The organism is Streptomyces sp. NPDC002057 (assembly GCF_040296665.1).
Lineage (GTDB): Bacteria > Actinomycetota > Actinomycetes > Streptomycetales > Streptomycetaceae > Streptomyces.
Genome location: NZ_JBEOXR010000021.1, coordinates 57,348 through 114,518, shown reverse-complemented (window position 1 = coordinate 114,518; position 57,171 = coordinate 57,348). Strand labels below are relative to the sequence as shown.

General features: G+C 73.2%; 37 protein-coding genes and 1 riboswitch (1 of these 38 cut by a window edge). Of the genes, 8 read left to right on the top strand and 29 right to left on the bottom strand.

Annotation, left to right across the window (positions count from 1 at the left end; all coding sequences use genetic code 11):
* From ABT129_RS18715 to ABT129_RS18690, 6 genes are all read right to left on the bottom strand, one after another.
* On the bottom strand, window positions 1–4,197 hold a 4,197-nt coding region (locus tag ABT129_RS18715), incomplete at its 3' end, for a non-ribosomal peptide synthetase (RefSeq protein WP_351902174.1).
* Window positions 4,194–12,371, bottom strand: coding sequence for a non-ribosomal peptide synthetase (locus ABT129_RS18710; RefSeq protein ID WP_351902171.1), 8,178 nt, complete (start codon window positions 12,369–12,371; stop codon window positions 4,194–4,196). The genes ABT129_RS18715 and ABT129_RS18710, both read right to left, overlap by 4 nt.
* Window positions 12,372–12,476: 105 nt before the next feature.
* Entirely contained in the window at window positions 12,477–13,772 is a 1,296-nt protein-coding gene (locus tag ABT129_RS18705) for a glutamate synthase-related protein (protein WP_351902168.1), read from the bottom strand.
* The gene (locus ABT129_RS18700) at window positions 13,769–14,791 is read right to left on the bottom strand and encodes an asparagine synthetase A (RefSeq protein WP_502981806.1); all 1,023 of its coding nucleotides are present in this window, start codon (window positions 14,789–14,791) and stop codon (window positions 13,769–13,771) included. The genes ABT129_RS18705 and ABT129_RS18700 overlap by 4 nt, the downstream gene beginning before the upstream one ends.
* Entirely contained in the window at window positions 14,788–16,095 is a 1,308-nt protein-coding gene (locus ABT129_RS18695) for a methylaspartate mutase (RefSeq protein WP_351902162.1), read from the bottom strand. The genes ABT129_RS18700 and ABT129_RS18695 overlap by 4 nt, the downstream gene beginning before the upstream one ends.
* On the bottom strand, window positions 16,092–16,604 hold the full coding sequence (locus tag ABT129_RS18690) for a cobalamin B12-binding domain-containing protein (RefSeq protein WP_351902160.1): 513 nt from the start codon (window positions 16,602–16,604) through the stop codon (window positions 16,092–16,094). The genes ABT129_RS18695 and ABT129_RS18690 overlap by 4 nt, the downstream gene beginning before the upstream one ends.
* 249 nt (window positions 16,605–16,853) lie before the next feature.
* Here ABT129_RS18690 and ABT129_RS18685 point away from each other — a divergent pair, with 249 nt between their 5' ends.
* Window positions 16,854–17,123, top strand: coding sequence for a hypothetical protein (locus ABT129_RS18685; RefSeq protein WP_351902158.1), 270 nt, complete (start codon window positions 16,854–16,856; stop codon window positions 17,121–17,123).
* Window positions 17,124–17,254: 131 nt separating this feature from the next.
* Window positions 17,255–17,467 carry an MbtH family protein gene (locus ABT129_RS18680; protein ID WP_351902156.1) on the top strand — a complete coding sequence of 71 codons (213 nt, stop codon included), beginning with the start codon at window positions 17,255–17,257 and terminating at the stop codon, window positions 17,465–17,467.
* Between the two features lie 80 nt (window positions 17,468–17,547).
* Here ABT129_RS18680 and ABT129_RS18675 read toward each other — a convergent pair whose 3' ends face one another.
* Both ABT129_RS18675 and ABT129_RS18670 read right to left on the bottom strand, forming a co-directional pair.
* On the bottom strand, window positions 17,548–18,468 hold the full coding sequence (locus ABT129_RS18675) for an ornithine carbamoyltransferase (protein ID WP_351902154.1): 921 nt from the start codon (window positions 18,466–18,468) through the stop codon (window positions 17,548–17,550).
* 53 nt (window positions 18,469–18,521) lie between these two features.
* Window positions 18,522–19,892, bottom strand: a complete 1,371-nt coding sequence (locus ABT129_RS18670) for a helix-turn-helix domain-containing protein (protein WP_351902152.1) — start codon at window positions 19,890–19,892, stop codon at window positions 18,522–18,524.
* 193 nt (window positions 19,893–20,085) lie between these two features.
* Between ABT129_RS18670 and ABT129_RS18665 the strand changes: the two genes are divergently transcribed.
* On the top strand, window positions 20,086–23,133 hold the full coding sequence (locus ABT129_RS18665) for an AfsR/SARP family transcriptional regulator (RefSeq protein ID WP_351902150.1): 3,048 nt from the start codon (window positions 20,086–20,088) through the stop codon (window positions 23,131–23,133).
* A gap of 106 nt (window positions 23,134–23,239) precedes the next feature.
* Here ABT129_RS18665 and ABT129_RS18660 read toward each other — a convergent pair whose 3' ends face one another.
* From ABT129_RS18660 to ABT129_RS18635, 6 genes are all read right to left on the bottom strand, one after another.
* Window positions 23,240–23,818 carry a hypothetical protein gene (locus ABT129_RS18660; RefSeq protein ID WP_351902148.1) on the bottom strand — a complete coding sequence of 193 codons (579 nt, stop codon included), beginning with the start codon at window positions 23,816–23,818 and terminating at the stop codon, window positions 23,240–23,242.
* Window positions 23,819–23,994: 176 nt separating this feature from the next.
* Entirely contained in the window at window positions 23,995–24,459 is a 465-nt protein-coding gene (locus ABT129_RS18655) for an ATP-grasp domain-containing protein (RefSeq protein ID WP_351902146.1), read from the bottom strand.
* Between the two features lie 174 nt (window positions 24,460–24,633).
* Entirely contained in the window at window positions 24,634–25,284 is a 651-nt protein-coding gene (locus tag ABT129_RS18650) for a thymidine kinase (protein WP_351902144.1), read from the bottom strand.
* 52 nt (window positions 25,285–25,336) lie between these two features.
* The gene (locus ABT129_RS18645; protein WP_351902142.1) at window positions 25,337–26,542 is read right to left on the bottom strand and encodes an alkaline phosphatase family protein; all 1,206 of its coding nucleotides are present in this window, start codon (window positions 26,540–26,542) and stop codon (window positions 25,337–25,339) included.
* Complete coding sequence (locus tag ABT129_RS18640; RefSeq protein WP_030325407.1) at window positions 26,542–27,138, bottom strand: DUF5998 family protein; 597 nt, start codon at window positions 27,136–27,138, stop codon at window positions 26,542–26,544. Before ABT129_RS18640 ends, ABT129_RS18645 begins: the two co-directional genes overlap by 1 nt.
* Window positions 27,139–27,302: 164 nt before the next feature.
* Window positions 27,303–30,437, bottom strand: coding sequence for a bifunctional acetate--CoA ligase family protein/GNAT family N-acetyltransferase (locus ABT129_RS18635; protein ID WP_351902139.1), 3,135 nt, complete (start codon window positions 30,435–30,437; stop codon window positions 27,303–27,305).
* Between the two features lie 196 nt (window positions 30,438–30,633).
* Here ABT129_RS18635 and ABT129_RS18630 point away from each other — a divergent pair, with 196 nt between their 5' ends.
* Entirely contained in the window at window positions 30,634–30,915 is a 282-nt protein-coding gene (locus ABT129_RS18630; RefSeq protein ID WP_351902137.1) for an HPr family phosphocarrier protein, read from the top strand.
* Window positions 30,916–31,093: 178 nt separating this feature from the next.
* Here the strand turns inward: ABT129_RS18630 and ABT129_RS18625 are convergent, their stop codons facing one another.
* The 4 genes from ABT129_RS18625 to ABT129_RS18610 form a co-directional block, all read right to left on the bottom strand.
* Window positions 31,094–31,777: a GntR family transcriptional regulator gene (locus ABT129_RS18625; protein WP_351902135.1), complete on the bottom strand. Its 684-nt coding sequence runs from the start codon at window positions 31,775–31,777 to the stop codon at window positions 31,094–31,096.
* A 202-nt stretch (window positions 31,778–31,979) separates the two neighbouring features.
* Window positions 31,980–32,750 (bottom strand): M23 family metallopeptidase, encoded by a 771-nt coding sequence (locus ABT129_RS18620; protein WP_351902133.1) that lies wholly within the window; start codon window positions 32,748–32,750, stop codon window positions 31,980–31,982.
* A 12-nt stretch (window positions 32,751–32,762) separates the two neighbouring features.
* Window positions 32,763–32,923: riboswitch (cyclic di-AMP (ydaO/yuaA leader) on the bottom strand.
* Window positions 32,924–33,123: 200 nt separating this feature from the next.
* The gene (locus ABT129_RS18615) at window positions 33,124–34,491 is read right to left on the bottom strand and encodes a M16 family metallopeptidase (protein ID WP_502981808.1); all 1,368 of its coding nucleotides are present in this window, start codon (window positions 34,489–34,491) and stop codon (window positions 33,124–33,126) included.
* Window positions 34,492–34,517: 26 nt separating this feature from the next.
* Complete coding sequence (locus ABT129_RS18610) at window positions 34,518–35,870, bottom strand: M16 family metallopeptidase (protein WP_351902129.1); 1,353 nt, start codon at window positions 35,868–35,870, stop codon at window positions 34,518–34,520.
* A gap of 181 nt (window positions 35,871–36,051) precedes the next feature.
* Between ABT129_RS18610 and ABT129_RS18605 the strand changes: the two genes are divergently transcribed.
* On the top strand, window positions 36,052–38,511 hold the full coding sequence (locus ABT129_RS18605; protein ID WP_351902127.1) for a DNA gyrase/topoisomerase IV subunit A: 2,460 nt from the start codon (window positions 36,052–36,054) through the stop codon (window positions 38,509–38,511).
* 310 nt (window positions 38,512–38,821) lie between these two features.
* Here ABT129_RS18605 and ABT129_RS18600 read toward each other — a convergent pair whose 3' ends face one another.
* Window positions 38,822–39,901, bottom strand: coding sequence for a CobW family GTP-binding protein (locus ABT129_RS18600; protein ID WP_351902125.1), 1,080 nt, complete (start codon window positions 39,899–39,901; stop codon window positions 38,822–38,824).
* A 191-nt stretch (window positions 39,902–40,092) separates the two neighbouring features.
* On the opposite strand from ABT129_RS18600, the gene ABT129_RS18595 reads away from it, so the two are divergent.
* Together ABT129_RS18595 and ABT129_RS18590 are read left to right on the top strand one after the other, a co-directional pair.
* Entirely contained in the window at window positions 40,093–41,817 is a 1,725-nt protein-coding gene (locus ABT129_RS18595) for a sensor histidine kinase (RefSeq protein WP_351902123.1), read from the top strand.
* Complete coding sequence (locus ABT129_RS18590) at window positions 41,814–42,503, top strand: DUF7342 family protein (RefSeq protein WP_351902121.1); 690 nt, start codon at window positions 41,814–41,816, stop codon at window positions 42,501–42,503. Before ABT129_RS18595 ends, ABT129_RS18590 begins: the two co-directional genes overlap by 4 nt.
* A 195-nt stretch (window positions 42,504–42,698) precedes the next feature.
* Here the strand turns inward: ABT129_RS18590 and ABT129_RS18585 are convergent, their stop codons facing one another.
* From ABT129_RS18585 to ABT129_RS18575, 3 genes are all read right to left on the bottom strand, one after another.
* Window positions 42,699–44,291: a monocarboxylic acid transporter gene (locus ABT129_RS18585; protein ID WP_351902119.1), complete on the bottom strand. Its 1,593-nt coding sequence runs from the start codon at window positions 44,289–44,291 to the stop codon at window positions 42,699–42,701.
* Window positions 44,288–44,773 (bottom strand): DUF485 domain-containing protein, encoded by a 486-nt coding sequence (locus ABT129_RS18580; protein WP_351902117.1) that lies wholly within the window; start codon window positions 44,771–44,773, stop codon window positions 44,288–44,290. Before ABT129_RS18580 ends, ABT129_RS18585 begins: the two co-directional genes overlap by 4 nt.
* Window positions 44,774–44,994: 221 nt before the next feature.
* Window positions 44,995–47,112: a DNA gyrase/topoisomerase IV subunit B gene (locus ABT129_RS18575; protein ID WP_351902115.1), complete on the bottom strand. Its 2,118-nt coding sequence runs from the start codon at window positions 47,110–47,112 to the stop codon at window positions 44,995–44,997.
* 433 nt (window positions 47,113–47,545) lie between these two features.
* On the opposite strand from ABT129_RS18575, the gene ABT129_RS18570 reads away from it, so the two are divergent.
* Window positions 47,546–47,776 carry a DUF7455 domain-containing protein gene (locus ABT129_RS18570; protein WP_015036683.1) on the top strand — a complete coding sequence of 77 codons (231 nt, stop codon included), beginning with the start codon at window positions 47,546–47,548 and terminating at the stop codon, window positions 47,774–47,776.
* A gap of 349 nt (window positions 47,777–48,125) precedes the next feature.
* On the opposite strand, the gene ABT129_RS18565 is transcribed toward ABT129_RS18570, so the two are convergent.
* From ABT129_RS18565 to ABT129_RS18535, 7 genes are all read right to left on the bottom strand, one after another.
* The gene (locus tag ABT129_RS18565) at window positions 48,126–48,944 is read right to left on the bottom strand and encodes a serine protease (RefSeq protein ID WP_351902112.1); all 819 of its coding nucleotides are present in this window, start codon (window positions 48,942–48,944) and stop codon (window positions 48,126–48,128) included.
* 141 nt (window positions 48,945–49,085) lie between these two features.
* Window positions 49,086–50,633, bottom strand: coding sequence for an RNA polymerase sigma factor (locus tag ABT129_RS18560; RefSeq protein ID WP_351902110.1), 1,548 nt, complete (start codon window positions 50,631–50,633; stop codon window positions 49,086–49,088).
* Window positions 50,634–51,013: 380 nt separating this feature from the next.
* Complete coding sequence (locus tag ABT129_RS18555; protein ID WP_351902108.1) at window positions 51,014–51,901, bottom strand: FadR/GntR family transcriptional regulator; 888 nt, start codon at window positions 51,899–51,901, stop codon at window positions 51,014–51,016.
* Between the two features lie 160 nt (window positions 51,902–52,061).
* A complete protein-coding gene (locus ABT129_RS18550) occupies window positions 52,062–53,858 on the bottom strand; it encodes an ATP-binding cassette domain-containing protein (RefSeq protein ID WP_351902106.1) in 1,797 nt (598 codons plus the stop codon).
* A 122-nt stretch (window positions 53,859–53,980) separates the two neighbouring features.
* Window positions 53,981–54,793, bottom strand: coding sequence for an NUDIX hydrolase (locus ABT129_RS18545; protein WP_351902104.1), 813 nt, complete (start codon window positions 54,791–54,793; stop codon window positions 53,981–53,983).
* Window positions 54,794–54,902: 109 nt separating this feature from the next.
* Complete coding sequence (locus ABT129_RS18540; protein WP_351902102.1) at window positions 54,903–56,978, bottom strand: glycogen debranching N-terminal domain-containing protein; 2,076 nt, start codon at window positions 56,976–56,978, stop codon at window positions 54,903–54,905.
* Window positions 56,979–57,093: 115 nt separating this feature from the next.
* Window positions 57,094–57,171: the end of a DUF4192 domain-containing protein gene (locus ABT129_RS18535; protein WP_351902100.1), read on the bottom strand. The gene runs 1,371 nt beyond the window's last position; the window shows 78 of its 1,449 coding nt (coding positions 1,372–1,449); its start codon lies off the right edge, out of view; it ends in the stop codon at window positions 57,094–57,096.

Here is a 57,171-nt window from a genome sequence, read left to right as displayed (position 1 = left end):
GAGCCGGTCGAACGGAAGGTCCTGATGAGCCCACGCGGAAAGATCCGTTTCCCGCACCCGGCCCAACACCTCACGGAAGGTGGGATCACCACCCATATCCGTACGCAGAACCAACGTATTGACGAAGAAGCCCACGAGATCGTCGAGAGCCTGATCCGTCCGCCCCGCGACCGGCGAACCGATCGGGACATCCGTGCCGGCACCACACCGCGCGAGGACGGTCGCCACGGCGGCCTGGGCCACCATGAACGTGGTGGTACCGGTTTCGCGCGCCAGCCCGGTCAGCGCCCGGTGGACCGGGGCCGGGCAGGACACGGTGAGCGTGGCGCCCTCGTAGGAGGCGACGGCGGGCCGGGGCCGGTCCGCCGGCAGGGTCACCTCCTCCGGGAGGTCCGCCAGCGCCTCGCGCCAGTAGTCGAGTTGAGGAAGCTGTTCGGTGGCGAGCAGATCCCGCTGCCACAGGGTGTAGTCGGCGTACTGGACCGGCAGCGGGGTCCAGTCGGGGGCGGCCCCCTCGCCGCGAGCCCGGTACGCGCGGGCGAGGTCGGCGAAGAAGGGGGCGTTCGACCAGCCGTCGGAGGCGATGTGGTGGGCGACGACCACCAGTACGTGTTCCTCGTCCGCCAGGGAGAGCAGGGCCGCTCGCAGGGGAAGTTCGGTGGTGAGGTCGAAGACCTTGGCGCTCTCCTCGGCGAGCAGGGCGGGCAGGTCCCGCTCGGTCGCCGCGACCTCGGGCAGGGGGAGGTCGATCTCGTCGGCGGCCAGGACGTGCTGGTGGGCCTCGCCGTCGGCGGTCCGGAAGACGGTGCGCAGGGACTCGTGGCGCAGGACGACGTCCGTGAGCGCGCGGCGCAGGGCCTCCGTGTCGAGGGCGCCGGTGAGGCGGAGGGCGAGCGGGATGTTGTAGGTCGCCGACGGGCCCTCCATCTGGTCGAGGAACCAGAGGCGCTGCTGGGCGGACGAGAGCGGGATCCGCTCGGGCCGGTCCTGGACCGTGAGCGCGGGGCGGGCGGGCCCGCCGCTGTCTGCCGCGATCAGCTCGGCGAGCTGGGCCACGGTCGGGTGCTGGAAGATGTCGCGGACGGTGATCCGCGCGCCGAGGGCGGCGCGGATCCGGCTGACCAGCCGGGTGGCGAGCAGGGAGTGCCCGCCGAGCCGCAGGAAGTGGTCGTCGACGGTGACGGAGGGGCGGCCGAGGACGTCGGCGAACAGGCCGCACAGCACCTCTTCGACGGGGGTGCGGGGGGCGCGTCCGTCGGTCTCGCCGCTCAGCACGGGGGCCGGCAGGGCACGGCGGTCGAGCTTGCCGTTGCCGGTCAGGGGCAGGGCGTCCAGGGTGACGAAGGCGGACGGCACCATGTACTCGGGGAGGGCGTCGCCGGCGTGGCGGCGCAGGGCGGTGAGGTCGACGTCGCCCGCGCCGACGACGTACGCGACGAGTCGCTTGTCGCCGGGCCGGTCCTCCCGGACGATCACCGCAGCCTGGGCGACGGAGCCGTGGGCGACCAGGGCCGACTCGATCTCGCCCGGCTCGATGCGGAAGCCGCGCAGCTTGACCTGCTGGTCGGCCCGGCCGAGGTACTCGATCTCACCGTCGCGGGACCAGCGGACCAGGTCGCCGGTGCGGTACATCCGTGCGCCCGGCGGCCCGTAGGGGTCGGCGACGAACCGTTCGGCGGTCTGGGCCGGGCGGCCCAGGTATCCGCGGGCCAGTCCGGCTCCCGCGATGTACAGCTCGCCGGGGACTCCGGGCGCGACCAGGCCGAGGTGGTCGTCGAGGACGTGGAGGCGGGTGTTGTCGAGGGGGCGGCCGATGGGGAGGGAGCCGTCGTAGTCGAAGGGCCGGTGGAGGGTGTGGGAGGTGGCGAAGGTGGTCGTCTCGGTCGGCCCGTAGGCGTTGACCACGGTCAGGTTCGGGCAGGTGTCCATGACCCGGCGCACCGCCTCCGGCGGCACCACGTCACCACCCGTCCAGACGGCGCCGAGCCCGGCGAAGGCTCCGGGGTCCTCCTCCGCGACCAGCCGGAACAGACCCACCGTCAGCCACAGACCCGTGATCGACTCGGCTTCGAGGACCGCGGCCAGCGCGGCCGTGTCGAGGACGCCGGGCGGCGCGACCGCCACGGTGCCGCCGGTCAGCCAGGGCACCCACAGCTCGTACGTCGAGGCGTCGAAGGTGTGCGGGGAGTGGAAGAGCAGCCGTGCGTGGTCGTCCCAGGTCCAGCGGTGGTCCAGGGCGAGTTCGGCGACGTTGCGGTGGGTGACGGCGACGCCCTTCGGCACCCCGGTCGAGCCCGAGGTGAACATCACGTAGAGCCACTGGTCGGGGTGCGTGGCGACCTCGGGGGCGGTCGCCGGGTGGGCGTCGAGCTCCGGGTCCCGGTCGAGCCCGTCGACCAGGACGGTCCGGACGCCGGTGGCCTCGGCGAGGATCTCGTGGTCGGCGAGCGCCGGGTCCACGAGCAGGACGGGCGCGGCCGTGTCGGCGAGGATGCGGGTGAGCCGGGAGGCCGGGTCGACGGCGTTGAGCGGGGCGTACACGCCGCCGGCCTTGGTGATGGCGAGGAGGGAGAGCACCAGGTCGGCCGAGCGTTCCATCAGGACGGCGACCACGGTCTCGGGTCCGACTCCGAGCCGGACGAGGTGGTGCGCGAACCGGTTGGAGAGGGCGTCGACCTCGGCATACGTGTAGGCGCGGCCCGCCTGGGTGAGGGCGACCGCGTCCGGGGTGCGCGCGGCCTGCTCGGCGAAGAGGGCTCCGACCGAGGCCTCGGGGACGGCGGTGGGCCGGCCGGTCCAGGTGTCCAGGAGCAGGGCGCGCTCGGTCTCGTCGAGCAGGTCGAGCCCGGAGAGGGGCGTGTCGGGGTGGGCGACGGACTCGGTGAGGAGGCGGCCGAGCCGGGCGAGCAGCGCCTCGACGGTCTCGGGGTCGTACAGGTCGGTGGCGTACTCGGCGGTGATGTCGAGGCCGGCGGGCCGGCCGTCGGGGGTGAGGTGCTCGTCGAAGCCGACGGTGAGGTCGAACTTGGCGGTGCTGGTGGGCGGGTACTCGGTGCGTGTCCGCAGGCCGGGGAAGTCGGCTCCGGAGTCGGTGGCCCCGGCCTGCACCAGGGTCAGCATGACCTGGAAGAGGGGGTGGCGGTCGCCGGTGCGCTCGGGGTTGAGGGCCTCGACGAGCCGGTCGAAGGGCAGGTCCTGGTGCGCCCAGGCGGCGAGGTCGGTGGTCCGGACCCGCTCCAGGAGCTCCCGGAAGGTCGGGTCGCCGCCGACGTCGGTGCGCAGCACCAGCGTGTTCACGAAGAAGCCCACGAGGTCGTCGAGGGCCTCGTCGGTGCGGCCGGCGACCGGGGAGCCGAGGGGCACGTCGGTGCCGGCTCCGGAGGCGGCGAGCACGGTCGCCAGGGCCGCCTGGGCGGCCATGAAGAGGGTGGCACCGCTCTGCCGGGCCAGGTCGACGAGGGCCGCGTGGGTCGCGGGCGGGCAGTGGAGGGTGCGGGTGTCGCCGCGGTAGGAGGCGACGGCGGGGCGGGGCCGGTCCGCCGGCAGGGTGGCCTCGGCCGGGAGTCCCGCGAGGTGCTCGCGCCAGTAGTCGATCTGCCGGGCCATGACGCTGTCCTCGGCGTCGGCATCGCCCAGCAGTTCGTGCTGCCAGAGGGTGTAGTCGGCGTACTGGATCTCCAGCGGCTCCCGCTCGGGGGCGCGGCCGGCGGTGCGGGCCCGGTAGGCGTGGGCGAGGTCGCGGAGCAGGGGGGCGATGGACCAGCCGTCGGAGGCGATGTGGTGCATGACGACGAGCAGGACGTGCTCGTCGTCGGAGTCCACGGGGACCTGGGAGTCCGGGGAGTCCAGGCGGATGAGCCGTGCCTCGACGGGCAGGTCGACGGCCAGGTCGAAGACGTGGGCCGACTCGGTGGCGAGGACCTCCGGGAGGGTCTCCGGGGTGGCCGTGAGGACGGGCAGGTCGAGCCGTACGTCGGCGGCCTCGCGTATCTCCTGGTACGGGGTGCCGTCGCGCTCGGGGTAGACGGTGCGCAGGCTCTCGTGGCGGGCGACGAGGTCGCCGAGGGCCAGGGTCAGCGCCTCGGTGTCGAGGGCGCCGGTGAGGCGGAGGGCCAGCGGGATGTTGTAGGTCGCCGACGGGCCCTCCAGCTGGGCGAGGAACCACAGGCGCTGCTGGGCGTATGACAGGGGGATCACTGGGAGGCTCCCATCCGGCGCATCGGCCGCAGCTTGGGACGCGCGCTCTCGGCGCGGTCGAGTCGTTCGGCCAGGCCGGCCACGTTCGGGTTCTCGAAGAGGGCGGGCACCGGGAGTTCGGCGCCGAGGGCGGTACGGATCCGGCTGACGAGCCGGGTGGCGAGCAGGGAGTGCCCGCCGAGGCGGAAGAAGTCGTCGTCGATGGTGACGGCGGGGACGCCGAGGACGTCCGCGAACAGGCCGCAGAGGACCTCCTCGCGCGGGTTGCGCGGCTGCCGGCCGCCGCCGGCGGTCGTGGCCGGCGGTGCGGGCAGGGCGCGGCGGTCGAGCTTGCCGTTGCCGGTCAGGGGCAGGGCGTCCAGGACCACGAAGGCGGACGGGACCATGTAGTCCGGCAGGAGGTCGGTGGCGTGGGTGCGCAGCCGGTCGGGGTCCGGGGCGGTGCCGTCGGCGCCGACCAGGTAGGCGACGAGCCGCTTGTCGCCGGGCCGGTCCTCTCGGACGATCACCGCCGCCTGGGCGAGGGAGCCGTGGGCGATCAGCGCCGACTCGATCTCCCCGGGCTCGATGCGGAAGCCGCGCAGCTTCACCTGCTGGTCGGCCCGCCCCAGGTACTCGATCTCGCCTTCCCGCGACCAGCGGACCAGGTCGCCGGTGCGGTACATCCGTGCGCCCGGCGGCCCGTAGGGGTCGGCGACGAACCGTTCGGCGGTGAGCGCGGGCCGGTCCAGGTAGCCCTGGGCGAGGCCCGTTCCCGCGATGTACAGCTCGCCCTGGACGCCGGCGGGCAGCAGGCCCAGGTGCTCGTCGAGGACGTAGAGGCGGGTGTTGTCCAGGGGGCGCCCGATGGGCAGGGGACCGTCGTAGTCGAAGGGCCGGTGGAGGGTGTGCGAGGTGGCGAAGGTCGTCGTCTCCGTCGGCCCGTAGCCGTTGACCACCGTCAGGTTCGGGCAGGCGTCCATGACCCGGCGCACCGCCTCCGGCGGCACCACGTCACCACCCGTCCAGACCTCCCCGAGCCCGGCGAAGGCACCGGGGTCCTCCTCCGCGACCAGCCGGAACAGACCCACCGTCAGCCACAGACCCGTGATCGACTCCTCGGCGAGGACGGTCCTGAGCGCGGCCGTGTCGAGCAGACCCGGCGGGGCGACGACCAGGGTGCCGCCCGAGAGGAGCGGCGCCCACAGCTCGTACGTCGTCGCGTCGAAGGCGAGCGGCGAGTGCAGCAGGACCCGGCGGTGGGCGTCGCCCGTGAACCGGGTGTCGGCGGCGAGTTCGGTGACGTTGCGGTGGGTGACGGCGACGCCCTTCGGCACCCCGGTCGAGCCCGAGGTGAACATCACGTACGCGAGCTGCTCGGGGTGGACGTCGACCTCGGGTGCCGTGTCGGGCAGGCCGTCGGAGGGGTCCGACAGGCGCAGGATCCGGGCGCCGGCGGGGAGTGCGAGGTCCGCGAGGTCCCGGTCGGCGAGGAGGTGGGTCCCGCCCGACATCCGCAGGACGAGCTCGATGCGGTCCGCCGGGTAGCGGGTGTCGAGCGGCACGTACACCGCGCCGGCCTTCACCACGGCGAGGATCGCCTCGACGGCCTCCGAGGAGCGGTCGAGGAAGAGGATCACGCGCGAGCCGGGGCGGACGCCCTCGGCGATCAGCCGGTGGGCGAGGCGGTTGGCGCGCCGGTCCAGCTCAGCGTACGTCAGCCGCTGTCCGCCGAAGGTGACGGCGACGGCGTCGGGGGTGCGGGCCGCCTGCGCGGCGAACAGGTGCGGCAGGGAGGCCGCGGGGCGGGACCGCCGGGCGCCGGTCCAGGTGTCGAGGAGCTGCGTCCGTTCGTCGGCGGCCAGGACGTCGAGCTCGCCGATCGGGACGTCGGGGGCGCCGGCCGCCGCTTCGAGGAGGCGGACGAGCCGTGCGGTGACGGCCGAGACGCTGCCCGCCTCGTAGAGGTCGGTGGCGTACTCGACGGTGATGCCGAGGCCGGCCGGGCCGCCGTCGTCCGTCCGGTGCTCGTGGAAGGTGAAGGTGAGGTCGAACTTGGCGATGTCGAGGGTGGTGAACTCCGACCGGGCCCGCAGCCCCGCGAGTTCCGGTACCGGACCGGCCGCGTCGGTGACGGAGAGCATGACCTGGAAGAGGGGGTGCCGGGCGGCGGACCGCTCGGGGTTGAGGGTCTCCACGAGCCGGTCGAAGGGCACGTCCTGGTGCGCCCAGGCGGCCAGGTCGGTGGCCCGGACCCGCTCCAGGAGCTGGCGGAAGGTCGGGTTGCCGCTGACGTCGGTGCGGAGCACGAGGGTGTTGACGAAGAATCCGACCAGGTCGTCGAGGGCTTCGTCGGTGCGGCCGGCGACCGGGGAGCCGAGCGGGATGTCGGCGCCCGCTCCGGAGCGCGAGAGCAGGACGGCGGTGGCCGCCTGGGCGACCATGAAGAGGGTCGTGCCGTTCTCGCGGGCAAGCCGGGTGAGCGCGGTGTGCAGGTCCGCGGGGCACTGGACGGTGAGGGAGGCGCCGCGGTACGAGGCGGTGGCGGGCCGCGTCCGGTCGGCGGGCAGCGTCGCCTCCTCCGGGAGCCGGTCCAGCGCCTCGCGCCAGTGGGCGAGTTGGCGCTCCTCGTCGGCGGCGAGCAGGGCCTCCTGCCACAGGGCGTAGTCGGCGTACTGGACGGGCAGCGGCCGCCAGTCGGGGGCGGTGCCTTCGGCGCGGGCGGTGTAGGCCGCGCCGAGGTCCCGCATGAGGGGGGTGTTCGACCAGCCGTCGGAGGCGATGTGGTGGGTCACGAGGAGCAGGACGTGCTCGTCGTCGGCGAGCCGCACGAGGTCGGCGCGGACGGGCAGTTCGCGGGAGAGGTCGAAGGTCGTGGCGGAGAGGTCGCGGAGCACGGCCGGAAGGGCGTCGTCCGTCGCCGGGATGACCGGCAGGTCGAGGCGGACCTCCGCGGCCGGGACGACCACCTGGTGGGGGGTGCCCCGGTCGGCCGGGAAGACGGTGCGCAGGGCCTCGTGCCGCCCGACGACGTCGGTCAGGGCGAGGCGCAGCGCGTCGGCGTCCAGGGGGCCGCTGAGGCGTACGGCGAGGGGGATGTTGTACGTCGCGGAGGCGCCCTCCAGCTGGTCGAGGAACCAGAGCCTGCGCTGGGCGGCGGAGAGCGGCACCCGGTCGGGTCGCTCGCCGGCCACCAGGGCCGGGCGGCGGTCCCGGCCGTCGGCGGCGGCGAGGTGCTCGGCGAATCCGGCGACGGTGGGGCAGCGGAAGAGGTCCCGTACGGACACCTGCGCCCCGAGGGTGTGCCGGATGCGGCTGACCAGCCGGGTGCCGAGGAGGGAGTGTCCGCCGAGGCGGAAGAAGTCGTCGTCGATGGAGACCGCGGGCACTCCGAGCGCGTCGGCGAAGAGTCCGCAGAGCACCTCCTCGGCGGGGGTGCGGCCCTGTCGGCCGCCGGGTCCGGTGCCGAGCCGGGGGGCGGGCAGGGCGCGGCGGTCCAGCTTGCCGTTGGCGGTCAGCGGCAGGACGTCGAGGGCGACGAGGGCGGAGGGGACCATGTACTCGGCGAGCCGCCGCGCGCAGTGGCGGCGCAGGCTCTCGGTGTCGACGCGGGTGCCGGGGGCGGGGATGACGTAGGCGACGAGTCGCTTGTCGCCGGGCCGGTCCTCGCGGACGATCACCGCGGCCTGGGCGACGGCCTCGTCCTCCAGGAGCACGGTCTCGATCTCGCCGAGCTCGATGCGGAAGCCGCGCAGCTTCACCTGCTGGTCGGCACGCCCCTCGAAGAGGATCTCACCGTGCTCGTTCCAGCGCGCCAGGTCGCCCGTACGGTACATCCGCTCCCCCGCCGGCCCGAACGGATCGGCCACGAACCGTTCGGCGGACAGGGCGGACCGGCCGACGTATCCCCACGCGAGGTGGCTGCCGGCGACGTACAGTTCGCCCACCACTCCGGGCACGACCGGTCGCAGGGCCGCGTCGAGGACGTACATCCGGGTGTTGGCCATGGGCACGCCGAGGTGCAGCCGCTCGACCTCCCGCTCCTCCGGCCCGAACGCCTGGTAGCTGCAGAACACCGTGGACTCGGTCGGTCCGTAGGCGTGGACCACCGACGTCGCCGGGCAGGAGTCGAGGACCCGCCGGAGCGCCGGGGCCGACAGGACGTCGCCACCGGTCCAGATCTCCGCGAGTCCGGCGAGGGACTCGACCGCCTCGGAGGCCATCGCGTCGAAGAGGGCCGTCGTGAAGTACGCGGCCGTCACGCGCTGTTCGGTGATCACCCGGGCCAGCTCCGCGATGTCCACCTTCGCCGTCCGGAGGATCACCGCCGTTCCCCCGCTGAGGAGCGGCACCCACAGCTCGTACGTCGAGGAGTCGAAGGCGAGCGGCGAGTACGCGAGCACCCGACGGTGCCGCTCCCCCGCCCCCCACCACGGATCGAGCGCCAGCTCGACGACGTTCCGGTGCGTGTTGGCCACGCCCTTCGGCGTACCGCTCGACCCCGACGTGAACATCACGTACGCCAACTGGTCCGGATGCACGGGCACATCGAGCGGTCCGACAGTCTCGGCGAGGAGCGCCGGCACGTCGGGGGCGGACAGGATGTCCGCGTCCCGGGCGAACGCCACCTCGTGGACCGGGCGGTCGGTGACGAGGAGGGAGGCGCCGGTGTCGGCGAGGATGAACGCGAGGCGCTCCTCCGGCTGGCGCGGGTCGAGGGGGACGTACGCGCCGCCCGCCTTGAGGACCGCGAGGGCCGCGACCACGAACTCCGGCGACCGGTCGAGGAAGAGGCCGACGGCGGCGCCCGGGAGGACTCCCCGCGCGGCGAGGCGGGCGGCGAAGGCGTCCGAGGCGTGGTCGAGTGCGCGGTAGGCCATCTCGCGTTCCCCGCACACCAGCGCCACGGCGTCCGGCGTCCGTGCGGCCTGGGCGGCGAACAGCTCGTGCAGCGCGCCCCCGGGAAGCCGCACGGCGGTGTCGTTGTAGCCGGCGAGCAGGGCGTGGCGCTGCTCCGGGGAGAGCAGTTCGATGTCGGCGACCTTGACGTCCGGGTCGGCGATCACGGCGTCCAGGACGCGGGCGAGCCGTTCGGCGGCGGCCTCGACGGTGTCGGGGTCGTACAGGTCGGTGGCGTACTCCAGGACGATGTCCAGGCCGTTGGGGTGGCCGATCCGGTCACGGTGCTCGTAGAAGTTGACGGTGAGGTCGAACTTGGCGATGCCCGCGCTCAGCCGCTCGGTCTCGGCGCGCACGCCCGGCAGGCGGGGTGTGGCCTCGGCGGCCTCGGCGAGGGTCAGCATGACCTGGAAGAGGGGGTGGCGGGCGGCGGAGCGCTCGGGGTTGAGGGTCTCGACGAGCCGGTCGAAGGGCAGCTCCTGGTGGGCCCAGGCGGACAGGTCGGTCTCCCGGACGCGGTCGAGGAGCTCCCGGAAGGTCGGGTCGCCCGAGGCGTCGGTGCGCAGCACGAGGGTGTTGACGAAGAAGCCGACCAGGTCCTCCAGGGCCTCGTCGGTCCGGCCGGCGACGAGGGAGCCGAGGGGGATGTCGGTGCCGGCCCCGGAGCGGGACAGCAGGGCGACGGTGGCCGCCTGCGCCACCATGAAGAGGGTCACGCCGTGTTCCCTGGCCAGCGTGGAGAGCGCCTGGTGGGCCTCCGCCGGGCAGTGCACGGTGTGGGTGGCGCCCCGGTAGGAGGCGACGACCGGGCGGGGGCGGCTGGTGGGCAGCGTCACCTCGGCGGGCAGCCGGTCGAGCGCCCGGCGCCAGTGGTCGAGCTGGGCCTCCTCGTGGTCGGCGAGCAGGGTCTGCTGCCACAGGGCGTAGTCGGCGTACTGGACGGGCAGCGGCTCCCAGTCGGGGGCGGTGCCCTCGGTGCGGGCGGTGTAGGCGGCGCCGAGGTCCCGCATGAGGGGGGTGTTCGACCAGCCGTCGGAGGCGATGTGGTGGACGACCAGGACGAGGACGCTCCGGGTGGGGGCGAGTTCGAGGAGCACCGCGTGCAGGGGGAGGTCGGTGGCGAGGTCGAAGAGGTGCGCGGTCTCCTCGGCGAGCCGGGCGGGCAGCTCGTCCTCGGTGACGGGGACGACCGTGAACGGCACGGTCACCTGGTCGGGTTCGGCGATGTGCTGGCGCGGCTCGCCCTCGTGCACCGGGTAGCTGGTGCGGAGCACCTCGTGGCGGGTGATCACGTCGCCGACCGCCTGCCGCAGCGCCTCGTGGTCGACGCTGCCGGTGAGGCGGACGGCGAGGGGGATGTCGTACGTGGCGGAGGGGCCTTCCATCTGGTCGAGGAACCAGAGGCGGCGCTGGGCGGCGGAGAGCGGGAGGTCGTCGTCGGTCCGGCCGGCGACGGTGAGCGCGGGGCGCGCGGGCTGCCCGGCTCCGGAGGCGATCCGCCGGGCGAGCCCGGCGACGGTCGGGTTCTGGAAGAAGTCCCGCAGGGAGAGTTCGGTCGCGAGGGCGGTGCGGATGCGGCCGACCAGGCGGGTGGCGAGGAGGGAGTGTCCGCCGAGGCGGAAGAAGTCGTCGTCGAGGGAGACCGCGGGCACTCCGAGCGCGTCGGCGAAGAGTCCGCAGAGCACCTCCTCGGCGGGGGTGCGGGGGGCGCGGCCCGTGGCGCCGTCGTACGCCGGGGCGGGCAGGGCGCGCCGGTCGAGCTTTCCGTTGGCGGTCAGGGGGAGTTCGGCGAGCTCGACGAGGGCGGAGGGGACGGCGTACTCGGCGAGGCGGGTGCCGGCGAGGGTGTGGAGGGCCTCGGTGTCGACGCGGGTGCCGGGGGCGGGGACGACGTAGGCGACGAGTCGCTTGTCGCCGGGCCGGTCCTCGCGGACGATCACCGCGGCCTGGGCGACGGCCTCGTCCTCCAGGAGCACGGTCTCGATCTCGCCGAGCTCGATGCGGAAGCCGCGCAGCTTCACCTGCTGGTCGGCACGCCCCTCGAAGAGGATCTCGCCGAACTCGTTCCAGCGCGCCAGGTCGCCCGTCCGGTACATCCGCTCCCCCGCCGGCCCGAACGGGTCCGCGACGAACCGTTCGGCGGACAGGGCCGGGCGCCCCACGTATCCCCGGGCCAGGTGGCTGCCGGCGACGTAGAGCTCCCCGACCTCTCCGGGAGCGACGGCCCGCAGGGCCGCGTCGAGGACGTACATCCGGGTGTTGGCCATGGGCACCCCCAGGTGCAGCCGCTCGACCTCCCGCTCCTCCGGCCCGAACGCCTGGTAGCTGCAGAACACCGTGGACTCGGTCGGTCCGTAGGCGTGCACCACCGATGTCCCCGGGCAGGAGTCGAGGACCCGCTGGAGCGCCACCGGCGACAGCACGTCGCCACCGGTCCAGATCTCCGCGAGTCCGGCGAGGGACTCGACCGCCTCGGAGGCCATCGCGTCGAAGAGGGCCGTCGTGAAGTACATCGCGGTGATCCGCTGTTCGACGACGGCGCGGGCCAGTTCCGCGATGTCGATCTTGGGGGTGGGCAGCACGACCGCCGTCCCCCCGCTCAGGAGCGGCACCCACAGCTCGTACGTCGAGGAGTCGAAGGCGAGCGGCGAGTACGCGAGCACCCGATGGTGCCGCTCCCCCGCCCCCCACCACGGATCGAGCGCCAGCTCGACGACGTTGCGGTGCGTGTTGGCCACGCCCTTCGGCGTACCGCTCGACCCCGACGTGAACATCACGTACGCCAACTGGTCCGGATGCACGGGCACATCGAGCGGCGGTACGTCCCCGGCCGCCACCGCCACGTCCTCCGTGAGCCGCAGCACCGGCAGGTCGCCCGCGAAGGCCGTCTCCCGCTCGTCGCGGTCGGTGAGGAGGAGGACGGCTCCGGTGTCGGCGAGGACGAACGCGCGGCGCTCCTCCGGCTGACGCGGGTCGAGGGGGACGTACGCGCCGCCCGCCTTGAGGACCGCGAGGAGCGCGACGACATAGGAGAGGGAACGGTCCTGGAGGAGACCGACGCCGTCGCCGGGCCGTACGCCCAGGCCCCGCAGGCGGTGGGCCAGGGCCGTGGCGGCCGAGTCGAGCGAGCGGTAGGTGAGTTCGCGTTCCCCGCACACCAGCGCCACGGCGTCCGGCGTCCGTGCGGCCTGGGCGGCGAACAGCTCGTGCAGCGCGCCCTCGGGAAGCCGCACGGAGGTGCTGTTGTACGCGTCGATGTCGACGGCGGGAGCCTGGACGGAGTGCTGGTGAGACATCTTCTCGACACCATTCTCGAAGGTTCGGGCGTATACGGGTCTCGCGGCGTGCCGGACGTCCCGTACGGCCACGACTGGGAATCGCGTAGGTGGTGCTGAGGCGGGCTAGGCGGCGCCGGGGGCGGCCGGGGGCCGCTCCCACCGGTCCGGCAGGAGCAGGTCCTCCGGGGCGAGGCCGTTCACGTGGTACTTGCCGACCGCGCTGGTCAGCATCCGCAGTTCGAGGGCGAGGGCCTCGACGAGCCGGGTCAGGCCGGCCTCGCGGTCCTCGTCGACGGCGAGCAGTGCGGCGCGGCCCAGGCCGACGGCGCGGGCGCCGAGCGCGAGGGCCTTGACGGCGCGGGTCCCCTCCCACATGCGTCCGCTGGCGAGGAGGCAGTGGTCGGTGGGTCCGACGCGGCGCAGGCAGTCGGCGAGGGGCAGTCCGACGTGGGTGAGGAAGCCGGTGGGGGCCCAGGCGGTGCCGCCCTCCGCGCCGTCGACGGTGACGGAGTCCGCGCCGGCCGCCCAGGCGGTGGCCGCGGCCTGGGCCACGTCCCGGCCGGGGTGGAGCTTCACCCACACCCTGGCGCGGGGGAAGTTGTTGCGCATGAGGCGGATCTGCTGGCGCAGGATCTCCTCGGTGAAGGTGCCGGGGCTGGCGACCCGGAGCACCCGGTCGCTGCCGGCGCCGAACACCTCGTCGAGGGCGTACTGTTCGGCGATCAGGGACGAGGCCTCGCGGCTGAGCAGGGTGAGCCCGCCGAGGCCGGGCTTGGCTCCCTGGCCGACCTTGAGCTCGAAGGCGAGGCGGCCGGTGGCGAGCAGGGGTTCGGTGACCGGGTCGCTGTAGACGAGGTTCCACACCTCGGCGTCGGCGTCCTCGGTGGACTGCTGGACGACGACGCCGCCGTGTTCGCCGTCGGCGGCCTCGGCGTAGGCGGCGATCCGGCCGAGCAGCGGGGAGGCGCCGGAGTCTCCGGCGCTGCGGTAGCCGTTGACGGGGACGACGTTCTCGCCGATGACGAGGGGGATGCCGAGCGCTCCGGCCTGTCGTCCCGCGGCCTCGCCGAGGTCGTGGCTGGCGACCTGGGTGGACCCGAAGGCCGACACGTACAGCGGCAGGCGGCTGGTGAACCCGCCGATGACGGTGGAGAGTTCGACGTCGCTGTAGAGGGGTTCGCGGGCGAGGTCGATGAGCTTCTTCAGCCGCTCGGGCATGAAGACGGGCGGCACGATCCTGATGCGTTCCAGGACGTCGTCCGGGTCGTGCCCGGCCCGCTCCGGGGACGGGCCGGGGACGGCGCCGAGGAGGCCGCTGCCGTAGCCCGCCTCGGCGGGGAAGACCGCTCCGGCGCCGTGCCGGGCGCGCAGCCGGACCTGCTCCTCGGGGAAGCCGTCGGCGACGAGTGCGGTGCTCACGCCGACACCACCCCGGGGAGCTTCGGGTAGGCGCTGGCCTGCCAGGCGGCCTGCCGTCCGGTGACGTAGCGGGTGAAGCGCTCCAGGCCGATGCCGAAGCCGGAGCTCGCGGGGATGCCCCGGCGGGCCAGGTCCAGGTACCAGCCGTACTTGGCGGGGTTCTCGCCGGTCTCCCGCATGCGGGTGACGAGGGTGGCGTAGTCGTGCTCCCGCTCGCTGCCGCTGGCCAGCTCGCCGTACCCCTCGGGGGCGATGAGGTCGAAGTTCCGCAGGACGCCGGGCTGTTCGGCGTTCTCCTTGTCGTAGAAGCCGCGCGAGCCCTTGGGGTAGTCGGTGATGAAGAAGGGGCGTTCGGCCCGGGCGGAGACGATCTCCTCGGCCTGCCAGTCGATCTCGGCGGCCGGGTCCTGGGGGTGGCCGAGGCCGATCAGCTCGGCGGTGGTCTCCTGGTGGCCGACGCGGCCGAAGGCGCCGTCGAGGATGGCGCGCAGCGCGTCGGCGTCCCGGCCGAGGAGCTCCAGGTCGGCCGGCAGGCCGGTCACGACCTCGGCGACGACATGGCTGACGAGCTGTTCGGCGAGGTCCATCGCGTCCTCGCGGCGGGCGTCGCGGATCTCCACGTCGATCTGGTGGAACTCGGCGAGGTGGCGGTGGGTGACGGCCGTTTCGAGGGGTTCGAGCCGGACGTTGGGGGCGATGTAGAAGATCTTGTCGAAGGCGAGCAGCGAGGCCTGCTTGTAGAGGATCGCGCTCGTCATCATCTTGTACTTGTGGCCGTAGAAGTCGACGTCCACCTGCTTGGAGCCCCGGATGCCCGGGTCGGTGACCGGGCCGATGATGGGCGGAAGCAGCTCCTGGAAGCCGCGGCCGGTCAGGAAGGCGCGGGTCGCGGCGAGCATGTGGCTCTGGACCCGCAGGGTGGCCCGGGTGAGCGGATCGGTCAGATGCGCGTCGGGCGAGGACGGGAACGGCAGGAGCGTCTCGTCCACGGCCTCGGCGATGGTGACGGTCATGGTCATACCTCCTGAAGGAGAGGGGCGTCGACGGGGGTGCCGTCGACGTCCTCGGTGCGGGTGTCGAGGTGGTCGTACCGGCGTTGTACGAAGGTCAGCGCGTCGTGCAGTCCGGACGCGGTGAGCCGGGCGCCGCTGCGTCCGGCGACCCGCCCGATGGGCATGGCCCCGATGTTCGACCAGGTCAGCCGGCCCGCCGCGTCGATGTGGCTGCGGGAGCGGCCGGCGTTGTCCGGGTGCAGGCAGTAGGGGACGTCCAGGTAGCCGCGCTCGAAGGCCTTCAGGAGCGCGCTGCCGAGGTCGCTGTGCAGGTCGAGCACGGCGTCCACGAGGGCGCGGGCCTCGGCGTAGACGGGGTTGCCGGCCGCGTCGTCCGTCTCCTCGGCGCCCGCGGTCGCGGCCGCCCGGCGGGCCGCCTCCGTGGCGATGCGCAGGGCCCGGACGTTCTCGGCGACGGTCGGGATGCGGTGGGCCTCGGCGGCGGTCTTCACGATGAGCCGCTGCCCGCCGGCCCGGACCGCGAGCTCGGCCGAGTCCGCGAGGAGTGCGTGGGCGCCGCGTGTGGTCCTCGGGTACACCCCCATGTAGGTGTAGACGACGACGTGCCAGTCGGTGTCCGGCAGGAGTTCGGCCGCGAGCCGGCGCAGGGCTCGCAGTGCCTGCCGGTCCTGCTCGGGGTTGGTCTGCTGGGCGTAGCTGAGCGAGACGGAGCGCAGGCCCGCGCGGTGGAAGAACACGCCCTCCAGGGCGCTGATCGCCACGAGCAGTCCCGGCGGGCAGAGCTGGCCGAGCATGCAGCCGCCGAAGCTCTCCAGGTGCGGTTCCGCCCCGTCGGCGCGCAGGGCGGCCAGCTGCTCGCAGGTCTCCTGCCAGTTGCGGACGGAGTCCTCCAGCGGGGTGCGGCCGTAGGGCAGGCAGTACGAGACGGGGCCGCCCTCGGTCGCGGTGAGGCCGAGCCGGGCGAGCGCGGCGACGATCCGCTGGGGTCGTGCCGAGCCGTGCCGGACCTGGACGGGGAAGGTCTCGTCCGCGAGGCCGTCCAGGACCCAGTGCGAGGTGCCGGGGCTGTAGGAGGTGATGGGGTAGCCGTTGAGGGGGATGCCGTTGCCGAGGGCGCGGACGGCCGAGGGCTCGTCGCAGACCCGGGTGTAGCTGTCGATGGTGAGGGTGCCGGCGACGGCGTCCGTCGCGGCCTTGGTGGCCGCCAGACCGGCCCGCATCCGGGCGGGCTGGGAGAAGCCCATGCGGGGCTGGACCACGAGGGCGCCCCGGGCGTGGGCCCCGGCGACGAACCGTCCGAAGGACGTCACCCTGCCACCCCTTCGAGCGGGGCGGCGGCCGGGGCCGGGGCGCGGTCGGCGGCGAGTCGGGCGACGAACGCCTCGAAGGCGCCGAGGCCCGCTTCCTGGTCCTGCTCCGGGTCGTCCTGGAACACCGCGTCGAAGCCCGCCTCACGGAGCCGGCGGCCGTGCCCGGCGCGCTGCTCGGCGCCGAGGACGCCCAGCTTGCCGCCGATGACGGCGGGCAGGCCCGCCAGCTCCCACCGCGAGCGGATCGTCTGGATCAGCTGCTCGGCGTCCTGGAATCCGTGGCCGTTGACGGTGCTGACGACGAGCAGGTCGGGCTGGTACTTGCCGCAGGACTCCACGATCTCGTCCTGGGGGACGCACGGGCCCAGGTTGATGACGTGGTGTCCCAGGTCTTCGATCAGCAGTTGAATGAATACGAGATTCCAGGTGTGCGCATCGGACGGCAGTCCGGTGACAACGACGTCCAGCGGCCCGGATCGCTCCCGGGACGCCACTTCCGCAGTCTGCATCATCACTTCGTCCACATCGTGGGATGACAAGTGGGAGAAGGAGGTCCTGGATCGCTCGGAACGTCCCTTCGGCATCGATCGTAGGAAGGCGGGATCCCGCCGACCGGCGCCCGGAGCGGCAACCGGGCGGCAGTTGCCGGTACGTGCCGCCGCCGTGTTCCCGGCCCGTCCTACAGTCGGATTCCGCCGCCGCGCCGGCCTGTTCGGACAGCGCGAGCACGCGTCCCGGAGACCCTGAGGAGTGGACCCATGTCCCAGATCGCCCCCGCCGCCGAGCTGGCCGCGGCCCTGCGTGACGTCATGTCGGATGCCGATCGCCACGAGCCCCTGGGCGAGGCGAAGTTCGCGGTGCTGGAGGCGGCGGTGCAGCTGATCGACGCCGACCGGCCCGAGCTGGCGGACCAGCCCGGGCTGCGTACGGAACTGCTGCGCGAGGCGCTCGGTTCGGTGCGGGCCGCGGCGGTCGCCACCGGCATCGCCGTCACGCGCGCGAACGAGGTGTCGCGCGTACTGGTGTGAGGAGACGCGGCGCGAGGTGCTGCCGCCGAACTGCCGCCCGGGCTGCCCGAACCGGCGTACCCGCTCTCGTAGCGTCGTGGCACCGGTGCGGCACCGGATCCCCGTTCCACGGACCCCACAGAGGTGAAGCCATGGCAACCAATCCGTTCGACGACGCCGACGGCCGTTTCGTCGTCCTGGCCAACGACGAGGGCCAGCACTCGCTGTGGCCCGCCCGGGTCCGGCGCCCGGAGGGCTGGCGGCTGGTCCGCGAGGAGGGCAGCAAGCAGGAGTGCGCCGAGTACGTCGAGACCCACTGGACGGACCTGCGTCCCCGTTCGGTCGTCGCCGCGATGGGCGGCTGACGGAGGGCGGGCACGGCGGAGGGGCGGCGTCGGTACGGGCTCTCACGAGCCGGTGCCGACGCCGCCCCTCCGTCGTGTCGTCACTCCCGGCCGGTCACGCACCACTCCAGGACCGCCATCGCCGCGGTCATCTTGTGGTGGGCCTGCCGCCAGGCGAGGCTGCGCTCCCCGTCGAGGACCTCGTCGCTGACCTCCTGGCCGCGGACGGCGGGCAGGTCGTGCAGGAAGACGGTGTCCGGTCCGCTGTACCGCTCGAAGAACTCCCGGTCGACGGCGAAGCCCTCGAAGGCCGTCAGCCAGTCCGGGTCCGCCTTCGGCACGCCCATCGTCTGCCAGCGGCTCGTGTAGACCGCGTCGACGGGTCCCTCGACCGCGGCCGGGTCGGTGATCCGGCTCACCAGGTGTCCCTCGCCGCCGAGTTCGTCGACGAGGTCGAGGGTGCTCTTGGGCACCTCGTACCCCTCGGGGCTCAGCAGGGTGATCCGCAGTCCGGGCGTGAGCGCGCCGGCCAGCGCGAGGGCCGCGCCGGAGCTGTTGCCCTCGCCGACGACGAGCACATGGCGTCCGGCGAGCTCCCCGAACCGCTCGGCGAGCGTGGCGAGGTCGGCGATCGCCTGGGTCGGGTGCTCGTCCAGGCTGAGGGCGTTGACCACGGCGAGGTCGGGGCTGCCGCCGAGGCGGCGCATCTCCTCCACGTCGCCGTTGGTCCGTACGACGAGCGCGTCGAGGTACTGGCCGAGGACCCGGCTGGTGTCCTCCACCGTCTCCCCGGTGGTGAGCTGGAGTTCGTCGGGGCCGAACGTGATGACGTCGGCGCCCAGCCGGGTGGCCCCGCTCCAGAAGGAGGTACGGGTCCGGGTGGACGACTTGCGGAAGTAGATGCCGACCTGGCGTCCCGCCAGCGGCCTGGCTTCGGCGCCGGCGCCGAACTCGACGGCGCGGGCGACGATGCGGGCGAGCTGCTCGGGCGTGAGGTCGGCGAGCGAGATCAGGTTGCGCATGGCGGACGGGCCTTTCTGCGAAGGATCGGGAGAGCGGGGTGGGTGGGGTGGGGTCAGGAGACGAGGGCCGAGGCGGGGACGAGCGAGGCGGAGCGTTCGGCGGCGTGCTGCCGCACCAGGTTGAGCACCCCGAAGCGCGGGGCGCCGTCCTCCTCGCCGGGCAGCCGTCGCACGAGCCCGCGCAGCATCAGCGCGTGCACGTCACGGACCACGGCGGCCGGGGTTCTGGACAGTCCGGCGGCGGCCTGGTCGGCGCTCCAGCCGTCGGGGAGCATGCTCAGGTCGCCGAGGAGCGCCGCCGGAGCGTCGTCGAGGCGGCGCACGGCCGCCGCGAGGAGCGCGGCGAACCCCTCGCCGCCCGTGTCGCCCGCGGTCACGTCGTCCACGACGTCCAGCGGGGTGTCCCGGGCGATCCTCAGCAGCTCGGCGGGTGAGCGCAGCAGCAGCCAGGAGGCGGCCGCCTCCATCGCCCGGGGCACGCCGTCGAGGGCCCGGCTCAGGCACGCCACCGTGCGCACGAGGGAGTCGCCGGGCATCAGGTCGGGGCGCATGTGACCGACGTACGACAGCATCAACTCGACGGCGGGCTGCCCGGCGGTCAGGGACTCCCCCGGCAGTGGCGTTCCCGTGCCGTCCGACGGCTCCGGCTCGGGTACGGGCAGCGGGCCGAGCGGCAGCATCCGGTTGCCCGGGGTGCGGTGCGGCTCCCGCGTGGTGATCAGCACCTTGAGGCGTTCGCAGGCGTGCAGCAGTTCCAGGAGCGGGGGTGCGATGTGGGGGGCGGCGTCGTGGCCGTCGAGGACGAGGAGGGTGGCCCGGCCGCGTATGACGGAGGCGAGTTCGTCCAGGCCCCGGCCGCCGAGGGCGAGGGAGCGGGCCCAGCCCGTCAGGGCGGACCGCGGGCTGCGGGACGCGGCGGGCCCGGACGCCTGCGGCGGCGCGGCCTCGTTCATGTCGACCCAGAGGACCGGCGTCCGGTCGCGGCCGTGCAGCAGCAGCGCGGCCTCCTGGGCCAGTCGGGTCTTGCCGACGCCGGCCAGGCCCACGACGCTGAGCAGCCGCTCGTGCTCGGTGGCGAGCAGTCCGGTCAGGGACCGCAGTTCCTCGGTGCGGCCGACCAGCCTGCGCAGCGGCTGCGGCGGCGGCGCCAGCTCCGCGCCGTACGTCTCGCGCATCACCGTGCCGGCCTCCGCTCCCTCGACGGCCAGCTCCAGTGCGGCGCGGCGGGCGTCGCTCAGCCGCATGGCGCCGGCGAGCAGCCGGAGCGTCTCCCGGCGCGGGTGCCGCACCCTCCCCTGCTCCAGGTCGCGGATGGCCCGCACGCTGACGGTCGAGAGGCCGGCCAGCTGTTCCTGGGTGATGCCGGCCCACTGCCGCGCGGACCTCAGCTGTTCGGCGAGCCCGTCCGGAGATGCCTCGGTCATGACCAGTCTCCTTGCTGCATGGGGGTCCTCACTGTCGAGGGCCGCGAGGAAGTCGGCCTCGTGGTTCCCAAGGTGGCGGCGGGGCTTACCGATCCCGTACCGCCTCGTTCCCGAGGGTCACGGGAACGGGCTAGGATCCGCATGCACCGGCGGGTGGGGCGTGGACAGGTGACCTGGGGGGGTGCTCACGGCGATGACCGCTGCCGAAGGGCGATCGCTGCGTTTCAACGTGCTGGGCCCCCTTGAGGGCTGGGCCGACGGCTCCCGGCTGCGGCTGGGAGGACTGATCCAGGAACGCGTCCTCGGCACTCTGCTCCTGGAGCCCGGACGGGTCCTGACGATCGGCCGCCTCGTGGAGTCGGCCTGGGCCGAGGACCCGCCCGCCACCGCCTCCCACCAGGTCCGCAAGGCGGTCGCCGACCTCCGGCGGCGCATCCCCGACGGCAGCGCGGTCATCGTCACCGACGGCCCCGGCTACCGGGTGGTCCTGGGCCCCGGGCAGTTGGACCTCACCGAGTTCGGCACCCTGGTGCGCGAGGCCAGGGACGCGCCCGGCGAGGGGCGTACGGCCGACGCGGTGGAGGCGCTCCGCCGGGCGCTCGGCCTGTGGCGCGGCCCGATCCTGTCGGGAGCGGGCGGCCCGGTGATCGAGGCGGTGGCCGCCGCGTTCGAGGAGCGCCGGCTCGCCGCCGCCGAGCACCTCTTCGAGCTGCGCCTCGGCCTCGGCGAGACCGCCGAACTCGTCGTGGACCTGCGGGACCTGGTGCAGGCGCACCCCTTGCACGAGTCGCTGCGCGCCCAGTTGATGCTCGCCCTGTACCGCTCCGGACGGCAGGCGGAGGCGCTGGAGGAGTACGGCCGGGTGCGCGAACTCCTCGTGGAGGAGCTCGGCGTGGACCCGGGCCCCCGCCTCACCAAGGTGTACGAGGGCATCCTGCGCGACAGCCCGGAACTGGCCACTCCCCTCCCCCCGCCGGTCGCGGCACCGCCGCCCGCCCCGGTCGTCGTGGCCGCCGAGGCCCCGTGCACCCTGCCGTACGACCTGACGGACTTCACCGGCCGCGAGGACGAACTGCAGGAGCTGCTCGACTCGGCGGGACGGGACTACGCGCGTCATTCCCGGATCGTGGCCCTGGACGGCATGGGCGGCAGCGGCAAGACCTCCCTCGCGGTGCACGCGGCGCACACCCTGGCGGGCGAGTTCCCCGACGGACAGCTCTACATCGACCTGCGCGGCTACACACCGGGCGAGCAGCCGGTGGCCGCCGGCGAGGCGCTCGACAGTCTCTTACGGGCCATGGGCGTGCCGGGCGCGCGCATCCCGGAGGACGTCCCGGGGCGTACGGCGCTGTGGCGGGCGACCGTCCTGGGGAAGCGCCTGCTGCTCCTCCTCGACAACGCGGTCGAGGCGGACGACATCAGGCCGCTCCTGCCGACCTCGCCCGGCTGCCTGGTGCTGATCACCAGCAGGGCCCGGCTGCTGGACCTCGACTCGGCGCAGTGGATCTCGATCGACGTGATGTCGCCGCCGGAGTGCGCGGCGCTGATCGCGGAGACCCTGGGCGAACAGCGGTACGCGGCGGAGCCGGAGGCGGCGGCCGAGCTGGCCCGGCTCTGCGGCCATCTGCCCCTGGCGCTGCGGATCGCCACCGCCCGGCTGCGCAACCGGCCCCGCTGGACGCTGCGTTACCTGGCCGACCGGCTCCGCGACGAGACCCGCAGGCTGGACGAGCTCAGCTCGGGGCAGCGCAGCGTCGCCGCGACCCTGCGCCTGTCGTACCAGGCCCTGCCCCAGGAGTGCCGGACCGCGTTCCGCAGCCTGGCGCTGCACCCCCGCGGCGACCTCGACGTCTACGCGGCCGCCGCCCTCCTGGAGACCGACCCGACCGAGGCCGAGGACATCCTCGAACTGCTGCTGGACGTCCACCTGTTGCAGCAGCCGGACATCGGTCTGTACACCTTCCACGACCTGGTGCGGAGCTTCGCCCAGAGCCTGAGGTCGGCCGCGACGGAGGACGACGACTCCGCTTCGACGCGCAGGCTGCTCGACTACTACCTGGCGTCGACGGAGTCGGCGTGCCTGGTGATGTTCCCGGGCCGGCGCCGCATCCCCACCGGGGTGGCTGAGGTCGAGGAGGCGGACGCGTGGGTCAGCCGGATCCCGCGGCTCGCGGACAGCGGGCAGGCCGAGCGGTGGTTCGCGCGGGAACAGGGCTCCCTGCTGGGGGCGGTCTGCCTGGCCGACCGGAACGGACACGACCGCCACACCGTGTTCCTCTCGCGCAATCTGGCCTTCCAGCTCAGCGCGCGCGGCCAGTTGGAGGAGTTCCGCTCGATGGGCCTCCTGGCGGTGGCCGCCGCGCGCCGGCTCGGCGAACTGCCGCTGCTCGGCATCAGCCTCTCCAACCTGGGCGTCGCCTGCTGGAAGCTGGGCCGGTTCGCCGAGGGCATCGAGGTCGCCACGGAGGGCCGTGACGTCGCCGAACGCCTCGGCGACATCCAGACGCTGGCCCACAGCGAGAGCGCCCTCGGGCAGCTCAACAGTCTGCTCGGCCGGTTCCCGCAGGCGCTCTCCCACCTGGAGAAGTCGATCGCGCACCAAAGACAGCTGGGCGCGAGCCGGGCCGAGGCGGAGAGCCTCACCCTGCTCAGCACCCTGTACGAGCAGTGGGGCCGGCACGAGGAGGCGGCGTCGGCGGCGCGTCGGGCGATCGCGCTCTGCGACGAACTGGGCCAGCACGAGAACAAGTTGGTCGCCTTCACGGACCTGGCCTTCGCCCACGCCTGCCTCGGCGACAACGAGGCCGCCGGCTCGTGTCTCGCGCGGGCCCGTGAGCTGTGTACGGAGAACAGCGACCCGGGGCAGGTGGCGCTGGCCATGGCCCTCCTCGCGGAGGTCACCCAGCGCCTCGGCGGCGACGAGCAGGCCGTGCGGTACGCGGACAGCGCCATCGAAACGATCGGGCCAAACGTTTCTCCACTCCGCCGGGCCAAGGTCGAGAACACCGTCGGCCGCTACTTGTACAAGCGCAAGGAGTACGCGGCCGCCCTCGGCCTGCACGAGCGCGCTTACGAGGTGGCGCACTCGCTCGACTTCCGCATCGAGATGGCCTACGCCCTGTCCGGCATGGCCCGCGCCCAGGCCGCCCTCGGCCTCGTGGAGGAGGCGACCCGCAACGAGCGCTCCGCCGAGGACCTGTTCGGCGAGATGGGCGTCCCGGCGGAGCGCCGACGCACCTGACTCCCGCGCGCCCGCCCGGTGGTGCGGCGGGCGCCGGACGGACCGGTGCCCCGCACCGGTCCGGGAGGACCTGTGCGGGGCACGGTGACGTGTCACGTGGTGGGAATCAGACGGCGAGGAGAGCCGGGCCACCGGCGGAGCCCGAGCCGGCCCCGGGGGCGGTGGGACCCTGGTCGTCGGTGGCGGCGGCCGGGACGACGCCGTTCCCGCCGATGACGGTCGGGCCCTGGTCGTCGGTGGCGACCCCGTTCGTCCCGATCACGGTCGGACCCTGGTCGTCGGTGGCGGCGATCCGGACGACCCCGCCCTTGCCGATCACGGTCGGACCCTGATCCTCGGTCACACCGGCCCGGACGACCCCACCCTTACCGATGACCGTCGGACCCTGGTCGTCGGTGACGACGGCCCGGACGACCCCGCCCTTGCCGATCACGGTCGGACCCTGATCCTCGGTCACACCGGCCCGGACGACCCCACCCTTGCCGATCACGGTCGGACCCTGATCCTCGGTCACACCGGCCCGGACGACCCCACCCTTACCGATCACCGTCGGACCCTGGTCCTCGGCCTGGACGTGCACCCCGACCGGCTGGCTCTGCGAGTTCCCCGCCTCGACCGTGGCCCCGATACCGAAGGCGAGGGCGGCGGCGACGATCCCGACGAGTCCGGTCGACTTGCGTCCCATGGCCTATCCCCTTTGCGTGGTTTTCTCCGGTCCTGCTTCCCGACACCACGTACTTTCCGGCGACCCGTTCCCGGACCGTTCCCGAGCCGATACCGCTGGGCGGGAGGGCACGGGAACGCACCCGGGAACGCCTGGTCAACCCGGGTGGGACCCACTTCGCGGCAGAGTGGAGGCGCTCACCCCGCCCCGGGACAGGGGCGGGGACGGGGCCGGGGCTCGCGGGCGAACACGGTCGCGCCGCCGCCGAGTCGGCAACTCACCACCCGGGGCCCCCGCGCGGTGAGCACCACGGTGGTGGAGACCCGCCCGGACCCGACGTCCGCCAGATCGAGCAGCGCGCGCACCGTGGCGCGCAGCGCCGCGACCTCGTCCTCGTCGGGCGCGCCCCCCTCGGGCGCGGCACGGCCGGGCGACGGCTCGCCGCGCCCGCGCCGCACGCTGATGTCCACGACGGTGTGCATGCTGTTGTCGCTCACGGTCTCGACACGGAACTCGGGCCCTTCCCAGGACTCCTCGGCCTCCGTGCGAGGCTCGGGCCGGTCCGCCGGCTCTCCCTCGACCGACCGCTCGATGGCGGACAGCTCCTGAAGGATGTGGCGTAGCCCCTCGGCCACGTCGATCCGGTCCGGGGGATGCTTCATCAGTGACTCCTCCTGCAGAGAACTACTCCGTCAGGGTCGAGCCACCCGATACCGTTCCCCTCCCGCTCCGGTCCCGCCCGCGGGCGGTCCGGAAGAGGGACCGGGGGAAGTCGGGGAAGGGCCGGGCGAAGCCGGTGGAAGGGCCGGGGGAAGTCGGCGGAAGGGCCGGGGAGGTCAGTCGCCGTTGACCGGCAGGACGTCCGGGGAGAGGGCGCCCGCCTGGGCGGAGCCCGAGGTCATCCTGCGGCGGTGGTGACGGCGGCAGAGCACCTCGTAGCCGATCTCCTCGGCCGGACGGTTCACGTCGCCGACGACGACCTGCTCGCCCTCGACGACCATCTCGCCGCCGACCGTACGGGCGTTGTGCGTGGCGCGGGCCCCGCACCAGCAGAGCGCCTCGACCTGGAGCTGCTCGATGCGGTCGGCCAGTTCGATCAGCCGCTGCGAGCCGGGGAAGAGCTTGGTGCGGAAGTCGGTGGTGATGCCGAAGGCGAAGACGTCGAGACCGAGGTCGTCGACGATCCGCGCGAGCTGGTCGATCTGCTCCGGGTCGAGGAACTGCGCCTCGTCCACGATCACGTAGTCCGCCTTGCCGCCCTGGGAGAGCTGGGCGACGAGGTACCCGTACACGTCCATGTCCCGGGGGGCCTCGACCGCCTCCGTGACCAGGCCGAGGCGGGAGGACAGCTTGCCCTCGCCCGCCCGGTCGTCACGGGTGAAGATCACGCCCTGCAGCCCCCGCGCGTCGCGGTTGTGAGCGATCTGGAGCGCCAGGGTGCTCTTCCCGCAGTCCATGGTTCCGGAGAAGAAGACCAGCTCGGGCATGACGGGTCGGGGACCTTTCGGGTCGTGGGAGGGGGTGGGGTGTCCGGAAGGGTCAGGAGCGCACTTCGAGCAGCGGGACGAGCTGCTCCGCGGGGGTCATGGACCCGTGCATGCCGACCATCGCGGACTCGTGGGGCTCGTTGACGGAGGCGGTGATGGCGACGTCGTCGTGGGCCGCGGCGACGACGTCGCCGATCCGGCCGTGGACGCGCTCGTCGATCTCCTCGCCGAACCAGCCGAGCGAGATGGCCTCGTCGCGGCTCGCGACCCAGAACTGCTCGCCGATCACCTCGCGCCAGCAGGTGAGGACGTCCGTCGCGGCACCGGGCACGGCGTAGACGTGCCGGGCGCGCCCCTCGCCTCCGAGGAGGGCGACGCCCGCGCGCAGCTCCCAGTCCTCGTCGAAGTCGATGCGGTGCTGCTCGTCGAAGGGGATGTCGACCATGCCGTGGTCGGCGGTGACGTACAGGGCCGAGCGGGGCGGCAGCTGCTCCGCGAGGCGCTGTACGAGCCGGTCGACGAACATCAGCTGGCCGCGCCAGGCGTCGGAGTCGATGCCGAAGCGGTGTCCGGCGCCGTCGAGTTCGCTGTAGTACGTGTAGACCAGCGAGCGGTCGCCCGCGGCGAGCTGCTCGGCGGCGAAGTCCATCCGCTCCTCGCCGGAGAGCCGGCCGTGGAACGTTCCGCCGCTCAGCGCGACCTTGGTGAGCGGGGTCTGCTCGAAGATCGGGGAGGACACCTGGGCGGTGTGGACCCCGGCCTCGTGCGCGAGCTGGAAGACGGTGGGGTACGGCTGCCAGACGCGCGGCGAGGTCCACGGCTTCCAGCGCAGCTGGTTCATCAGCTCGCCGGTCGCGGGGTTGCGCACGGTGTAGCCGGGCAGTCCGTGCGTACCGGGGTAGCGGCCGGTGCCGACGGAGGCCAGCGAGGTCGCCGTGGTGGCGGGGAAGCCGGCGGTGATCGGGCGGCCGGTGCCCCCGCGCGAGGAACCGAGGAGCGAGGTCAGGTACGGGGCCTCGTCCGGGTGGGCCTTGATCTGCTCCCAGCCGAGTCCGTCGATCAGGAAGACGCAGTTCCGGTCGGCCGGGGAGAGCTCGGCGATCCGCGGCGCGAACCCGGGCACGCCCTGTCCGGCGACCAACGTGGGCAGCACGTCACCGAGGGAGCCGAAGGTGTACTCGGGGACCGGCGCGGTCCCGGGAGCGAGCGGGACCGGATCGTCGGGCCAGCCGTGGGTCACGGCGGTGGGGTGGACCATCAGCGGGTGGGCGCGGCGGTGGCCGCGATGGCTTCGGACAGGGCCTGGGCGAAGACGAGGGTCTGTCGGACGGTGTCCGGGCCGTCCCCGGCCTCGCTCACCCGGAGGCTGAGGTCGTCGGCGGTGGCGTTGCCCGTGTAGCCGTGGTCGGCGTCGCAGTTGGCGTCGCCGCAGGCGGCGGGCTCCAGGTCGATGCGGGAGACGGCGCCCCAGCCGATGGTGAGGACCACCTCGCGGGGCAGCGTGCCCGGCGTGTACGACTCCGGGTTGGCGACCACGCGGCTGACGACGACCGACGAGATCCGGTCGAGCTTCACGGACTCGGTGGACGTCGTGGCGTACGGGGTCGGCGAGCTGGTGTCGGCGGCCTGCTCGTCGGTGTGGCTGACGATGAAGCGGTGCGGCGTCAGGACAAGGACGGTCACGTGCCGCCGGACCTCGTTCGCGTCGAAGGTGGTCTCCTGGTGGACCACGTACGACGCGACGGCCTCACCGCCCACGGCGGCCTCCACCGCCTCGGCCACGAGGGCCGGGTAGTAGCCGCTGCGCTCGATCGCCGCGCGCAGCCCCTGGGTCGTCGTACCGGTCTTCGCCATGGACTCCATCCTAATCCGTATGTAAGGACGGCTTGGCCGATTGTGAACCCGGCCGGGCGGTTCGCGACGGCCGGGGCTGTGACATCTGACTCGATCCGGACGGGGAGGAGCCCGCCGGACCCGGCCCGGGCCTCTTCGGTGGCTCGGCAGGCCGCGCGGGCCGCTCAGTAGCTCGGCAGGCTGCGGGGGCCGAGGTCGGTGCGGGGCGCCGGAGGGGCCAGCCGGACGGTGGCGCCGAGGACGGAGAGCCCGCGCGGCGCCACCACCACCGGTTCCAGGGAGACGGCGACCACCTCGGGGTGGTCGTCGACGAGCCGGGAGACCCGGAGCAGCACCTCTTCGAGGGCCGGGGTGTCGACGGGGGCGGAGCCGCGCCAGCCGAAGAGCAGCGGGGCGGTGCGGAGCGAGCGGACGAGTTCGGAGACGTCCCGGTCGGTCGCGGGGACCAGCCGGTGGGCCGTGTCGCCGAGCAGCTCGGAGGCGGCGCCCGCGAGCCCGAAGGAGAGGACGGCGCCGACGGCCGGGTCGATGGCCGAGCGGACGACGGTGTCGACGCCCCGGGGCACCATCGCCTGGACGACGGGCTGGAGCTCCTCGGGCTTGCCGAGGACCTCGGTCAGCTCGGCGTAGGCCGTACGGAGCTGTTCCTCGGTCGCCAGGTCCAGGCGGACGCCGCCGAGGTCGGGGCGGTGGCGGAGGTGGGGAGCGGTCGTCTTGAGGGCGACGGGGTAGCCGAGCCGGCCGGCGGCCGCGACGGCCGCGTCGGGACCGGAGGCGGGCAGGGTCGGCAGGACGGTGATGCCGTACCGCCCGAGCAGTTCCCCCGCCTGCTCGGTGCCGAGGGTCACGCCCCGGGGGTCGGCTTCGGCGGCGCCGAGGACCCGCTCGATGAGGACGGCGGCCCCGGCCTCGTCGATGTCCTCGAATTCGGGCACCCGGCCGGGATCGGCGGCCTGCCGCCGCCACTGCCCGTACCGCACGGCCTCGGCCAGCGCCCGCACGGCCCGCTCGGCGGCGGGGTAGGAGGGGATGGCGGCGGGCGGGGCGGACGGAGCGGACTCGGCAGGAGGGGTGGCGCCGTCCGCCACCTGGGCCGGACCGGAGCCCACCGGGCCAGGGCCGGACGCCGCCGGACCGGACGCGGCGGGGCCGGGACCGGACGCCACCGGGCCAGGGCCGGACGCCAACGGCGCCGGACCAGGGACCGCCGGGCTCGGGCCGGACGCCACCGGACCGGGACCGGACGCGGCGGGGCCGGGACCGGACCCGTCCCGGCCGAGCTCCGGCGCGGTGGGACCGGCCTCGGCCGGGGCCCCGGCCAGCCGGGAGCCCGAGGTGGTGGTGGCGGCGCTCCGCCCCGGCGCCGCCGGGCGGGTGCTCGTGGCGACCGCGAGGGCCTCGGCGAGGCCGCCCATCTCGACGTGGACGACGACGACCGGCTTCGTCGGGACGGCGGCGGAGGCGACGGCCTCACGGAGGGCGGCCGCGAGGACCTCCCCGTCGCCGAACTCGGTCGCGCCGTTCTCGCCGACCCAGGGGATCGCGGTCACCACGACCGCGTCGGAGGTCTCGTCGGCGAGCGCCGCCGCGAGCGCGTCCCGGAAGTCGGCCGGTTCCGCCGCCGTGGTGAGGTCGAGCGGCCGCAGCGGGCGCAGCCCCTCGGTCAGACAGGCGTCGTACGTGAGGAGGCCGAGGGACTCGGAGTTGCCGAGGATCGCGACGCGGGGCCCGGCGGGCAGCGGCTGCGCGGCGAGGAGCAGTCCGGCGTCGACGAGTTCGGTGACGGTGTCGACGCGGATGACGCCGGCCTGGCGCAGCAGCGCGGAGACCGTGGCGTGCGGGATGCGGGTGACCGGCACCCGGTGGCCGGGCGGGGCGCTGCCGCTGTGGCGGGCGCCCTTGACGACGACGACCGGCTTGACGGCGGCGGTGCGGCGGGCGAGCCGGGTGAACTTGCGGGGGTTGCCGATCGACTCCAGGTAGAGCAGGACCACGTCGGTCCCGGGGTCGTCGTACCAGTGCTGGAGGAAGTCGTTGCCGGAGACGTCGGCGCGGTTGCCGGCCGAGATGAAGGAGGAGAGGCCGGCGCCCCGCCGGTGGAGTCCGGCGAGGAGGGCGATGCCGATGGCGCCGGACTGGGTGAAGAGTCCGATCCGCCCGGCGGCGGGCATCTGCGGGGCGAGGGAGGCGTTGAGCCGCACGTCGGCGGAGGTGTTGATGATGCCGAAGGCGTTGGGCCCGATGATCCGCATGCCGTACGAGCGGGCCTGCCGGACGAGCTGCCGCTGGCGCTCGCGGCCGGCGGCCCCGCTCTCGGCGTATCCGGCGGAGAGGACGACGAGGCCCCGGACACCGTGCTCGCCGCAGTCCGCGACGGCCTCCGGCACCCGTTCGGCGGGGACGGCGACGATCGCGAGGTCGACGGGCTCGCCGATGGCGCCGACGGAGGGGTGGGCGGGGACGCCGTCGAACTCGGTGGCGCCGTCGCCCTCGGAGAGCGCGGCGTTGACGGCGTACACCCGTCCGGCGAAGCCGGCCCCGACGAGGTTGCGCAGCACGGTCCGGCCGACGCCGCCGGGGGCGCGGCCGGCGCCGACGACGGCGACGGACCGGGGGGTGAGGAGGCGCTGCACGGAGCGGGCCTCGGCCCGCTGCTCCCGGGCGCGCTGGACGGCGAGGGAGCGGTCGGTGGGTTCGAGGTCGAGGTGGAGCCGTACGGAGCCGTCCTCGAAGCTGCGCTTCTGGGTGTAGCCCGCGTCGGTGAAGACCTTGATCATCTTGGTGTTGGCGGGGAGGACCTCCGCGGCGAAGCGCCGGATGTCCCGCTCGCGTGCGACCGCCGCGATGTGTTCGAGCAGTGCGGAGGCGACTCCGCGGCCCTGATGGGCGTCCTGGACGAGGAAGGCGACCTCGGCCTCGTCGGCCGGGGCGGAGGCGGGCAGTCCGCGGTCGTTGATGCGGTCGTAGCGCACGGTGGCGATGAACTCGCCGCCGACGGTCGCCGCGAGTCCGACCCGGTCCACGAAGTCGTGGTGGGTGAAGCGGTGGACGTCCTTGGCCGAGAGGCGCGGGTAGGGCGCGAAGAAGCGGTAGTACTTCGACTCGTCCGAGACCTGCTCGTAGAAGCTGACGAGCCGGTCGGCGTCGTCGGCGGTGATGGGTCTGATGCGCGCGGTGCCGCCGTCGCGCAGGACCACGTCCGCTTCCCAGTGGTCGGGGTAGTCGTGGTCCGGTGGCCCCGGACGCGCCGGTCGTGCCGGTGGTTCCGCCGCTTCCGACTGCTCCGACGCACTCTGCATGGGGTCAGCCTACGGCCGCGACACGACCGTGGCACCGGTCGCGCGGCGGGTGTGCGCCGTGCAAGGTAGGGGCAACGCCGTGCGCGGTGGGAGAGGGCCGAAAGGCGGTCCGATCCGGGCCGAAGGTCGGCGCGAGCACGGAGCATCCCGTGAGAGACTGGTCTAGACAACCCCTTAAGACTTGAAGGGCAACACCATGGCTGAGCGCCGCGTCAACGTCGGCTGGGCCGAGGGCCTGCACGCCCGCCCCGCGTCCATCTTCGTCCGTGCCGCCACGGCTTCCGGCGTTCCGGTGACGATCGCCAAGTCCGACGGCACCCCGGTCAACGCCGCCTCCATGCTCGCCGTGCTCGGCCTGGGCGCGCAGGGCGGCGAGGAGATCATCCTCGCTTCGGAGGCCGACGGCGCCGAGGCCGCTCTGGACCGTCTGGCGAAGCTGGTCGCCGAGGGTCTGAACGAGCTCCCCGAGACCGTCTGATCCGGGTCGTCCCACCCCGTACGACGAAAGGCCGTGCCCGCCGGAATTCCGGTGGTCGCGGCCTTTCGCTATTCCTGTTCCGGGCAGCGCGAGGCGACTTTCGGGCAGCCGGAGGCGACACGGGATCGCCGCACCCGAAAACCCCAGGAATTCCAATTCTTTGTATACGGTGCGCGCGTTAATTCCGGGCACTCGCCGTGTTGACTGCGTGTTGCGAAACCCTCACACGGCCGCGCTCCGGCCTCTTGAGGCGGTGCAGCGGGTACGAGCGCTCCGCGTGCAGCGCCGTCAGGGACCGCGCCCGCTCGGCGTCGCCGCGCGCCACGGCGTCCACGATCGCGCCGTGCTCGGCCCAGGCCTCCACCGGATGGGCGGGCTGCTCGACCGCGTACGTCCAGGCGATCTTGTGCCGCAGCTGGGTCAGCAGCGCCGTCAGGGCCGGGCTGCCGGAGGCCTGTGCGAGCGTCTCGTGGAACCAGCCGCCCAGGGAGCGCAGATCCTCGCCCTGGCCCCGCCTGGCCCGCTCCTGGCCCAGCCTGACCAGGCCGCGCAACACCTTGAGGTGTGCCTCCGTGCGGCGCTGGGCGGCGCGGGCGGCCCCCAGCGGTTCGAGCAGCGCCCGCATGTCGAGCAGATCGGCCGCCTCCTGGTCGGTGGGCTCGGCGACGTGCGCGCCCGCGTGGCGGCGGGTGACGACGAAGCCCTCGGACTCCAGCGTGCGCAGGGCCTCCCGGACCGGGACGCGGGACACCCCGTACCGGCGGGCCAGCTGTTCCTCGGTCAGCCGGCTGCCCCGCTCGAAGACGCCGGAGACGATGTCGTCCCGGATCGCCGTGCATACCGAGTGCGCGGGAATGCGCATGTCCGACCTCCGCCTTGGGTCTGCGCGAGTCAATTCGAGCGGCGCCTGTTCTGCGCCCGATCTGCGACTCTATTGCAGCCCGCCGGAATTTCCGATGCCCCAGCGGAATATGGCCGCCTTTTGACCGACGAAAAGCCCCGGCTCAGTACGAGCCGGGGCTTTTGCGACGCGCGGCGGTCCCGCCGCGCCAGGTCTTCTCGGGTCAGACGTCGACGCCGCGCGCCCGGAGGTAGGCGACCGGGTTCATGTCGGAGCCGTACTCGGCGGTCGTGCGCGCCTCGAAGTGGAGGTGCGGGCCGGTCGAGTTGCCGGTGGAGCCGGAGATGCCGATCCGCTGGCCGGGCTCGACCGTCTGGCCGACGTGGACCCCGACGGAGGAGAGGTGACCGTACTGGGTGAACGTGCCGTCGTTCATCCGGATGACGACGTTGTTGCCGTACGCGCCGCCCCAGCCGGCCTCGACGACGGTGCCGGAGCCGACGGAGACGACGCTGCTGCCGTAGGCGGCGTGGAAGTCGATGCCGGAGTGGCTGCCGGAGGACCAGAGGGAGCCGCCGGTCTGGTAGCCGGTGGAGACGTACGTGCCGGCGACGGGGAGCTGGAAGGAGGCGAGGCGGCGGCGCTCGGCCTCACGGGCGGCACGCTCCTTCTCCGCGCGGAGCTCCTTGGCGCGGGCCTCGGCCTTGCGCTCCGCCTCGGCCTGGGCCTTCGCCTTGGCGGCGGCCTCGAAGGCCTCCCGCTCCTGGGCGGCGGCCTGGGCGTTGAGCCGGTCGACGAGGGAGTCCTCGGTGATCACCTTGGTGAGCCCGGTGTCCTCGACCCCGCGGTTGTCCGTGTCGGCGGCGAGCGCCGGGGAGGCGAGGGTTCCGATGACGCCGGTGGTGGCCAGCGTCGCGGCGCCGGCGAAGCCCACGCTGCGTCGCGCCATCCGGCTCGAACCACGATGCTTCCCGGTGGCACGGGTGAACGCCATGTAGGGGCTGATCCTTTCCTTCCCTCTCGCCTACCGGGTTAGCTGACGGGTTCGGAGCAGGAAGGTCTCCTACGAGCCCCTCCGCACGAGACGAAGGCGCCCGATTCACCCCAGGGACGTGGGTCCCCGGCTCCCCAGGCTCGCGCCTGACGGGGACTCGGCGATGTCTGTCCGATGCCGCGGCTGCGGCACGTGCAACTGACGAACAGACGGCCCGACGCTATGCGGATCGTCATCCATTCACCAACCAGACCGGCTTTTTGTAAGACATGCCACAGGGCAAACGATCACCGTCACCCCCAATACGGACAAAGGGGAGGACCCCGACGAACTATGCCGTCGGGGTCCTCCGTTGTCGTGGCAGAGGGCGGAATCAGCCCGTCACGACGGTCACTTCACCGATGCCGAGCGCCCGCACCGGCTCCGCGATCTGCGCCGCGTCGCCCACGAGCACGGTGACGAGCCGGTCCACCGGGAACGCGCTGACCACGGCCGCGGTCGCCTCGACCGTGCCGGTCTCGGCCAGGCGCGCGTACAACCGGGCCTGGTAGTCGTCCGGGAGGTGCTGCTCGACCTGGTCGGCGAGCGTCCCGGCGACGGAGGCCGCCGTCTCGTACTTGAGCGGCGCGACGCCCACCAGGTTCTGCACGGCCGTCTCGCGCTCGGCGTCCGTGAGGCCCTCCGCGGCGAGGGTCCGCAGCACCTTCCACAGGTCGTCGAGGGCCGGACCGGTGTTGGGGGTGTCGATGGAACCGCTGATGGCGAGCATCGAGGCGCCGTTCCCCCCGGCGTCGGAGCGGAGCACCTGCCCGAACGCCCGCACGCCGTACGTGTAGCCCTTCTCCTCGCGCAGCACCCGGTCGAGCCGCGAGGTGAGGGTGCCGCCCAGGCAGTACGTCCCCAGGACCTGGGCCGGCCAGACCGAGGCGTGCCGGTCCGAGCCGATCCGGCCGATCAGCAACTGGGTCTGGACGGCGCCGGGACGGTCCACGATGACGACCCGTCCGGTGTCGTCGGCGGTGATCGGCGGCATGGGGAGCGGCTCGCCCGGCTCGCCCGTCCAGGCGCCCAGCGTCTCCGCGAGGACCTTGTCCAGGTCGACGCCGGTCAGGTCGCCGACGACCACGGCGGTGGCCGTGGCGGGCCGGACGTACGCCTCGAAGAAGGCCCGGACCGAGGCGGCGTCGATCGCCGCGACGGTCTCCTCGGTGCCCTGGCGCGGCCGGGACATCCGGGACTCGGCCGGGAACAGCTCCTTGGAGAGCTGCTTCGCGGCGCGGCGGCCCGGGTTGGCCGTCTCGTGCGGGATCTCGTCCAGACGGTTGCGGACCAGGCGCTCGATCTCGGTCTCGAGGAACGCCGGCGCGATCAGGGCCTCGGAGAGCAGCCCGAGCGCCTTGGGCAGCCGGGAGACGGGAACCTCCAGGGAGACCCGTACGCCCGGGTGGTCGGCGTGCGCGTCGAGCGTGGCGCCGCAGCGCTCCAGCTCGGCCGCGAACTCCTCGGCGCTGCGCTGGTCCGTGCCCTCGGAGAGCGCGCGGGCCATGATGGTGGCGACCCCGTCGAGACCGGCGGGCTCGGCGTCCAGCGGGGCCGGCAGGAAGATCTCCACGGCCACGACCTGCTGGCCGGGCCGGTGGCTGGTCAGCAGCGTCAGGCCGTTGTCCAGGGCTCCGCGGTCGGGGGCCGGGAAGGCCCACGGCCGGGCGGCACCCGGCTCCGGCTGCGGGTGGAAGTCCATGCTCGTCAAAGACGCGGCAGCGTCGGTCACTGGTCCGCTCCCTCTTCGTCGTCGTCGCCGTTGTCGCCCTGCTCGGTCGCCAGGGGCTCGTAGACCAGGACCGCGCGGTTGTCGGGGCGCAGCGCGGCCGCGGCGGCCGCCCGCACCTCCTCGGCGGTGACGGCCAGGACCCGGTCGACGGCGGTGAGGGCGAGCTGCGGGTCGCCGAACAGCACGGCGTACCGGCACAGTTCGTCGGCGCGGCCGGCGACGGTGCCGAGCCGGTCGAGCCACTCGCGCTCCAACTGGGCCTGCGCCCGCTCCATCTCCTCGTCCGTGGGGCCCTCGGCGGCGAACCGGGCGAGCTCCTCGTCGACGGCCGCCTCGATCTGCGGGACCTCGACGCCTCCGGACGTCTTGACGTCCAGCCAGCCGAGCGAGGGCGCGCCGGAGAGCCGCAGCAGGCCGAAGCCGGCGGCGACGGCCGTGCGGTCGCGGCGGACCAGCCGGTTGTGGAGCCGGGAGGACTCGCCGCCGCCGAGGACGGTCAGGGCCAGGTCGGCGGCGTCGCAGGCACGCGTGCCGTCGTGCGGCAGCCGGTAGGCGGCCATCAGCGCGCGGGCCGGGACCTCCTCCTCGACGACCTCGCGCAGCTCCTCGCCGATCACCTCGGGCAGCTCTCCGGAGCGCGGTGCGGGCTTGCCGTCGTGGCCGGGGATGGATCCGAAGTACTTCTCGACCCAGGCGAGCGTCTGCTCCGGGTCGATGTCGCCGACGACGGACAGCACCGCGTTGTTCGGGGCGTAGTACGTGCGGAAGAAGTTCCGCGCGTCCTCCAGGGTGGCCGCGTCCAGGTCGGCCATGGAGCCGATCGGCGTGTGGTGGTACGGGTGGCCCTCCGGGTAGGCGAGGGCGGTCAGCTTCTCGAAGGCCGTGCCGTACGGCACGTTGTCGTAGCGCTGGCGGCGCTCGTTCTTGACGACGTCCCGCTGGTTCTCCATGGACTCGTCGTCCAGGGCGGCGAGCAGCGAGCCCATGCGGTCGGCCTCCAGCCAGAGCGCGAGCTCCAGCTGGTGCGTGGGCATGGTCTCGAAGTAGTTGGTGCGCTCGAAGCTCGTCGTGCCGTTGAGCGAGCCTCCCGCGCCCTGCACCAGCTCGAAGTGCCCGTTCCCGTGGACCTGCTTCGAGCCCTGGAACATCAGGTGCTCGAAGAGGTGGGCGAGGCCCGTGCGGCCCGGGACCTCGTGCCGCGAGCCGACGTCGTACCAGAGGCAGACCGCGGCGACCGGGGTCAGGTGGTCCTCCGAGAGCACCACACGCAGGCCGTTCGCCAACCGGTGCTCGGTCGCTGTCAGGCCGCCGGAGCCGGCCTCGGCCGTGGCCGTGTGACCCATGGGCATGTACGTCCCTTCGATCGCGATGTGAAAAAGTCCTGCCACTGTATGCAAGCGCGCCGACACCTGGCGAAGTTCCCGCCCCCTGGAGATGTCCCTCGTCCGGGTCGCGGTCGGCGTTGTCGGTGGCACGGTCCACAATGGTCCGCGTCAGATCAACCATGTTGGTGAAGGAGCCGCAGCCGCGATGGCCCGCCGCAGCACGAAGACACCGCCGCCGGACGACGCGTTCGAGGAGCGAATCCTCGACATCGACGTCGTCGACGAGATGCAGGGCTCCTTCCTCGAGTACGCGTACTCGGTGATCTACTCGCGCGCCCTGCCGGACGCCCGCGACGGCATGAAGCCCGTCCAGCGCCGCATCGTCTACCAGATGGGCGAGATGGGGCTCCGCCCCGACCGCGGCTTCGTCAAGTGCGCCCGCGTCGTCGGCGAGGTGATGGGCAAGCTCCACCCGCACGGCGACGCGTCGATCTACGACGCGATGGTCCGCATGGCGCAGCCCTTCTCCATGCGCCTCCCCCTCGTCGACGGCCACGGCAACTTCGGTTCCCTCGGCAACGACGACCCGCCGGCCGCGATGCGGTACACCGAGTCGCGGATGGCCCCGGCCGCCCTGCTGATGACCGACTCCATCGACGAGGACACGGTCGACTTCACGCCGAACTACGACGGCCAGGAGCGGGAGCCGGTGGCCCTGCCCGCCGCCTACCCGAACCTGCTGGTCAACGGCGCGTCGGGCATCGCGGTCGGTATGGCGACCAACATGCCCCCGCACAACCTCGGCGAGGTCATCGCGGCCGCCCGCCACCTGATCCGCCACCCCGGCGCCGACCTCGAGACGCTGATGCGCTTCGTGCCCGGCCCCGACCTGCCGACCGGCGGCCGGATCGTCGGCCTGACCGGCATCAAGGACGCGTACGAGTCGGGCCGCGGCTCCTTCAAGATCCGCGCCACGACGAGCGTGGAGACGGTGACGGCCCGCCGCAAGGGCATCGTCGTCACCGAGCTGCCGTTCACGGTCGGCCCCGAGAAGGTCATCTCCAAGATCAAGGACCTCGTCGGTTCCAAGAAGCTCCAGGGCATCGCGGACGTCAAGGACCTCACCGACCGCAGCCACGGGCTCCGCCTGGTCATCGAGATCAAGAACGGCTTCGTGCCCGAGGCGGTCCTGGAGCAGCTCTACAAGCTGACGCCGATGGAGGAGTCCTTCGGCATCAACAACGTCGCGCTCGTCGACGGCCAGCCGCTCACGCTCGGCCTCAAGGAGCTCCTGGAGGTCTACCTCGACCACCGCTTCGAGGTCGTCCGGCGCCGCTCCGAGTTCCGCCGCACCAAGAAGCGGGACCGGCTCCACCTGGTGGACGGCCTGCTCGTCGCGCTGCTCGACATCGACGAGGTCATCCGGATCATCCGGGAGAGCGAGAACTCGGCCCAGGCCAAGGAGCGCCTGATCGAGCGCTTCTCGCTGAGCGAGATCCAGACGCAGTACATCCTGGACACCCCGCTGCGCCGCCTCACCAAGTTCGACCGCCTTGAACTGGAGAGCGAGCGCGACCGGCTCAACGGCGAGATCGACGAGCTGACCGGGATCCTCGACTCCGACGCGGAGCTCCGCAAGCTGGTCTCGGCGGAACTGGCCGCGGTCGCCAAGAAGTTCGCCACGGACCGGCGTACGGTCCTGCTCGAATCGGCGGGCGCGCCCGTGGCCGCCGTCTCCCTGGAGGTCGCGGACGACCCGTGCCGGGTGCTGCTCTCCTCCACCGGCCTGCTGGCCCGCACGGCCACGGCGGAACTGCCCGCCGTCGACCCGGACGCGGCACGGACCAAGCACGACGTGATCGTGTCGGCGGTGGCGGCCACCCAGCGCGGCGACATCGGGGCGGTGACCTCGACCGGACGTCTGCTGCGCCTCGCGGTGATCGACCTGCCACAGCTGCCCGACACCGCCAGCGCGCCCAACCTGGCGGGCGGCGCGCAGCTGTCCGAGTTCCTCTCCCTGGAGGCGGACGAGACGGTGGTCTGCCTGACCACGCTCGACGAGGCCTCGCCGGGGCTCGCCCTCGGCACGCTCCAGGGCGTGGTGAAGCGCGTGGTCCCGGACTACCCGGCGAACAAGGACGAGCTGGAGGTCATCACCCTCAAGGAGGGCGACCGGATCGTCGGCGGGACGGAGCTGCGGACGGGCGAGGAGGACCTGGTCTTCATCACCTCCGACGCCCAGCTCCTGCGCTACCCGGCCGCGCAGGTACGGCCCCAGGGCCGGCCGGCGGGCGGTATGGCGGGCGTCAAGCTCACGGCGGGCGCCGAGGTGCTGTCGTTCACGGCGGTCGACCCGGCGGCGGACGCCGTCGTCTTCACCGTCGCGGGCTCCACGGGCACCCTGGACTCCACGGCGGCCACGTCGGCGAAGCTGACCCCCTTCGACCAGTACCCGCGCAAGGGCCGCGCGACCGGCGGCGTCCGCTGCCAGCGCTTCCTGAAGGGCGAGGACGTCCTGATCCTGGCCTGGGCGGGTACGACCCCGGCCCGCGCCGCGCAGAAGACCGGCGCCCCGGTGTCCCTCCCGGAGATCGACCCCCGCCGCGACGGCTCGGGCACCCCGCTCCCCCACCCGGTGGACGTGGTGGCCAGCCCGACGACCTGACCGGCCGGACCGACGGGAACAGGACGGGGCCCCGTCCGGCGGCGCGCCTGCCGGACGGGGCCCCGACTCCCGGGACCACCGGACGGGCAGAGCGCCGGGGCCCAGCGCAAGCTCGCCCGCTGATACTGGTGCGGAGTCTTCGGCGAGCTGTACGGCGGCTCGCCGAGACCCGTTTCAGCCACGACCTGCCGGACGTCGTCGGCTGGATCCGGGGCGCCAGAGGTCGGCGTCGACGTCGACGCCGAGGAACTCGCGGAGGCCGTCTGACCTTCGCGCGCCGCACCCGGCGGGTCGGCACGCGGGGGACCGGTCAGGCGGGTTCCTCCTCCTCCGTCCGCTGTACGTAGCGCAGGACGCCCCACATGCTGGGCTCGTCGGGGGCGTCCTGCGGGCCCTGCTGCTCGCACTCCGCCAGCTCCTTGCGCAGCCCGGCCGCGTCGACGCCGGAACCGATCAGGACGAGCTGGCTGAGCCGCTCCTCGCCCTCGGGCCAGCGCTCGGGGTAGAAGCGCAGGAAGCGGCCGACGGCGTGCACGGTGTAGCGGTTGTCCGGGTCCGCGGCGCCGAAGTCGACGAAGCCCTTGATCCGGTAGAGGCCGTCGGGCCTGGCGTCGAGGAAGGCCATCAGGCGACGCGGGTGGAGCGGGGTCGCGGCGGTCAGCGAGACGGTCTCGTAGGTCGCGTGGGGGTGGGCGTGCGCGCCACGCGAGCCGCCCCCGCCGTCCCCGTCCTCGCCGCCGTCTCCGTACAGGATGTCCTCGATGGACATCTGCCCGGCGATCTCCCCCTCGGGGACCACCCGGTCGAAGAGCAGCTCGGGGTCGATCCGTCCGTGCGTGGCGTCGACCACGACGGCCTTCCCGGCCAGGCCGCCCACCGTCTCGTGGACGGCGCGCAGCTCGTCCCCGGTGACCCGGTCGGACTTGTTCACCACCACGAGGTCGGCGATCGGCAGGTGCCGGTCGGTCTCGGGGTGCCGCTGCCGCGTGGCGGAGAACTCGGCCGCGTCGACGACCTGGACGAGCCCTCCGTACACGATCCGCTCGTTCTCGCTGGCGAGCACCATGCGGACCAGCTCCTGCGGCTCGGCGAGGCCGCTCGCCTCGATCACGATCACGTCGAGCCGTGACTCGGGGCGGGTGAGGACCTCCAGGTACTCGTCGAGCTCGCTCGCGTCGACGGCGCAGCAGAGGCAGCCGTTGCCCAGGGAGACGGTGGAGCCGACCTGACCGGCGACGCTCATCGCGTCGATGCCGATGTCACCGAAGTCGTTGACCATGACACCGATACGGGTACCCCGGGCGCTGCGCAGCAGGTGGTTGAGGAGCGTGGTCTTCCCGGCCCCGAGGAACCCGGCCAGGACGACGACGGGGATCTGCTGCGTGGTCAAGGGACGTGCCTCCGGTTCCTTCGGGTCCCACGGCCGTGGGAAACCCCCAGGATAGGCAACCCGACGTCCCCCGCCCCGCACCCGCACCTCGCGGCGGAGCCGCCGGGAGGCCCCGTCTCCCGGTGAAGGCGGGGCCTCCCCCCGTGCCTCGCCATTTCCGGTCGCCGCGCGCGGCCCCGTACCTTTCCCGCATGAGCCCCGCACAGACCAGCCCCCCGCGCCCCCTCGCGCGCCGTCGGCGGTTCGGGTGGCCCCAGCGGGTGTTCTCGCAGGTCCTGCTGATGCAGCTGGCCATCGCGACCGGCGTGACCGTTCTCGCCACCGGGCTCTTCCTGGCCCCGCTCAGCGCCCAGCTCGACGACCAGGCCATGCGGCGGGCCCTCGCCATCGCCGGGACCACGGCCTCGCCCCGGCTGGCGGCGGACCTCACCGGCACCCCGCCCTCCGCGCGGGGCCCGGTGCAGACGGAGGCCGAACGGATCAGGACCTCCACGGGCGCTGAGTACGTCGTGGTCATGGACACGCGCGGGGTGCGCTGGTCGCACACCGATCCCGCCGAAATCGGCAGACGCGTCTCCACCGACCCCAGCACGGTCCTCGCCGGGCGCGAGGTGATGGAGATCGACAGCGGCACCCTGGGCCGCTCGGCGCGCGGCAAGACGCCGCTGCGGGACGCGGACGGGCGGATCGTCGGCGCGATCTCGGTCGGCATCGAGTACGACAGCGTCCGGGACCGGCTCCTCGGCGCGATCCCGGGCCTCCTCGCCTACGCGGGCGGGGCGCTCGCGGCCGGGGCCCTGGCCGCGTACCTGATCTCCCGGCGCCTCCAGCGGCAGACCCATGACCTGGCCTTCTCCGACATCTCCGCGCTCCTGGCCGAACGCGAGGCCATGCTGCACGGCATCCGCGAAGGGGTCGTGGCCATCGACCGCCACGGCTCCGTGCGGCTCATGAACGACGAGGCGCAGCGGCTTCTCGGCCTCGGTCCCGAGGCCGCGGGCCGTCCGCTCGACGAGGTCCTCGGCCGGGGGCGTACCGCCGACGTCCTCGCGGGCCGGGTGACCGGCGACGACCTGGTCACCGTCCGGGGCCACCGGGTGCTGATCGCCAACCGGATGCCGACCGACGACGGCGGCGCCGTGGCGACCCTCCGCGACCGCACCGAGCTGGAGCGGCTCGGGCGCGAGCTGGACTCCACCCGGGGCCTCATCGACGCCCTTCGCGCCCAGGACCACGAGCACGCCAACCGGATGCACACCCTCCTCGGGCTCCTGGAGCTGGAGATGCACGAGGAGGCGGTGGAGTTCGTGACCGAGGTGGTCGGGGTGCACCGGGCCACCGCCGAGCAGGTCACGGAGAAGGTGCACGACCCGTTGCTCGCGGCGCTTCTGGTCGGCAAGGGCACCGTCGCCGCCGAACGCGGCGTCTCGCTGCGGCTCGCCCCCGACGCGCTGCTCCCGGACCGGCTCGTCGACCCGCGCGAACTGGTCACCGTCGTCGGCAACCTGGTCGACAACGCCCTGGACGCCGTCGCGGGCACCCCGGGGGCCCGGATCGACCTCTCGTTCCGCACCGAGGGGCGTGCGGTCGTGCTGCGGGTCACCGACAGCGGCCCGGGAGTTCCGGAGGAGCGCCGCGAGCTGATCTTCACCGAGGGCTGGTCGACGAAGGCGCTTCCGTCCCACGGAAAGCGCGGCCTGGGTCTCGCGCTGGTCCGTCGGCTCGCCGAGCGCCGGGGCGGCAGCGCCCGCGTGGCGGAGGGGCCCGACGGCGGCGCCGAGTTCACCGTCGTCCTTCCGGACGCGCTGACCGACCCGGAGCCGAGCCCGTCGGTCCCCGCCCGGGCCCCCATCCCCACACCCCCTCGCACCCCGACCCCGACCCCGGCCGCGAAGCCCGCCGAGGAGGCACGATGATCGACGTCCTCGTCGTGGACGACGACGTGCTGGTGGCGCGGATCAACGCCGCCTACGTCACCAAGGTGCCCGGCTTCCGTGTCGCCGCCACCGCCCACTCGACCGCCGAGGCGCTCGCCGCCCTGGACGGACAGCCGGTGGACCTGATCCTCCTCGACCACTACCTGCCGGACGAGAACGGACTCGCGGCGGTACGGGAACTCCGCGCACGCGGCCACCAGTGCGACGTGATCATGGTGACGGCGGCCCGGGACGTCGCCACCGTGCAGGCGGCCATGCGGCACGGAGCCCTGCAGTACCTGGTCAAGCCGTTCAACTTCGCCGGACTGCGCGCCAAGCTGGAGGCGTACGCGACGCTCCGCCGCACCCTGGAGAGCGGGGGCGAGGCGGAGCAGGCGGAGGTGGACCGGATCTTCGGCGTCCTGGCGGCCGGCTCCGTCGCCCCCGACCTGCCCAAGGGGCACTCCCCCACCACGGCCGAACTGGTCCGGCAGGTCCTGCTCGCCGCCGACGGGCCGCTCTCCGCCCAGGAGATCGCCGAGCGGGCCGGCGTCAGCCGCCAGACCGCGCAGCGCTATCTCAAGCTCCTCGAACGCACCGGCCGGGTCCGTCTCTCCCTCCGGTACGGCGAGACGGGCCGCCCCGAACACCGCTACGCCTGGACCAGCTCCCCCTCCACCGACTAAGGCCGCTCCGGGCCCACGGTGCCTCAGGGTGCCCGAGTACGGCCTCCCGGGCAGCGCGGGCCCCGCGTAGGGCCTCCCGGAGAGCGCGGGCGCCTGGTCCCGGGCGACCTGGTCCGGCCTCCCGGGCAGCGCCGACGGCCTCCCCGACCGGCGCGGGCAGCCGGAACCTCCCGGACTGCACCCGCCCGGCTCCGGTCAGACCGCTCCCGCTCCGGTGAGCGCCCTGACCTCGGTCTCGGCGTGCCGTGCCTCGTCGGGCGGCTCCGACGAGGTGACCGTCCCGAGCCAGCCCGCGAGGAAGCCGAGCGGAATGGAGACCACTCCCGGGTTCTGCAACGGGAAGAGACGGAAGTCGACGCCGGGGAACAGCGCCTCGGGCGTGCCGGAGACGACCGGCGAGACCACGACGAGCAGCACGGCGGGGATCAGCCCGCCGTACACCGACCAGACCGCGCCCCGGGTGGTGAACTTCCGCCAGAACAGCGAGTAGAGCAGCACCGGCAGGTTGGCGGAGGCCGCGACCGCGAAGGCCAGGCCGACGAGGAAGGCCACGTTGAGGTCGCGGGCGAGCAGCCCGAGGCCGATGGCGGCCGCTCCGATCACCGCCGCGGCGACCCGGGCCACGGTCACCTCGCTGTACTGCTTCGCGTGCCGTCGGCGCAGCGAGGCGTAGAGGTCGTGGGCGACCGAGGCGGAGGAGGCGAGCGTGATCCCCGCGACGACGGCGAGGATGGTGGCGAACGCCACCGCCGCGACGATCGCGAAGAGCACGGTGCCACCGGTGGAACCCGCTCCCCCGCCGAGGTCGAGGGCGAGCAGCGGCACGGCCGTGTTCCCCGAGGCGTTGGAGGCGCGGACCTCGTCGGGGCCGATGAGGGCGGCAGCTCCGAAGCCGAGCACGATGGTCATCAGGTAGAAGCTGCCGATGAGCCCGATGGACCAGACGACGGAACGACGGGCGGCCCGGGCGGTCGGCACCGTGTAGAAGCGCGACAGGATGTGGGGCAGCCCCGCCGTGCCCAGGACCAGGGCGATGCCGAGGCTGATGAAGTCGAGACGGGCCGTCCAGTCCCCGCCGTAGCGGAGGCCGGGGGCGAGGAAGTCCACTCCGTGGCCGCTGCGCTCGGCCGCGGTCGAGAGCAGGCTGTTCACATCGCCGTGGAACCGGAGCAGGACCAGCACGGTGAGCGTGATCGTGCCGGCCATCAGCAGGACCGCCTTGACGATCTGGATCCAGGTGGTGGCCCGCATGCCGCCGAGCGACACGTAGATCACCATCAGCGCTCCGACGCCGATCACCGTCCAGGAACGGGCCGCCTCGCTGGTCCCCCCGAGCAGCAGGGCGACCAGGCTTCCGGCGCCCACCATCTGGGCCACGAGGTAGAGCACGGAGACGGCTACCGAGGAGGTTCCGGCGGCGATCCGTACCGGCCGCTCGGCCATCCGCGCCGCGACGACGTCGGCCAGCGTGAACCGGCCGCAGTTGCGGACCAGTTCGGCCACGAGCAGCAGGACGACCAGCCAGGCGACGAGGAAGCCGACGGAGTACAGCATGCCGTCGTAGCCGTAGAGCGCGATCACTCCGGAGATGCCGAGGAAGGAGGCCGCGGACATGTAGTCGCCGGCGATGGCGAATCCGTTCTCCAGGGGCGAGAACAGCCTGCCGCCCGCGTAGAACTCCTCCGCCGAACCGCGCCGGTTGCGGCTCACCCACGTGGTGATCCCCAGGGTGACGGCGATGAACACGCTGAACAGCACGAGCGCCAGGGTCTGGTGGTCTCCGGTCACGGCTGCGCCACCCCTCGGGTCATCTCCTGTGTGTCCCAGCGCAGGTCCAGTGCGGCCCGGTCCCTGCGCAGCCGCGCGTGGCGCGCGTAGGCCCAGGTCAGCAGGAAGGTCGTGAGGAACTGTCCGAGCCCCGCGATCATCGCCACGTTCACCACTCCGGCCACCGGCCGCGCCATGAGCCCGGGCGCGGCGGTCGCCGCCACGACATAGGCGAGGTACCAGAGGAGGAACGCGAGGGCGGCGGGGAACACGAACCGGCGGTAGCGGCTGCGCACTTCCTGGAAGGCCGGGCTGCGCTGCACCTCCAGATAGATCTCCGCCGCGTTGTGGACCCGCTGCCGCGGCACCGCGTCGGGGCGGCCGTCACCGGGCGCCCCGGCTCCCTCCCGCTCGCCCCCGCCGGAGGCCGTCGCGTCGTACCAGGGGTCGTCGACCGGCACCGCCGAAGCGCCGAGCCCCTCCTGCTTGTCCACCTGCTCCACCGGCCAACTCTCCTTGTCAGCGAACCGTTTCGGCCGCGTGCCCAAGGATGGACAGAGCGGGAAGATCCCGGACTCTTCTCCTCCTCCTGTTCACCCCATCAGGTGACTCTTCCGCCAGGTGACCTGACGGGACCGTGCTGATATGCGTACCGACACGACCGCGGCCGCCCGCTCTCCGTGGAGAGCGGGCGGCCGCGTGATCGGTCCGTGGGTGGTGCGCCTCAGGCGTCGATGCGCGAGCGGTCGAGGGTCGCCGCCGAACCGGTGATGAACTCCTTGCGGGGCGCCACGTCGTTGCCCATGAGCAGGTCGAACACCTGCTCCGCCGCGTCCAGGTCGCCGATGTTGATCCGGCGCAGGGTGCGGTGGCGCGGGTCCATCGTGGTCTCCGCGAGCTGGTCGGCGTCCATCTCGCCGAGGCCCTTGTAGCGCTGGATGGAGTCCTTGTAGCGGACCCCCTTGCGCTGGAACTCCAGCAGGGTCTGCCGGAGCTCGTTGTCCGAGTACGTGTACACGTACTTGTCCTGGCCCTTCTTGGGCTGGACCAGCTCGATGCGGTGCAGCGGGGGCACGGCGGCGAAGACCCGTCCGGCCTCGACCATGGGCCGCATGTAGCGCTGGAAGAGCGTCAGCAGCAGGCACCGGATGTGGGCGCCGTCGACGTCGGCGTCGACCAGGAGGACGATCTTCCCGTAGCGGGCCGCGTCGATGTCGAAGGTGCGGCCCGAGCCGGCCCCTATGACCTGGATGATCGCCCCGCACTCGGCGTTCTTCAGCATGTCCGAGACGGACGACTTCTGGACGTTGAGGATCTTGCCGCGGATCGGCAGCAGGGCCTGGAACTCGCTGTTGCGGGCGAGCTTGGCCGTGCCGAGGGCCGAGTCGCCCTCGACGATGAAGAGCTCGCTGCGCTCCACGTCGTCGCTGCGGCAGTCGGCCAGCTTGGCGGGCAGAGAGGAGGACTCGAGCGCGGTCTTCCGGCGCTGCGCGTCCTTGTGCTGGCGGGCCGCGATCCGGGTGCGGGCGGCCGCGACGGCCTTCTCCAGGACGGCGCGGGCCTGGGCCTTGTCGTCCCGCTTGGTGGAGGTGAGGAACGCCTTGAGCTCCTTGGCGACCACGTTCGCCACGATCCGCCGTGCGGCGGACGTACCGAGGACCTCCTTGGTCTGCCCCTCGAACTGCGGCTCCGCGAGGCGGACCGTCACGACGGCCGTGAGCCCTTCCAGGGCGTCGTCCTTGACGATGTCGTCCTCGGCGACGCGCAGCATCTTGGCCGAGCGCAGCACCTCGTTCACCGTCTTGGTGACGGCCTGCTCGAAGCCCGAGACGTGGGTGCCGCCCTTGGGGGTGGCGATGATGTTGACGAAGGACTTGACCGCGCTGTCGTAGCCGGTGCCCCAGCGCAGGGCGACGTCGACGGCGAGCTCACGGGTGACCTCGGTCGGGGTCATGTGGCCGCGCTCGTCGAGGACGGGGACGGTCTCCTTGAAGGTTCCCTGTCCGGTGAGGCGCTGGATGTCGCAGACGGCCTTGTCCTGCGCCAGGTACTCGCAGAACTCGCTGATGCCGCCGTCGAAGCGGAACGTCTCCTCGCTCTTGCCGATCCCCGCCAGGTCACGCTCGTCGCGGACGACGATCGTGAGGCCGGGCACCAGGAAGGCGGTCTGCCGGGCGCGCTGGTGCAGCGTCTCCAGGGAGAGCTTGGCGTCCTTGAGGAAGATCTGCCGGTCCGCCCAGTAGCGGACGCGGGTGCCGGTGCGGTTCTTGGGGACGCGCTTGCCCTTGAGGAGGCCGTTGCCCGGGTCGAAGGGGCTGTCGGGGCCCTGCTCGGTGAAGATGCCCGGGACACCGCGGCGGAAGCTGATCGCGTGCGTGGCGCTGTTCCTGTCGACCTCGACGTCGAGGCGGGCCGAGAGGGCGTTGACCACGGAGGCGCCGACGCCGTGCAGGCCGCCGGACGCGGCGTAGGAGCCGCCGCCGAACTTTCCGCCGGCGTGCAGCTTGGTCATGACGACCTCGACTCCGGAGAGTCCGGTCTTCGGCTCGACGTCGACCGGGATGCCGCGGCCGTTGTCCCGGACCTCCACCGAGCCGTCCTCGTGGAGGATGACCTCGATGTGGTCGCAGTAGCCACCGAGGGCCTCGTCGACCGAGTTGTCGATGATCTCCCAGATGCAGTGCATCAGGCCGCGGCTGTCGGTGGACCCGATGTACATTCCGGGGCGCTTGCGGACCGCTTCGAGCCCCTCGAGTACGAGCAGATGCCGCGCGGTGTAGTTGGAAGCGTCACGGTCTGCGGTCAGCAGCGCACTGGACGGCACGGACGTTTCGGCGGTCACGCGGTTCGCTCCTCGCTGAATTTGAAATCTGGCCCGATGGGGTAAGGCCCGGCGTCGGTCACCGGTCAGAGGGTACCGATGCCTGGTAGAGCCGTTGTAACGCCACCCTCCCCGATTCCTCATGCTAGTCCAGCGTCGCATGGATGTTCGATCCCTCGATGGGGTGACGCGAACATCACGTTCCCTTCCAGGCATGAACCATTTAGGCTCCGGGCACGTCCTCATCAACAACCGGCAACCACGCCGGGAGGACTGACCGACACAAGCAACGCGAAATCCGTAGAGCGACGCAATACGGCTCATTCGCCGCCAACCGGCAGCAGACAGCCACCTTGGGAAGAAGTTTCAAGGAAAAGCCACGAGCGGGAACGTTTTCGGCCTGGTTGGATGTTGACCCTGGTACGACAGCTCGTCGAGCTAGAGAAGAGGCGACGTGACTACTGTTCTGACCCCCGCGAGCCCCCTGACGGCCGCTGACCGCTGCGACCGCTGCGGCGCCCAGGCGTACCTGCGCGTCGTCCTGACCAGCGGAGGTGACTTGCTCTTCTGCGCCCACCACGGACGTAAGTTCGAGCCGGAACTCAAGAAGATCGCCGTTGAGATACAGGATGAGACGGACCGCCTGACGGACGTGCCGGCCCGCACGCAGGGCGACGACCACTGACGCCTCGCATCCACGACGAGCCCAGATCCGGCCACTGACCACCGGCCGGACAACGGGCGGTCACCCCCGCAGCACCAGGGGGGCGACCGCCCGTTCTCGTATCCACGACGGAGTCCCGGGCCCCGAACACCGGCCCTGGCCTCCGCGCAGCCCCGCGAACTCTCTCGGGGCCTCATGAGCCCTCCGTGGCCCCACGGGCTCTCCGTGGCCCCGGAGCACTCGCCCTGACCGCCGCCGTGCGCGCGGGGCGGGGTCCGGGGGACGGGTTCAAGGGTTTCCGGGGTCCGCAGGTTCTAGGATCCGTGGGGCTCCGGGATCCGTGAGGTTCCGCGATCCATGGGTCCCGGCGTCAGAAGCTCGCGGGCAGTACCGCCGAGACCCGGGTGTAGACCCCCGGGTTCTCCGCCTGCCCACAGCCGCTTCCCCACGACACCAGGCCGACGAGGCGCCCCTGCGCCACGAGCGGGCCGCCGCTGTCTCCCTGGCACGCGTCCTTGCCCCCCTGGGGGTCACCGGCGCACAGCATGGTGTCGCCCCGGTAGGGGACGCCGAAGCCACCGGGGTACGCCCGCTCGCACGACGCGTCGGGCAGCACCTGCACCCGCGCCGTCCTCAGCGTGGAGGCGTACGTCCCGTGACCGGTCGTGTCGCCCCAGCCGTAGACGTCCGCCTCCGTACCCGGCGTGTACGCCGCGTCTCCCGCTCGGGCGACGTCGATCACGTACGACTGCGGAAGAGCGCTCACCAGCGTCAGCACGGCGAGGTCGCCCGAGTTGGTCGTGGGGTCGTAGTCGGGATTGACCCAGGTGTCCGAGATCCGCACCTCCTGGCCGCCCTGCCCGCCCAGCGCCGCACGGCCCGCGATGACCACGAAGTCGCGCACCTCCCACGGCTCGCCGCCGAGCACCTCCCGGCCCAGGCAGTGGGCCGCCGTGAGCACCTTGGTCGGCGCGACGACCACGCCGCCGCAGAACTGCCCCGCGCGCGTACCCCCGAACCGGTCACGGCTGGACAGCGCCACGACCCACGGCGCCTCGGCGATCTGGGCCTGCCTGCCGCCCACCACGACGCTGTCGGCGGCCACGGGGGCCGCTGTGGCGAGCTGGCCCGCCGTAGCGGCGATCAGGCCCAGAGCACCCGTCAAGGCTCGGGCGAGGGAACCACGCATGGAGTCTCCTGACTCTCCGGTGATGTCGGTTCACTCAGAGTCCAGCACACTCGCGCGCCGTGCACCCGCGCACAGCCGGAGGGCCCGGCTCCCCCTCGGGGAACCGGGCCCTTCCGCGTACCGCTCCGTACGTCGTACGGATCAGTCGAGGTAGTCGCGCAGCACCTGCGAACGCGACGGGTGACGCAGCTTCGACATCGTCTTCGACTCGATCTGACGGATCCGCTCGCGGGTCACGCCGTAGACCTTGCCGATCTCGTCCAGCGTCTTCGGCTGGCCGTCGGTGAGACCGAAGCGCATCGAGACGACGCCGGCCTCACGCTCGGAGAGCGTGTCGAGGACCGAGTGCAGCTGCTCCTGGAGGAGCGTGAAGCTCACCGCGTCGGCCGGGACGACCGCCTCGGAGTCCTCGATCAGGTCGCCGAACTCGCTGTCGCCGTCCTCACCCAGCGGGGTGTGGAGGGAGATCGGCTCACGACCGTACTTCTGGACCTCGATGACCTTCTCAGGGGTCATGTCGAGCTCCTTGGCCAGCTCCTCCGGGGTGGGCTCACGGCCCAGGTCCTGGAGCATCTGGCGCTGCACGCGCGCGAGCTTGTTGATGACCTCGACCATGTGCACCGGGATACGGATGGTGCGGGCCTGGTCGGCCATGGCGCGGGTGATCGCCTGACGGATCCACCAGGTGGCGTACGTGGAGAACTTGTAGCCCTTGGTGTAGTCGAACTTCTCGACCGCGCGGATGAGACCCAGGTTGCCCTCCTGGATCAGGTCCAGGAAGAGCATGCCGCGGCCGGTGTAGCGCTTGGCCAGGGAGACCACCAGACGGAGGTTGGCCTCCAGGAGGTGGTTCTTGGCGCGGCGCCCGTCCTCGGCGATGATCTCCAGCTCGCGCTTGAGCTTCGGCGCGAGCTTGTCCGAGTTCGCGAGCTTGTCCTCGGCGAACAGACCGGCCTCGATGCGCTTGGCGAGCTCGACCTCCTGCTCGGCGTTGAGCAGCGGGACCTTGCCGATCTGCTTCAGGTAGTCCTTGACCGGGTCGGCGGTGGCACCGGCGACGGCGACCTGCTGCGCCGGAGCGTCGTCCTCGTCGTCGTCGGACAGGACGAAGCCCTTGCTCTCGCCCTCGGTCTCCTCCTCCTCGCCCTTGCCGGGCGCGACGTCCTCGAGCAGCTCTTCGCCCTCGGCGAGCTCGTCGGCGTCCTTCTTGGAGGTGGTCTTCTTGGCCGCCGTCTTCTTGGCGACGGTCTTCTTGGCCACCGTCTTCTTGGCGACGGTCTTCTTCGCGGCCGCCTTCTTGGCGGCGGATCCGTCCTCGTCGGACGGGTCGGCGCCCTCGGCCGCGGATGCCGCGGAGGCCGTGACGGTCGTCTTCGTCACGGTCGTCCTGGCAGTGACGGTCTTGGTGGCGGTGCGCTTGGCCGGGCTCTTCGCTGCGACGCTCTTGCGGGCGCGCTTCGGCGACTCCGCTGCACTGACCATCAGCGTCACACCCTCTTCCTCGAGGATCTGATTGAGGCTGCGCAGAACATTCTTCCACTGGGTTGGCGGAATCTGGTCAGCCTCGAAGGCCCGACGCACGTCATCGCCGGCGATCTGCCCATCAGCCTTTCCCTGCTCGATGAGCGCCATCACAGACTCGGACTCGGCGATCTCCGGCGGGAGCGTACGGGATGTGCTGGCCGACACGAACAACCTCTCGGAACGATGGAAACGGCTTCCGGCCCCGCCCTGGATCAGGCTGGAGCCGACGACCGTCGACGGGGAATGTGCCGACGGCGCGGGCTGGACCGGGGAACTGCACAGCGCCTCCATCGGCTGCTGTATTCCTTCCTCGGCTGTCACCTCTTAGGTCATCGCACGGCTCGGAGGAGTGTTACGCCCAATCTTCGTGGCCCGAGTCACACCTCATGTGCGACAAAAAACGCAGAGGAGTAGATAAGGGTACATTCGCGCCGCCGAAACCCGGACGCCACCCGGGGAGTCCCTGCCGGACTCCCCGGGTGCCGCTCGGATCCGGCGGCACGTGATGTCCGCGCCTCCGCGCTCTCCCGGCCACGGCCCGCGGGTCAGTGTTCGCGGGGGGCGGGGACGACCCGCTCCACCTCGGGGTGGACCGTGAGCAGCTGCCGCATGGCCGTCTCCGCGCCGAGGGCGTCCCCCGCGGCGAGCGCGTCCACGATCCGGGCGTGGTGGGTGAGGCAGGCCTCACTCGGGCGGTCGCAGCCCGTGACGGGGCCGCCGGACACCTGGAGCGCGGCGGCGACGATGCCGGAGAGGTGCTCCAGCATGCGGTTCCCGGCGAGCTGGATCAGGAGCGAGTGGAACTCGGTGTCGGCGCGGGAGAAGGTGATGCCGTCCCCCTGGGCGAACGCGTGGCCCATGATCTCGACCATGTCGGACAGGCGCTGCTGGACGTCCTCGCGGCCGTGCCCGGCGGCGAGGCGGGCGGCCAGGGGCTCGATCGTCCAGCGCAGCTCGTTCAGCTCGCGGCGCTGGTCGTCGCGCTGCGGGCCGAAGGCGCGCCACTCGATGATGTCGGGGTCGAGGAGGTTCCAGTCGCTGACCGGCCTGACCCGGGTGCCGACGTTCGGGCGGGCGCTGACGAGCCCCTTCGCCTCCAGTACGCGCAGCGACTCGCGCACGACGGTGCGCGAGACCTCGAACCGCTGGCCGATCTCCTCGGGGACCAGCGGGCGGTCGGCCCCGAGGTCGCCGGAGACGATCATCTGGCCGAGCTGCTGGACGAGCTGCCCGTGCAGTCCGCGCCCCCGGTTGCCGGTGCCACGGCGGCCGACGCGGCCCAGGTCGGTGTCCACCCCCTCCCAGGAGGGCGGACCCACGCGGCCGGCGGCGGGCGCCTCCGCGTAGGGGTAGCGGTCGAGATCGCCCGGGGCGCCGAGGCCGGAGTCGACGGAGCGGGCGGCGGTCATCATGGTGTGCGCAAGGGTACTCACGCATCCTTTGTCGGCGTTGCCTCCGTGCCCCTTGAGGTCTTTGGTGAAAAGCACACGAAAGGGTGATCGGCACCCCCTACACAATTGACGATTAATCGGACATTTCTGGCGGATTCCAAGGGAGTTGGCGGCAAACCGGAACCTTTCGATCCGCAGGTGATCACCAACGCGCCTTACGGCGAAGGCCGGTGAACACGTAGGCGCAGAGCAACCCGGTCAACATCAGCGACAGAGCCACCCCCGCGGGCTGCCCGAGCACCCGCAGCGCCCCCGCCAGCCACCTGTCCGCCGCCGGGGACCACTGCGGTCCGGCGAACTCGCGCAACCGCGCCGGAAGTCCGGCGACCGACCGCACCGACGGTCCGGTCAGCAGCTTCTGGAGCAGCGGAACGAACGCGACCGGCACCGCGAGGACCGCCGCAACCCCGGCCGCCGCGGCGCGGAACACCCCGGCGCCGAGCACCCCGGCCCAGGCGCATCCGACGATCAGCCCCAGCCAACTCACACACAGCGTGGGCCAGTTGCTCGGTACGGTGATCAACTCCGCGCCGTAGACGAACCGCAGGACCTCCAGATCCACCACCACGACGGCCGCTCCGAGCACGAGGGCGACCGCCGCCGCCACGGCGAGCTTCGCCAGCAGCAGTCCCGGCCTGCGGGGCACCGCGCCCCGGCCCGTGGTGAGCGCGGGGTAGCGGTACTCCTCACCGAAGGAGAAGGCGCCGAGGAGCCCCGCCCCGAGGGCCGCGGGCGGCAGCGGGGAGATCGCGGGCCAGCCGGCCAGGACGGCGGGCAGCGCGGCACGGCCTCCCCGACCGAGGAGCAGGGCGAGCACCACGGAGCCGAGCAGGACGGCCGCCACGACGAGCGGGGTGGACGGCACGCCCAGGAGCCGGTGGATCTCGTACCGCAGCGGACGCAGCGGCGAACGCGCCGGCCTGCGCGTTCCGCCTCCCCGACCGTCCGTGGCCCCGGGAAGCCCTTCCGCCCGGCGCCCGGCGCCGGGCTCCCCGGGCGCGGCTCCCTCCGGGGCGCGGGCGACCGGGCCCGCCCCGGCCTCGGCTCCCTCCGGGGCGCGCGGAGCCGGGCCACCCCCGGTCTCGGCGGCGAGCCGGTGGATCGGGACGCCGTGACGGAACGCCGTGTCGCCGACGGCGGCGCAGTCGCTCCCGTAGACGGAGAGGCGGTTGCCGTCCTCGGCGACCACCTCGACCGGCCGCCGGGCGGCCCTGGCCTCCTGCGCCACGACCGCGGCCAGCCGGGCGGCCTGCGGGGTGCGGACGGCCACCCGCGGCCGCATCCGGGTACGGGCGAACTCGGCGACGTCCTGGTCGGCGACGAGACGGCCGCGGTCGAGCGTGACGACCCGGTCGGCGTTGCGGGCCGCGTCCTTGGGGTCGCCCGTGGTGTAGAGAACCGTTCCGCCGCCGTCCGCGTGGGCCCGCAGCAGCTCGTACAGCCACGCGCCCTCGGGTACGGAGAGGCCCGCGCCCGGCTCGTCGAGCAACAGGGTGTGAGGCTCGCCCAACAGGGCGGAGGCGAGGCCGAGTCGGCGGTCCGCGCCGATCGGGAGCGTACCGATCCGTCGGCGCTGCAGGCCGTCGAGCCCCACGGCCCGCGTCAGCTCCTCGGCCCGTGAGACGGGAACGCCGGTGGCGGCGCAGAGCATCCGCAGCTGTCCCCGGAGCGTGCGGGAGGGGTGCCCGGGGATGTCGCCGAGGAGCACGCCCACCTCGCGAGGGGGGTGGGCGAGGCGATGGAGGGGGCGACCCCGGAAGTAGGTCATCCCGCGGCCAGGTTCGAGTTCGAGCATGAGCCGGAGAGCGGTGGTCTTGCCGGCGCCCGGGGGGCCGAGCAGCGCGGTCACGGCACCCGGCCGGGCCTCGAAGGTCAGATCGTCCACGGCGGGCGGACGATCGTGGCGGGGAGTGCTGGTCAGTCCGATTGCCTGGAGCATCGCTTCTCTCGCGGTAGGGGACACCGCTCCGCGGCAGGGCGGCGCTACCGCAGCAAGATAACGCTACATTTCGGACTTTCCGTGCAGGGTTGGTGCCCTGGGGTGCCGGATGCGCGCGTCCGTCAGACCTCGGGACGCAGCATCGGCGGGTTGAGGAGGGTGGCCCCACCTGCCCTGAAGAGCTGGGCCGGGCGCCCGCCCTGACGGGTCGTGGTACCGCCGGCCGGCACCAGGAAGCCGGGCGTGCCGGTCACCTTCCGGTGGAAGTTGCGCGGGTCGAGGGCGACACCCCAGACGGCCTCGTAGACACGCCGCAGCTCCCCGACCGTGAACTCCGGCGGGCAGAAGGCCGTGGCCAGGGAGGAGTACTCGATCTTGGAGCGGGCCCGCTCCACGCCGTCGGCGAGGATCCGTGCGTGGTCGAAGGCGAGCGCCCCCGGACCGCCCTCCTTCTCCTCGTCCCCGGCGTCCGCGGCCTCTCCCGCGGCTTCGACGGCCCCGGCGAGCGCGTCCTCGCCGAGCAGTTCTTCGACCGGCGCCCAGCGGGCACTGTTCGCGTCGCCGCCCGCCCTCGGCGCGGGCAGGTCCGGAGCCAGGGCCAGGTGCGCGACGCTGACCACCCGCATGCGCGGATCACGGTCGGGCGCCCCGTACGTCGCCAGCTGCTCCAGGTGTGCGCCGTTGCTCGGCACGGGCGACGGGGCGGCCGGATCGTAGGCGCAGAGACCCGTCTCCTCGACCAGTTCGCGTGCGGCCGCGGCGCCGAGGTCCTCCTCCGCGCGCACGAAGCCGCCGGGCAGCGCCCAGCGCCCCTGATACGGCGTCTCCCCCCGCCGTACGACCAGGGTGCAGAGTGCGTGGCGGCGCACGGTGAGCACGACCAGGTCGACGGTGACGGCGAAGGGCGGAAAGGCCGACGGGTCGTAGGGAGGCATGCCGCGATCATAGTCGTCTTCCTGACGATAAACACGCCCCTCGACAGGATCGGCGACGACTTCCGCGCCGTGCCGCGGAGCTTCCCTCGTGTCCGTGTCCGACATCCCGTCACACCCCCAGCTGAAGGCCCTCTGCGGCCTCCTCGACCATACCGAGACCGAGCCTGCCCACCCGTACGGCGAACGGCTCACCCGCCACCACGAGCCCCGAGAACCGGATCGCTCCGACGGGGGCGGAGCGCATCGGGTGGGCCGACACGGACCGCCCGGGTGCGTCGGGCCGGATGCCGGCGAGCGCGAGCAGTGCGTGGACGGCTCCGGCGGCCGCGACGGCCGCCGGCCGGCACGCGGCCGGGTGCGGCACCGGGCGACCGCCCGCCGTCCGCTGCTCCCCCGCGTACATCTCGGGCAGCCGGTACGTGAAGGCCTCCGCCGCGTCGAGCAGCCCACGCAGCAGGGAGGCGGCCTCCTTCTCGTGGCCGACGGCGGCGAGTCCGGCGACGGCGACCGCCGTCTCGTGCACCCGCACGGCACCCGCCCGGTGGCCGAAGGGGTTGTGTCCCGGCTCCTTGACGCCCAGCCCGCGCAGCCCCCAGCCGGAGTCGAGGGCCGGGGCGCCGAGCAGCCTCGCCAGCTGTTCGCTCTCCGCCCGGTCCAGCAGGCCCCGCGCGTACCGGCCGCCGCCCAGCAGTCCGGTGTCGAGCAGGTGCGCGGCCCAGCCGCCCAGGTGGGGCAGAATCCGGCCGTCCGGGCCGCGGGCGGCGGCGGGACGACCGCCCCCCGGGTCGTCGAGCCAGAAGTCCCGGCGGAAGCGCTCGCGCAGGGTCCGGGCCGTCTCGCGCAGTCCGTCCCCACCGGGCCTCCCGCACCCGTCGAGCAGGTCCGCCCCGAGCAGGGCGGCGCGGTGCGCGTGCGCCTGTGTCTCGGCCCGCCAGGGTCCGGCGGGCCCTGGGTCCGGCACGAGGCCCGTCCCACCGGCCGCCCGGCGCAGCCACCCGAGGCACCGCTCCGCCACGGGCAGCAGCTCCTCCAGGTCCGCCGTCGGAAGCCCCCAGCGGCGGGCCTCGGCGAGCACGGCCGGAAAGGCGAGGGTGGCCTCGATGCCCGTGCAGCGGGGTGGCAGGTGCGGGCCCGCGTCCCTGAGGGGCCCCCGCATGCGGCCGGCCTCGGGACCGTCACCGGAGAGCTGGGCGCGGCCGAGGGCGCGCAGGGTGGTGACGGCGAGCCGGGTACCGAGGGGCAGGGCCATGCGGGCGGCCCAGAGCGCCTCGGCGGTGACCGGTCCGCAGCGCCAGGGGACCCCTGCCGCGAGGTGCACGTCGGCGGGGTGCGCCGGGTCGCGCTGGAGCAGGGCTCGCAGGTCCTCGACCGATGTCCGCAGCAGCTCCCCCGGCCGTGGGTCGTCGCTCTCGGCATGGGCCTCGGCGAGGAGATGGCCGCCCGGCCGTCCGGCGCCCCCGCCCGAGGAGGCGGTGGGGCGGACGGCCGAGCCCTCGTGGACCCGTAGCCGGACCGTGTAGGTGCCTCCGGGCGCCAGCTCGGCCTCCCAGCGCAGTACTCCGGCGGCCGCCAGGGCGTCCATGGGCGGCGGGTCCGCCGTGACGGCGACGGCGCGACCGCCGCCGTCGGTCCAGCGCAGGCCGGTGCCGTGGACGCTCGCGGAGAGTTCGGGTCCCGACCTGCCGGACGCCACCGCGCCCAGGTCCGCGAGATCCGTGCCCAGAGAGATTTCCACAGGGAGCCGGAGGGGACGGGCGACAGCGCTTCGCAGGGTGATCCGCTCGGTGCCGTCGGCGCTCCGCGTGCGCTCGACGGAGAGACCGGGGTCGGGCCCCGTGTCCCCGGGGAGGCGGAGGACGCCGAGGAAGACGGCTCGATCGGCTGCCGCCATTCGGCCCTGGAGGGCGACGGGCTCGCGCCCCGCCACCCGCAGGACGCAGCGGGACAGGAGCCGCCGCCCCGCCGTGTACACGCCCTCGGGTCCCTCGCCGGTGAGCTGACCGTGCTCCGCGCAGACGGCGAGGGCGGGCAGGGCCACGCAGAGGAGCGCGTCGTGCACCGAGGGAAGCTCTGCGGGGCGCGCGGCACGGGAAGGCGCGACGCCGGGACCGGACGGCCGCCCGGGCGCAGGCCCGGTGGGGGGTCCGGTGGGACGGCCGGGGGCCGGGACGGGGCTGAGGGCCATGGCGGGTAAGGGGTGCTCTCTGTGCGAACCGGGCGGCCGGCGAAGTGACGGCGGGACGGTTCGGACGACTCCGCCAGAGAGCTGAACGCGCCTGCGGGTGGCCGGGTCACGCTCGTCATCGGCCGCTCCTGCTGCCGCGCTGCCCGCCGTGCCTCGGAGCGCCCTTCCCCGGCTTGCCCGTGGCGGGCCCACC

Bases quoted from the DNA above. Each gene is read 5' to 3' on its own strand.
- ABT129_RS18540 (WP_351902102.1), bottom strand. From the start codon at position 56,978: ATGGCCCTCAGCCCCGTCCCGGCCCCCGGCCGTCCCACCGGACCCCCC.
- ABT129_RS18690 (WP_351902160.1), bottom strand. From the start codon at position 16,604: ATGCAGACTGCGGAAGTGGCGTCCCGGGAGCGATCCGGGCCGCTGGAC.
- ABT129_RS18665 (WP_351902150.1), top strand. From the start codon at position 20,086: ATGACCGCTGCCGAAGGGCGATCGCTGCGTTTCAACGTGCTGGGCCCC.
- ABT129_RS18670 (WP_351902152.1), bottom strand. From the start codon at position 19,892: ATGACCGAGGCATCTCCGGACGGGCTCGCCGAACAGCTGAGGTCCGCG.
- ABT129_RS18710 (WP_351902171.1), bottom strand. From the start codon at position 12,371: ATGTCTCACCAGCACTCCGTCCAGGCTCCCGCCGTCGACATCGACGCG.
- ABT129_RS18700 (WP_502981806.1), bottom strand. From the start codon at position 14,791: ATGACCATGACCGTCACCATCGCCGAGGCCGTGGACGAGACGCTCCTG.
- ABT129_RS18635 (WP_351902139.1), bottom strand. From the start codon at position 30,437: ATGCAGAGTGCGTCGGAGCAGTCGGAAGCGGCGGAACCACCGGCACGA.
- ABT129_RS18620 (WP_351902133.1), bottom strand. From the start codon at position 32,750: ATGGCGTTCACCCGTGCCACCGGGAAGCATCGTGGTTCGAGCCGGATG.
- ABT129_RS18605 (WP_351902127.1), top strand. From the start codon at position 36,052: ATGGCCCGCCGCAGCACGAAGACACCGCCGCCGGACGACGCGTTCGAG.
- ABT129_RS18645 (WP_351902142.1), bottom strand. From the start codon at position 26,542: ATGGTCCACCCCACCGCCGTGACCCACGGCTGGCCCGACGATCCGGTC.
- ABT129_RS18680 (WP_351902156.1), top strand. From the start codon at position 17,255: ATGGCAACCAATCCGTTCGACGACGCCGACGGCCGTTTCGTCGTCCTG.
- ABT129_RS18640 (WP_030325407.1), bottom strand. From the start codon at position 27,138: ATGGCGAAGACCGGTACGACGACCCAGGGGCTGCGCGCGGCGATCGAG.
- ABT129_RS18565 (WP_351902112.1), bottom strand. From the start codon at position 48,944: ATGCGTGGTTCCCTCGCCCGAGCCTTGACGGGTGCTCTGGGCCTGATC.
- ABT129_RS18655 (WP_351902146.1), bottom strand. From the start codon at position 24,459: ATGAAGCATCCCCCGGACCGGATCGACGTGGCCGAGGGGCTACGCCAC.
- ABT129_RS18610 (WP_351902129.1), bottom strand. From the start codon at position 35,870: ATGCCCATGGGTCACACGGCCACGGCCGAGGCCGGCTCCGGCGGCCTG.
- ABT129_RS18550 (WP_351902106.1), bottom strand. From the start codon at position 53,858: ATGCTCCAGGCAATCGGACTGACCAGCACTCCCCGCCACGATCGTCCG.
- ABT129_RS18545 (WP_351902104.1), bottom strand. From the start codon at position 54,793: ATGCCTCCCTACGACCCGTCGGCCTTTCCGCCCTTCGCCGTCACCGTC.
- ABT129_RS18615 (WP_502981808.1), bottom strand. From the start codon at position 34,491: ATGGACTTCCACCCGCAGCCGGAGCCGGGTGCCGCCCGGCCGTGGGCC.
- ABT129_RS18595 (WP_351902123.1), top strand. From the start codon at position 40,093: ATGAGCCCCGCACAGACCAGCCCCCCGCGCCCCCTCGCGCGCCGTCGG.
- ABT129_RS18630 (WP_351902137.1), top strand. From the start codon at position 30,634: ATGGCTGAGCGCCGCGTCAACGTCGGCTGGGCCGAGGGCCTGCACGCC.
- ABT129_RS18685 (WP_351902158.1), top strand. From the start codon at position 16,854: ATGTCCCAGATCGCCCCCGCCGCCGAGCTGGCCGCGGCCCTGCGTGAC.
- ABT129_RS18650 (WP_351902144.1), bottom strand. From the start codon at position 25,284: ATGCCCGAGCTGGTCTTCTTCTCCGGAACCATGGACTGCGGGAAGAGC.
- ABT129_RS18660 (WP_351902148.1), bottom strand. From the start codon at position 23,818: ATGGGACGCAAGTCGACCGGACTCGTCGGGATCGTCGCCGCCGCCCTC.
- ABT129_RS18625 (WP_351902135.1), bottom strand. From the start codon at position 31,777: ATGCGCATTCCCGCGCACTCGGTATGCACGGCGATCCGGGACGACATC.
- ABT129_RS18675 (WP_351902154.1), bottom strand. From the start codon at position 18,468: ATGCGCAACCTGATCTCGCTCGCCGACCTCACGCCCGAGCAGCTCGCC.
- ABT129_RS18590 (WP_351902121.1), top strand. From the start codon at position 41,814: ATGATCGACGTCCTCGTCGTGGACGACGACGTGCTGGTGGCGCGGATC.